We start from the raw sequence: 54,525 nt of genomic DNA, 5'->3' as shown, positions 1-54,525 counted from the left end.
CAGCCGAGCAACTTTTGGAACCTTTTGAATGGTAACTGGCGTCGATCGCTTCCGCGCCCATTTTGCGGCTCATGAACATCAGTATGTCCTGATCGGAGGCGCAGCATGCGAATTGATCATGGACGATGCCGGCCTCGATTTTCGCGCGACCAGGGATTTGGATATCGTGCTGATCGTCGAGGCGCTCGACCCGGCATTCTCCGCAGCCTTCATGGCCTTTGTCGAGACATCAGGTTATGAAGTCCAGCAGCGCGCCGAAGGTGCGCGGATCTTGTATCGCTTCGCAAAACCCGCCAAAGATGGGTATCCCGCGATGCTGGAGCTGTTTTCCAATCTCCCGGATGGCTTTGAACTGGCCTCCGGCAGCCACCTCACGCCGATCCCCATTGCCGAGGAAGCTGCCAGCCTGTCCGCGATCCTGCTGGACGACGACTATTATGCCTTCCTCAAAACGATGGCGCGTCCCTTGGACGGGATCCCGGTTCTGGACGAAGCCGGCATGATTCCCTTCAAGGCTCGTGCCTGGATCGACCTCAGCCGCCGTCAGGCGCAAGGAGAGAAGGTCGATAGCCGTGATGTGAAGAAGCACTGCAACGATGTCGCGCGGATGTTACAATTGCTGAGCCCCGAGGCAAGCTATGAGCATCCCGGATGCTATCAGCGCAGATATGCAGGCCTTTGTCGAAGGGTTGGCGCGCAGGATGACTTCGTTCCCAAGCGGTTCGGAGTAGCGATGACCAAGGAAGTCGCAATCGACCGACTGAGACAAGCCTACCGGCTGTGAGACGGCAGGCCGGAACCGTCCAATTTTGCCACTATGCTGGCCTGGCACCAAAGACTTTCAGGGCAGTAGCTGCCTAAATCGGCCATAACAAAAATGCCGCCTGCGGAGGGGGAGGCCAAGGGAGAATGCGGATGTCTGACGACTTCGATGAGTTTACGCGCAGCCGCAGCCAGGGCAGCGTCATCGTGACCGAGGAGAACCTCCAGCGCTGCGCAATCGATCTCGCGGGCTTGGTGTTGCCGCCGGTAAAGGGCGTCCGCCTGGCGATTCGCTGTCTTCCTCCTCATTGCCGCGAGCGTTGGCCGCTTGAACTGTACTGGGACGCGGCGCGCCAGGAGAACGAGATCGGACGAGCCCAGGGTGTGACTGCGGCATTTAATGGGATCGTGCGTCAGCTGCGCCTTGCCGGGCGGTACGAAGATAGGGCGCCGACAGAGTCGTGATAACGATACCGGACCTTGCGATCAGATCGGCGCCTGCGACATCCAGCACGCTTGCTGGAGCAGGAGAAGAATCCGTGCATCGTCAGTAAATTCGGATGCCCCTTGCGACCATCCTTACGCTTGTGCGTTACCGAAGCGATGCCTGAAATTGAAAACTCCCTCCTGGTTGCCGCTAATCGCCTGCACCATCGCGGCTTCACGACGCCGATCATGTACTGCCGAGACCAGGACGTTCTGATCGGCCGGATCGAAGGCATAAGGGACGAGGTTTCCTGGCGCACTGTTGATCTCGTGGCGTTCAAAAGCGCGTTTGTCGCACATGTTGATGCTTACCTGCAAAGGCATGACCGGACGGTCCACGCAGACCGGGCAACGGAGCCTGTTCGTCTGATGTAGGGGCCGCATGCAGCGAACCATCGAAGATGCAGGAAGTCTCATCGCCCGATGAGGAAAGGATGACGAAGTGCTCGAACACGTACCTGCCTGGCTGGGGAGCTTGCTCAAGGATGTCCGTGCCGGACACTCGAAACTGGCAATCGTGCGCGAAGACATGGGCGACAGGCTCTTTCCGCTTTCGAGTCCCGCATTCGCGGACGGTCAGCGCCTCCCGATCAGGTTTACCGCCGACGGGGAGGGCGTTTCACCGCCGCTGAGCTGGGGGCCTCTCCCGGCAGGGACAGCATCGTTGGCGCTACTTGTCGAGGATCCCGATGCACCGGCCCCCAATCCCCTGGTGCATGGCCTTGTCTGGAATATCCCGCCCGATGTTGGAGGGCTGCCCGAGGGTGCGATCATGCCCGACGGGAATGGCGCAGCGGACGGCAGCGACGTAGGCCGAAACAGTTATCTAGCCGAAGGCTGGCTGCCACCAGATCCTCCCAAGGGCCACGGCGCACATGACTACGTGTTCCAGCTTTTTGCGCTCTCCCAGGTTCCGGTCCTCGAAGCCAACCCGGGCCGCTCCGCATTTCTCGATGCGATACAGGGCAAACTCCTCGCCGCCGGCTTGCTGATCGGGACCTACTCCCGTGACGAGCCGGCAGCTTCGAGTACCGCCGGAGCCGGCCTGCGACCTGCGGGCGCTTGATCCCCAATGATAGACGACAACGACAGAGCTTGGATGCGTGAAGCCATTCAATTGGCAAAAACGAAAGGAACAACCCCGCAGGACACCCCGATTGCGGCCATCATCGTGCTGGATGGCCGCGAGCTCTCCCGGGCAGTCAATGAGACTGAGGAGACTTGCGACGCCACCGCCCACGCCGAAATGGTGGCTTTCCGCGGAGCAGGGCCGGCGCATGGCGACATGGACCTTCGCGGCGCGACGCTCTACTCGACCCTTCAGCCGTGCGGAATGTGCACGATGGCCTCGATCTGGGCCAAGGTCGGTCGCATAGTCTATGGCGCGGGTCGCGGCGACGTTCACCAGATGTATTTCGAGGATCGTCACCTCGACACGATGGACTTTATCAAGGACGCATTTCGTGACGACCTTGCTCTCGAAGGCGGATGCTTGCGGGCGGAATGCGCCGCGCTCTACTTCGCGCCGGGCGACGAGGTTCCGATGGAAGAACAGGGCAACATTTGAAATGCGAGTATGGCAGGGACCAGTGCCCGCCATATAGAAAGCTATCGTCTTACAGGAGTTGATCCATGTGCAACCGCGCTCGCATGAAAGGCGAGATCGAGACGATCTGGGGATCGGTCGCCGAGCTCTTCAGCGAGCGCCCGCGCGACAACCGCTTCGATCCTCAAGAGCTTCGGCCGAAGGGAAGGGCGTACGTCATCCGCGAACAGGACGGGGTGCGGGCATGGGACATAATGAATTGGGACGTCCTGGGGGGCAAGGCGCCGTATCCGATGACCAACGTGCGCAACTTGTCGTTGCCGCAGTGGAAGAGGCTCGCCGAGCGCCCGGAAAACCGCTGCGTGGTGCCTCTTACCGAATTTTGCGAATTTACGCCGCAAAAGCACGATCTTGGCGACGGCAAGCCGCCGCTTAAAGGCGAGATGTGGTTTTCGGTTACGGATCAACCTGTCTTCGCCGTGGCCGGGTTCTGGCAGCACACGGAGCAGGGAAATGGCTTCACCATGGTGACCTGCAATGCCAATTCGCTGGTTGAACCGATCCACCCCAAGGCGATGGTGACGATCCTCGATCCTCATGAAATAGATACCTGGCTGCGCGGATCCTACGAGCAAATCGTCTCTCGGCAGAGGCCCTTCGATGCCGCAAGGATGCAGGTTCGCGGCCCGGTTTTTCCGACACGCTCTGCGCAGCGGTAAAATCGGCTCCGCCCTGAACCGCAAGGTCCCTGCGCGGTGCCTGCTGTCCCGGCTTCCTGAAGCCGCGCAAGACTGCGGGGAAGGCGCTGTTCGCAGCGATCCAGGAGGAGTGGATCGCCAGCGTCAGCACCCGCCGCCTCGCCGAACCGGTGCAGGCGATGGGCATGACCGGGATCTCCAAGTCCTCGATGTCGAAGCTGTGCAAGGACATAGACGGGCGCGTCCTTGCCTTGCGCAAGCGCCGGCTTGTTGGCGGCTGGCCCTGATCCCGCGTTGGGTGCCACCTACCCCAAGGTGCGCGAGCGTTCGCACGCAGCTCAACCACGAACGCGGGGTCATCTCGGGAGGCTCGAAGGCCGGATCGCAATGTGTAGGAGATCAGGTTAGATGGCGCCGTGGCATTCGCGGGAAGGCGCTGGGGGCCGGCTTTGATGAACAGGCGCTCGGTGAGCAACGCGGCTCGGATGCCTCAGCGCGGCGCATCGGCCTTCGCGAGCGCGATAACCATTTGCCGACGCCGCGTCCTCGCAGCTGATCAAACGTCTTAACGCAGGCTAATTTTGCAGCATCACGTCTTGCGCTCGTCCGTTTCTCCTCCAATTATTGTGCAGTGCAGCATAAATTGGCGCACACAGCCGCACAGCGGCCCTGACCCGAAGGAACTGGCATGCGCAAGATATCCGACACGATCAGCCGGCTCGCAGCCCTGCGCGCCGCGAGAGCCGAAAATGGCTTTATCCCAACCAGCAGCCGGCTGACGCCGCTGTCCGATTTCGGTCCAAACCCCGGGGGACTAAGCGGATTCGTCTACATCCCGCATACTCTAGGGGCCAACGCCGCGCTGGTCGTCGTCCTGCATGGCTGCACGCAGAATGCCGGGGGGTACGACATCGGCGCAGGATGGTCGGACATGGCGGACCGGTACGGATTTGCCGTGCTATTCCCCGAGCAGCAGCGCCAGAACAACCCAAACCTGTGCTTCAACTGGTTCGCGCCGGGCGACAACCGGCGGGGCGCAGGCGAGGCGTATTCCATCCGGCAAATGGTTGCCGCCGTCACCGCGCGGCACGGACTGGACCCGGCCCGCGTGTTCGTGACCGGCCTGTCGGCAGGCGGGGCGATGACCGCGGTCATGCTTGCCGCTTATCCGGAAGTGTTCGCAGGCGGCGCGATCATCGCTGGCCTGCCCTACGCAAGCGCCGCCACGGTTTCGCAGGCATTCGACCGGATGCGCGGACACGGCATGCCGAGCGCCCTGGAACTGACGGCTCGGGTTCGCGATGCTTCGGACCACGCGGGACCGTGGCCCACGCTCTCAATCTGGCATGGTACTGCCGATGCGACAGTGAGGCACGGCAATGCCCAGGCCATCATCGACCAGTGGCGCCCCCTGCACGGTGCGCGAACGGCACCGGATCATGTCGAGACTATCGGCGCCCATACCCGCCGTGCCTGGACCGATGCATCCGGCCGCGAGGTGATCGAGGAATACGCCATCCACGGCATGGGGCACGGCACTCCGCTCGACACCCTGAGCGAAGAGGGTTGCGGAGCCAGCGGTGCCTACATGCTGGAGGCGAAGATATCCTCGACCCAGCTCATCTGCCGCTTCTGGGGACTGGCTCAGGCAAGCGAGAGAAGGGCTGCCAGTATTGTAACGAAGCCTGCGCCCGCGCCGCGCGAGCAGGAACCGGCTAATGACCTGGTCGGCAATGCAATGCCGCAGATCTTCGCGCGCCGTCCCTTTATCCATGACCAGCATGCGCATCGCACCGCCGGCGTGCGCAAGGTCATCGAAGATGCGCTGAGGAGTGCAGGATTGATGCGATGAGGGCCGTCTCGTTCAGGAGTTGCCCGTCAAGCCATGTGCCCCCGAATGCGTTCTTGCCCAGGAGCAGGAGGCTCTTTCCCTGAGCCGTCACGTATCGACGATAATTCAGCGGCTCGTCGTGCCGCGTCAGCCAGACGCGTCGCCCACGCTTCTTGTCCGGACGGGTTGCCGACAAGGTCCTGTCGCACCTCGATCTCGGCGTAGCTCAGGTTCCGCGCAAACGCGTGGAAAGGGATCGTGTAGTCGGTCTCGTCCATGGCGTAAGGCTCGTTATCGCCAACGATCAGGTCTGCCTGATCGGCGAGTGCATCGCGCAGCGCGTGGGCGAACCCAGGCCGTCCCGAACCGTGCAGGACCCCGACGTCCCAAGGCCGGTTCATCCCGTCCATTTCGGGCGTGAAGCTGTGCAATGACAGTAGGACCGTCTCCTTGGCGGTAGCAAGCCGGGTATCAAGGAGCGCCGCGATCGTGGCATGATACGGCCCGTGGATCGCGGCGGACCGGGCATCGCGGGCCCGGTCACTCAGATGTCGGTTTCCGGGAATGGGGGTGCCATCCGAGACCTCCGGGATGGCATCAGGCCGTGCGGGCGAGCGATTGCAGTCGATGACCAGGCGCGAGTAGGGCTGATGCACGAAAGGCGCATCCAGCAGGAGGGCCAGAGCCTGGCCGAGGCCGAATACCCCGATATCGATCGCTATGTGTCGTCTGAAATCATCGGGCTGCAAACCAAGTGATTGCAAGGGAAATGGAACCGTCGATCCTGCATGATCGCCGATCAGCAGGAACGGTGAGCGTCCATCCACGTTGAAAATACCAAACGGCTCGGGGTCTTGCGGACCCAGCACGCTTCCTTTTGCGCGCCCGGCCATCAGGACGTTCCACCATGCCGTTGCTGACAATCCATCGCACGACGCTGTATCGCTACCAGCAGCCTGTCTCGCTCGGTGAACATCGCATCATGATGCGGCCGCGCGAGGCGTTTGACCAGCGATTGCTGTCCGCGCGCCTGATCATCGACCCTGAGCCCAATGAACTGCGCTGGCTGCACGACGTATTCGGCAATTCCGTTGCCGTCGCCTCGTTTGAGCGCCGCACGGCAGGCTTGACGATTACCAGCGAGACGACACTCGAGCATGCTCCGCTCGCCCAGACGCAGGTGGACGTCGAGAATTATGCGCGCCTGTTTCCCTTTACCTATTCGGCAGAGGACATGCCCGACCTGCTGCGCTCGATTGAGCGCCAGCACCTCGATCCTGAGCGCATTGTCGACAACTGGGCGCGCGCTTTCCTCAAGGACGAGGCAAGCACCGGGACTATTTCCCTGCTGACCGAGATGGCGACCAGCATCAAGCGGGACTTCACTTATGTCCCGCGTCATGAAAAGGGCACCCAGACGCTGATCGACACATTGAAGAAGCGTCAAGGGACCTGCCGCGACTTTGCCGTGCTGATGATCGAAGCGGTTCGCGCGCTCGGCTTCGCGGCCCGGTTCGTCTCAGGCTATGTCTACAATCCGTCCCGGTCCGAGGGCGTCGTCGGCGGGGGCAATACCCATGCCTGGGTCCGCATCTTCCTGCCCGGCTCCGGATGGGTCGAGTTCGATCCCACCAACGGCATCATCGGCAATCGCGGGCTCATCCGTGTCGCAGTAGCGCGCGATCCCTACCAGGCGTTGCCGCTGTCGGGCACCTGGTTCGGCCTGCCCGCCAGTTTCCTCGGCATGGACGTGACCGTCGATGTCCACCGGGCCGATCCCGACCAGTTCCCGTCGTTCGGCCATGGCGCCGTAAACAGCCGCCGCTCCGGCGCTTCAGGAAAGTGACACCCATGCTGATCCGCTGTGGCTACGATATCCGATTTGAAACCGAAACGAAGACGGCGATGATGGCGATGCTCAGCCTTCACCCCTCGCGCCACCAGGACCTGCGCACGCCCCAGCGCCTGCTGGCCGATCCCGACATTCCTCTCTATCAGTTCGAGGACGTCTTCGGGAACGTCGCGACGCGCCTCAGCATACCACCGGGCGGCGTGACCCTGTCCTGCGAATTCGTCATTGAAGACAACGGCGAGCCGGACATTCGTCCTGCCAACGGCCCGCAAATGCCAGTCGAGGACCTTCCAGATTTCGTCATGCCATTCCTGCTGGGCAGCCGCTATTGCGAAACCGACCGGCTCATGGACGTGGCCTGGAGTAACTTCGGCCACTACAGCAATGCCCGCGACCGCGTGGATGCGATCGTCGATTTCGTGCACCGGCACATTGAATTCGGTTACCACTATGCCCGGCCCGACAAGACGGCCTGGAACGGCTATCAGGAGCGTCAGGGCGTCTGCCGCGATTTCGCGCATCTCGCCATCACGCTGTGCCGGTGCATGAACCTTCCCGCGCGCTACTGCACGGGTTACCTGGGTGATATCGGGGTGCCGGCCGCAGACGCGCCGATGGACTTCAGCGCCTGGTTCGACGTCTACATCGATGGCAGCTGGTACACCCATGATGCCCGCCACAATAAACCGCGTATCGGCCGCATCCTGATGGCGCGCGGCCGCGATGCTACCGACGTTGCCTTGACGACGGCGTTCGGGCCAGCGACCCTGGCGCGCTTCGACGTATACACCGACGAGGTCCAGTCCGTTGAATGATCATCTGACAAATGCGCTTCTGCGTCCCTGGGACGGCCCGCTCGGCGCCCCGCCGTTTGCGCTGGTGCGGGCGGAGGACTTCCTGCCCGCGTTGAAGGTCGCGGCCGCATGGCACCGCGCGGAAGTGACCAGGATCGCGGAACAGGCAGAAACGCCGACGTTCGAGAACACCATCGCTGCTCTGGAGCGGTCGGGAGAAGCGCTTGGCCGGGTCCGCCGCCTGTTCTGGACGCTATCCTCAGCGCACGCAGCGGCGGGCATCCGCGCTATCGAGGCCGAGGTCTCGGCGCTGCTGAGTGCTCATTCCACCGTGATCAACCATAACGCCGCGCTCGCCAAGCGCATCGCTGCAGTCCACGCGTCACGCCATGATGCCGGCCTGACGCCGGCGCAGGTGCGCCTGGTCGAATCCAGTTACGCCGGCGCCCGGCGAAGCGGTGCGGCTCTGGGGGCTGAGCACAAGGAACGCTTTGCCGCAATCCAGTCCCGACTTTCAGATCTCTCCGTGAAGTTCGGCCATAACGTCCTGGCGGCGACTGCCGACTGGATACTGGACCTTGGCGAGGATGACCTCGCAGGGCTGCCTCCCTCCCAACGTGACGCGGCTGCCGCGCGGGCAGCAGCAGCAGGCGCTCCGGGCCGCTTCCACGTAACCCTTGATCGCACCGACTACGAAAGCTTCCTGAGCTTTTCCACGCGCCGCGATTTGCGGGAAAAGCTGTGGCGCGCCTTTACCGGGCGCTGCAATGGCGGGGAACATGACAACTGGCCCATCATCGCTGAAATCCTGGCGCTCAGGCACGAGCGGGCAATCCTGCTCGGGTACGCCGACCATGCGCACTATGCGCTGGAGGACAGCATGGCGCACACGCCTGCCGCCGCGCTTGCTCTCCTGGAGCAGCTGTGGGAGCCCGGCAAGCGCCGCGCTGCGGAGGAGGCGGCCGAGCTGCAGGCGCTGATCGATGCCGAAGGCGGCGCCTTCACACTCGCGGCGTGGGACTGGCGCTTCTATGCTGAGCAGGTGCGCCGTTCCCGCTATGCCCTGGACGGCGCCGCGGTGGCGAAGCATCTGCGTCTGGACGCTGTCCGGCAGGCGGCCTTCGATACGGCTGCCAGGCTTTACGGACTGAGCTTCACGCGCCGCGAGGACATCCCCGGCTATCATCCCGATGTCTGGGCCTGGGAGGTCCGAGACAAGGCAACTGGCCCTGTAGGATTGCTGTTCACCGATTATCTTGCCCGGCCGGAAAAGCACGGCGGGGCCTGGATGGGCACTTTGCGCGTGCAGGAAGCGATGGACGGGGAAGTGCTTCCAGTCGTCTACCTCGTCGCCAACTTCGCGGGTGCGCCGCCGCCGGACACTGGCGCCACGCGCCTGTCGATCGACGAGGCGCGCACGCTGTTCCACGAGTTCGGCCATGCCTTGCATGGCCTTCTTTCGCGGGTGACCTACCCCAGCCAGTCGGGCACGGCGGTGGCCCGCGATTTTGTCGAATTCCCCAGCAAGCTCATGGAAAACTGGATCGTCAGCAAGGAAGTCTTGTCCGGGTTCGGCGTGCCCGAGACGCTGATCGAGGCGATCCGCAATGCACTCAGCTACGGACAGGGTTTCGCCACGACCGAACTCATCGGTTGCTCGCTGATTGATCTGGCCATTCACACCTGCGAGCAAGCTTCTGCAGATCCGCGCGCTTTCGTTGATTCTGAGCTTGAAAGGCTTGGCATGCCGCCGGCAGTTGGTCTGCGGCATCGCCTCCCCTATTTCACACATATCTTCGACGGCGGCTATGCGAGCGCGTATTACAGCTATGCCTGGTCCGAAACGCTCGACGCGGACGCTTTTGAGGCTTTTGCAGCCTCAGGCGATATCTTCGACGCCCGGCTGGCCGAGCGGTTCCGTAAAGAGATCCTGAGCGTCGGCGACACCCGTGATCCAATGGAGTCCTTTCACGCTTTTCTTGACAGGGCTCCCGACCCCGAGGCTCTGATGCGGGCACGAAACCTGATCGATGTTTGAACTGACGGCCTGTACTGAGATGCGGTTTCAGCGAGTGCCTCAACATTCAGCATGAGGGTCCGGAAGCGAACCTTGTTGAAGGTTATATAAATAACACCGCCGTGGAGCAGTTGGTCGAAGCCCTTACTCGGTGGATGAGCTTTCGCGCGTACTGCACGGTGCCCGGCAGGGCAGCATGCGATAACGGCCTGCCCGCTCAGGCAGACAAATTTTGGCGAAAGCATCGCGGGGCATCGGCCATCAATAAGGTAGTGGGAAGCTGGATGATCATTCTGCCATTCATGCCTCACATCTCGGACACACTGGCGGCAGCCCGTTTGGCGCAAATCGGTTATCTCCCGCTGGCACGCCACTCGCGCGTTTCCTATCGCCCCATCGCGTGTTGCGGATCCACTTCGACCGCACAGGCTCATATGAAAACCATAAGGATTTCCGAGCTTCGGGCTTGCAGGCAATATCCCCGCAGGACCAGCAGGGGTGCTCTAGATCAATATACGCCATTCCAACGTCCACGCGTAAATGTCAGTTAGGTTAGCGTTCAGGTGCGAATGGATCAGTATGCGGGTCTGGATGCCTAGTCCTGACGATCTGAACAGATGACCGGTACTTGACGCACTGTCGCGTAAAGCTGACTCTGCCCGACAGGCATCGGTCAAAACGTTCGGGGGAGGAAGTCTTATGAACTAGCCCCAATCCTATATACGCTGTCAGGCCGTTCTGCCGATGGCCTTCTTTAATGCTGCGCGCAGGTGAGAAGGAGAACTGGGCTTTGGGCAAATCTGCGCATCCGGATAGCGAATTCGCAGGGCATTCTCGTTAGCGTGGCCGGAATGGAAAATAAGCGGGACGTTCATCTCCCGCATGCGATCCGCCGCCGGGAAGACTTCTCCGTCAGGAAGGCGGACGTCGAGGATCGCGCAGACCGGTCTCTGACGCTCGATCGCAATCATGGTGGCGGCAACCGTGCCGCAATGTGCGGAGACAGCGAAACCCTCTTCGGCAATCAGGTCTTCGAGATCGAGCACGACGAACAACTCGTCCTCGACGATCAGTACGGTATCGGTCATCGAACCATCACACCGCCAGGCAGCCACAGTCGAAGGGCAAAGTGGCCATCGCGTAGTTCGCGAGAAATCCGGGCACCAAGCTGACGGACAGAAGTGGTGACGAGCAATGTCCCGAAGCCCGATCCATCGCCCGCATCAATCGTGTCATCACCGTCTTCGTCCCAGAGCAAGTCAATTCCGTCGGCGCTTAACGTCCAGCGCACGCGGAGGGTTCCCGCGCGCGGTCCCAGGACACCGTACTTTGCGGCATTGGTTGTCCATTCGTGCAGGATGAGGGCAAGAGGAGAGAGGCAGTTGCGATCGATGTCGATCTGCGGGCCTTCGACCAGAATCCCGGATTGCCCAGCGTAGGCGGCGGTCGTCGTCTCGATGAGGGTCCGAAGCGAGAATGTCTGCTGCTCTTCGCCCGAAGGCGACGCCAGGGAGTGTGCCCGGCCCAGCGCCGCGATGCGTTCGCGCAGATCCGCGCCATAGCTGCGCACGTCGTTGTGAGACCGACCGGCAACCGCGATCATGCCGCTGACCACTGCGAACAGGTTCTTCACCCTGTGGTTCATTTCGCGCAGCATGAGGCCGCGTGTCTCGGCTACGGCGTATTCCGCCGTCAGGTCGATCGTTGCCCCCACCAGGCGGCGCGGGCGCGAGCCGATGAGCCGGCCGTAGGCCTTGAGCTGACGGCAGGCGGCGGCAGCATCCTCCGCTTCGCACACGCGAAAAGCGATTTCCATGTCCTGATCGCTGTAAAGGGCATGAGCGATGCCGTCTTCAAGCAAGGCGCGATCATCGGGGTGAACCTTCGCCAGCACATCGCCGAGACTCACTGAGCCCTTTGCGGGCAACGAAAGCTGGCTGCGGCTTGTGGTGTCGAGGATCACGTCGTCTTCATCTGGACGATACTCCCAGACCCCGATCCCGCCGGTCTTCACGGCCAGATCAAGCCTCTCGCGCTCGGCGGCCAGATCATCTTCCATCAGCAGGGCGACGGTGATGTCGCTCAATACCAGCGTGGCGCCATCGATCGTTCCGTGCTGGGTCCGATAGGGCAGAACGCGCAGCGACAGGGTTCGGCCGCCGTCGCGCGTGCGAACCCGGCGATGGAGAGGCTCGCCGCCGCCCGCCACGCGCCGCGCATCGTCAAGGTAGGTACTGTCGTCCAGGCGCGTTGCCACGTCGGCCAGCAGGCGCCCCCGATCGGTCTGCTGCAACGGGAAAATGGCAGTCGCCGCTTCGGTAAAACTGCGGATGCGAAGCTGCCCGTCGAGCACGATCACCGCCAGTTCGGTGGACTCGAAAAAGTTGCGCAAGTCAGCGTTCGCGACGGTAAGTTGGTCCACCTTGCTTTTCAGCTCGTCGTTGACGGTCGACAGCTCCTCGTTGGTGGACTGTAGCTCCTCGTTCATCGACATCATTTCTTCGTTGGAGCTTTTCAGCTCCTCGTTCGCGGTCTCCAGTTCCTCGACCGCGGTGCGCAGTTTGTGACGCGTGAGGCGCAGTTCCTCTTCCAGCGCCTCCATGTGATCGTCGCCGCTTTCGATCTCGGTAAAGTCCGGCCCGTCGAACCGCTGGAAGGGGCCGCGATCGCGCAGGATCAGCAACAGCGAATTGTCGGGCAACGGCTCGCAGATCGCCTCGACCGGCTGGATGCCGTAATCCGAACGCACCTCCACCTCGCGCGCCACCACCTTCTTGCGGGCATCGCGGGCCTGACGCACGAGTGGGCCGAGCACGTCGCGCAGGCCCGGCTTGGCCAGCGAGATCGCGCTGGAGCCGCCCGTGCGGGTTACCGGGAAATCGAAATAGCGACTCAGCTTGCCATAGGCGGCAAGTACCGCGCCGTCCTGATTGAGCACCATGGCGGGCGGCGCATAGCGATCGACCAGGCGCTGGACGGCTATGCCGGCATCGGACGGCTTGCGCCGGACGTCCCGATCGCTGTTGTCCTCGCGGCGACGCTGAAGGCCATGCTCTCCGCCCGGCAGGTCGATCGGGTACCGGGGGGTGCCGGGCGCGCGCTCGAAGATGCGGGCGTGATGATCCAGAGCCGGGAACAGATGGTCGAAACGGCCGATGCTTTCCGAGGGGCCGAGGAACAGGTACCCGCCCTCCCGGATCGCGTAATGCAGGATCGGCATCACCGATTGCTGCAGGCGATCGTCGAAGTAGATCAGAAGGTTGCGGCAGGAAACAAGGTCGATCCGCGAGAACGGGGGATCCTTTACAACCGAGTGGTTGGAAAACCGGATAAGGTCGCGAATCTGGTTCGAGATTGCGAATTTCTCCCCATGCGGCGTCGTCCAGCGCTCGCGCATGGGCGAAGGGATATCGGCCAGCGCGGAGGCGGGATAAATTCCTTCCCGCGCGATCTGCAGCATCTGCTCGTCGATGTCGGAGGCGAAAATCTGCACCGGGTTGGCGAAATTCATGCGCCGTGCCGTCTCGGCAAAGAGCATGGCGATGCTGTACGCCTCCTCCCCGCTGGAACAGCCCGGGATCCAGACCCTGATGTCGTCGTCGCTGGGACGGTCGCGCAGCAGCGGCTCGATCACCTTCTCGCGCAGCGCGTCGAACATTTCGGGATCGCGGAAGAACCGCGTGACATTGATCAGCAGGTCGCGGAACAGCGCCTCGCATTCGCCTGAATCCGATTGCACGCGCTGCAAATAGCCGCTGGCCGAATCGATGTTCAGCACGTGCATGCGCCGCTCGACGCGCCGCACCAGCGTCGAGCGCTTGTAGCCCGAGAAATCGTGGCCAACGGCCTTGCGCAAGGTGGCGCACAGGTCATCGACATGATCGGCGACAAGTTCGGCTTCGCGTTTGTGGGGCTCGCCTCGGCGCCGGGCGAAGAACGCGCTCAGGCAATCGAGGATCTCCGACGGCTGCTTGACGTAGTCCACGAGGCCGGTTCCGACCGCGGATACGGGCATCCCGTCATACCGCGCGGTTTCCGGTGTCTGGACGACGCAGACCCCGCCATGTTCCTTGATGGCACGCAATCCCGTCGATCCGTCGGCCCCCGTGCCGGAGAGGATCACGCAGGCGGCATCGGTCTGCTTTTCGGCGGCGAGCGAGATGAAGAAATCGTCGATCGGGCGGCGAAGTCCGCGCGGCTGGGCGAAATCGGTCAGCTGGAGCTTGCCGTCCTGCAGTGCGAGACCGCGGCCGGGAGGTATGATGTAGACGCGGTCTGCCAGAACTTCTTCGCCGCCCTCGCACTGGAGCACGTCGAGCGGGCTCGCCCGGTCCAGCAACTGCGCCAGCATGCTCTCGTAGTTGGGGTCGAGATGCTGGACGACCACGAATGCCATTTCCGTAGGCAGCCGGGCCACCGAGAGCATCTCGCGCAGGGCCTCCAGCCCGCCCGCCGATGCGCCGATCCCGACGATCGGGATGCCGCGGGTACATTCGTCGCCGCTCAAAGGATCGCGCCGTCGTCTAGATCGGCGAGGGTCAGCCTCGCCTGGGCGATCGTCGCGGCCGAATTCGCGATCGTGGTCAAGGTGCCCTCGACGATGATGCCGCTCTCGGCAGCCACCGGGCTGAGGCGGGTCAGTGTCAGGCCAAGGTCGCTGTCATATGCCCTGAGCCGATCGGGCTGAGCGCGGCTGACATCGAACTGAGACGCGAAAATGTAGCGCGTCCTCCCGGAAAGAGTGCGCAGCCTCGACATGTAAAGCAGGTTCACGAAAGGCGTTCCGTCTTTGCGAAAGTTGAGGATCGGGGTGCGCACATTGGCCGCAGCATCGTCGCCCAGGAAAGCGCGCAGTCTCGCCCGGGCTTCATGATCTTCTGCCGCCCCCTGCAGGATGCGGCAATTGCGACCTGCAAGGTCCTTTTGCGAATAGCCCGTCAGGTCCGCAAAGCGGCCGTTCACCAGGATCAGCGGATTGTCCGCGTCCGGACTGCCCAAGGCCAGGGCGACCGGAGAGTTCTCGAAGAAGGTGCACAGTTCGTCGGGAATAGTCAGATCGGACAAGTCGTTACTCCCGGCCATCGGGTAAGAGCTGAGGGGGCCGTTCGTACCGGCCATGCGGGCAAGACTGCAACGGCTCTGTGCACCATCTGTTGCCGAAGGTCGAGCCGAGAGGGAAATTGCTCAATGGGCACATGAGCTTGGGAAGCGACCTTTAGGCCGTGAATGTTCGGGGTGTTAGGCGCTACGCCGTATCCTGGCCCGAACCGCTGTCTTCTGAAATCAGAGCCCCGATCCGTTCGAGCATGGCGAGGATCATGGCCTGTTCCCAGCGCGGCAATCTGTCGAATCCCCGCCCAAAGCGCATCTGCAACGGAAACGGCATACTGTTTAGCCGCTGAAGGCCTTCTTCGGTCGCCTGGACGAGGATCTGGCGTTTGTCGTTCTCGCTGCGAGAGCGAGTGACGAGACCGGCTGCAGCCAGCTTGTCGACGATGTTGGTTATCGTCGCCTGTCCGAACCGGAGCGCGGCTGCGACAGCGCTGGGCGTCACGCTTTGTCCGGATCCGATCTGTCGCAAGACCAGGGCCTGCGACGGGGTCAATCCGGTTGCCGCAGCCATCCTCCGGTTCTCCAGATCCGCGGCGTCGAGAATTTTTCTCAGGGCCGAAAGTGCTGCTGGCGTGAGATCGCTGTCCATGCCCCGACAGCTAGCTTTCCTGCGGCTTTGCGCCAAGCCGCAAGATACTTCTAAATCCGAAATATTGCATTCCAATGACGCGCACTAAGGGAACATATCTAGCGACACATGGTTGCAATGAACCGCACGATCCGTATGTTATCACGCAGCAGCAGTCATAATGAGGCAAATGCCAAGCACGCCAATGTGCTTCGGAGGGTGAAGTAATCTTTGATGAAGTCATGAGTAAAGCCGCCTTCGGGACGAATCCCGAGGGCACAATTCCGATGTGTAAGACTACCTCGCCGGTCCTGCGCCGGCCCACTGCCGAAGACGGGCCTGCCGTCACTGCGCTGATCGCGGCGTCCGAGCCGCTCGATCCCAACTCGGCCTACTGCAATCTGCTTCAGTGCAGCGATTTCGCCGACACCTGCGTGCTCGGGGAGCGTGAAGGCGCGGTTGTCGGGTGGATTTCCGCCTACCGTCCGCCTTCGCATCCGGAGCGCATCTTCGTGTGGCAGGTCGCGGTCGCGGCCGCGGCGCGGGGCGAAGGGCTTGCAGGGCGCATGCTGGATGAACTGGTCTCGCTGCCCGCCGTACAGGGCGCGACCACGCTGACCACCACGATCACAGAGGCCAACCCGGCCTCCTGGGCGCTGTTCGGCGCCTTCGCGCGCCGCCGTGGCGCCAGCCTCTCGAAATCCAAGCGCTTCGAGCGCGCCGCGCACTTCGCGGGGGCACACGATACGGAATGGCAGGCGACCATCGCGCCGCTGCCGTCCGTCCATACCTGAACAGGGGAACTCCCGAAATGACGAAGACTCCCATGCCGAGCGCCACCGCGCCGGATACGAAGATCTATGACCGCCGCGAATCCAGGGTGCGCAGTTATTCGCGTGCGATGCCTCGCCAATTCGGCAAGGCGCAAGGGCCTTGGCTCCACGACAACGAGGGCGGGCGTTATCTCGATTTCCTGTCGGGCTGCTCCTCGCTGAATTATGGTCACAACCATCCGGTGCTCAAGGCGGCGCTGATGGACTATATCGCCGATGACGGCGTGACCCATGCGCTCGACCTGCACACCGACGCCAAGGCCGCTTTCCTGCGCACGTTCGAGGACGTGATCCTGGAGCCGCGCGGGCTGGACTATCGCGCGATGTTCACCGGCCCGACCGGCACCAACGCGGTGGAAGCCGCGATCAAGCTGGCGCGCAAGGTCACGGGCCGCGAACTGGTGGTCGCCTTCACCAACGGCTTCCACGGCATGACGCTGGGTGCCCTCGCCTGCACCGGCAATGCGGGCAAGCGCGGCGGCGCAGGCGTGCCGCTCAGCCACGTCAGCCATGAGCCGTTCGACGGCTATTACGGGAGTGAGGTGGACACCGCCGACCTGCTCGAACAGCGCCTTTCCGACCCCTCCAGCGGCCTCGACGCGCCCGCTGCGTTTCTTGTCGAGACGGTACAGGGCGAAGGCGGCCTCAACGCCGCAAGCCCTGCGTGGCTGCGCCGCATCGCCGCGCTGGCGAAGAAGCACGGCGCGCTGATGATCGTCGATGACATCCAGGCCGGCTGCGGCCGCACCGGTGGGTTCTTCAGCTTCGAGAACATGGGCTTCACGCCCGATATCGTCACCCTGGCGAAGTCGCTTTCGGGCATGGGCCTGCCTTTCGCGCTGACGCTCATGCGTCCCGACCTCGATGTCTGGAGCCCCGGCGAACACAACGGCACGTTTCGCGGCAACAACCACGCCTTCGTCACCGCCACCGCAGCGCTGCGCGAATTCTGGGCCGACCCGGCCTTCATCGATGCGGTGGCGCGGCGCGGCGGCATCCTCGAACGGCGGCTTGAGCGCATGGCCGAGCGCCATGGCCTGACCACGCGCGGGCGTGGCATGATGCGCGGCATCAACGTCGGCAGCGGCGAGGTCGCATCGCAGATCACGTCGGCCTGCTTCGAAGAGGGCCTGATCATCGAGACCAGCGGCGCGCATGACGAGATCGTCAAGGTACTGGCCCCGCTGACCATCGAGGATGCGGTGCTCGAAGCCGGGCTCGACATTCTGGAAGAGGCGGTCGCAGCCGCGATCGCCCCGGTGGAGCGGGCGCTGCCGAAAATTGGCGTGGCCGCCTGAACACTCCCTCCAAATTCAAAGGAATACCCACATGATCGTTCGCAATCTCAACGACGTCCACAAGTCCGACCGTCACGTCGAATCCAATGGCTGGCACTCCGACCGCCTGCTGCTCAAGGACGACAAGATGGGCTTCTCGTTCCACGTCACCACGATGTTCGCGGGTGAGGAACTGCATATGCATTATCAGAACCACCTGGAAGCGGTGCTGGTGATGCAGGGTGAGGGCACGATCGAGGACCTCGGCACCGGCCTGACGCACGAGTTGAGGCCAGGCGTGCTGTATGCGCTCAACGCCAACGACAGGCACATCGTGCGCCCGGTGCAGGACATCGTGTGCGCCTGCGTCTTCAACCCGCCCGTGACGGGCCGGGAGGTGCATGACGAAAGCGGCGCCTACCCCGCCGATACCAGCGAACCCGCACTCGCGGACTAAGGAGAAAGGGGGCTCACGATGCACGACCACTATCCCACCCGCAGCGCGGCCGAACCCCAGCTGTTTCCGCGCAGCGAACCCGTTGCCCGCCGCGCCTGGCAGCCGGGCGCGCCGTTGACCGCAGAGCAGATCGCCCAGTTCGATCGCGATGGCTATCTCGTGCTGGAGAGCGTCTTCTCCGAAGCCGAGATGGCTACGCTCCAGGCGGAAACCGGGCGCCTGCTTGGCGATCCCAGGGGGCTGAAGGACGAAACGGTGATTGCCGAACCCGGCAGCCGCGAAATCCGCTCGATCTTCGAGATTCACGAACAGAGTGACACGATGGCGCGCCTTGCCGCCGACGAACGGCTGGCCGGCGTCGCCGGCTATCTGCTCGACGACGAGGTCTACGTCCACCAGTCCCGCCTCAACTACAAGCCGGGGTTCAAGGGCCGCGAGTTCTACTGGCACTCCGACTTCGAGACCTGGCACGCCGAGGATGGCATGCCGCGCATGCGCGCGCTGTCGATGTCGGTGCTGCTGGCGGAAAACACGCCCAACAACGGTCCGCTGATGGTGATCCCCGGATCGCAGCACGTCTTCATCGCCTGCGTGGGCGAGACGCCGGACGATCACTACAAGGCGTCGTTGCGCAAGCAGGAATACGGCGTGCCCGACGAGGACACGCTGGCCGAACTGGCGCACCGTCAGGGCATCGTCGCGCCCACCGGCAAGCCTGGCACGGTGATCGTGTTCGACTGCAACACGATGCATGGTTCCAACGGCAACATCACCCCGTTCCCGCGCGCCAATGCGTTCCTCGTCTACAACGCGGTGAGCAACCGGCTGGAGGCACCCTTCGCCGCTGCCACCCCGCGCCCGGATTTCATCGCCGCGCGCGATGTGAAGCCGGTGACGCCCGTTTCGGGCAGCCTCGAAGGAGTACCTGCATGAACGGAGCGCATTCCGTAGAAAAGATCGGCGGCACTTCGATGGCCGCCACCTCGACCGTGTTCGACAACGTGCTGATCGCCGGGCGCGAAGGCGCGGACCTCTACAACCGCATCTTCGTCGTCTCGGCCTATGCCGGGATGACCGACCTGCTGCTGGAGCACAAGAAGTCGGGCCGGCCCGGCGTCCATGCCCACTTCATCCGCAACGAAGTGCCCGGCGCCTGGCGTTCGGCGCTGGCCGACGTGATGGGCGCGATGTGGGCGCGCAATGCCGAGATGTTTGCGCGCGCCGAAAGCCGCGAGGAAGCCGACGCCTTCGTGGCCAGGCGCATCGCCGCGCTGGAAACCTGCCTCGACGATCTCGACCGGCTGCGCGCACACGGCCGCTTCTGCCTGAAGGAGCAGATGACCACCGTGCGCGAGATGCTGGCCGGGCTGGGCGAGGCGCATTCGGCGCACTCTACCGCGCTGATGCTGCGCGACCGGGGCGTGAACGCGGTCTTCGTCGACCTCACCTTGTGGAACCACGAGGACATGCGCAGCCTCGATGCCCGGATCGAGGAGGCGCTCGGCCCGATCGATCTCGCCACGCAGATGCCCATCGTCACCGGCTATGCCGGGTGCGAGGGCGGCATGGTGCGCCGCTATGCGCGCGGATACTCGGAGATGACGTTCTCGCGCATCGCCGTGTTGACGCGCGCGCGCGAGGCGATCATCCACAAGGAGTTCCACCTCTCCAGCGCCGATCCGCGCCTTGTCGGCGAAACGGTGGCGCGCAAGATCGGGCGGACCAACTACGACGTGGCGGACCAGCTCGCCAACCTCGGCATGGAGGCGATCCATCCGCGTGCCGGGCGGGGGCTGCGCCAGTCCGGAATTCCGCTCAGGGTGCGCAACACCTTCGACCGGCACGACGGCGGCACGCTGATCTGCGGCGACTACGTCTCCGAAGCGCCGCGCGTGGAGATCGTCACCGGCCTGTCCTCGGTGCAGGCGCTGCAGGTGTTCGAGCAGGACATGGTGGGGGAGAAGGGCTACGATGCCGCGATCCTCGACACCCTGACCCGCCACGGCGCCTGGATCGTCAGCAAGAGCTCCAACGCCAACACGATCACGCATTACCTTTCGGGCACCGACACGGCGCAGATGGCTGCGATCGTGGCGGACATCGAGGCGAAGTGGCCGGGCGCGGCGGTGACGGTGCAGCCGGTGGCGATGGTCTCGGTGATCGGCAGCGATCTGGGCGAGCCGGGTCTCGTCCCTCGCGCGCTCATGGCGCTGGCGGAAGCGGGGATCGGCATGGTCGCGATGCAGCACCAGATCCGCAACGTGGACGTGCAGTTCATCGTCGGCGTCGAGGACTTCGACCCCGCCGTGCGCGTGCTGCACAAGGCGCTCGTCGAAGGCGCGACGACGGCGCAGGAACGCGCGGCGGCCTGACGCCCGGTTCCACTTCGTCGATGCTGAACGCCATCCTTCCCGTGCGCAGCCTGCTGCTCGCCATCTTCATGCTGATGGCGGGCGGCGGGTTCATGAATACGCTTGTCAGCGTGCGTCTCGAGCGCGCGGGAAGTGGCACGCTGGCGATCGGTCTTGTCGGCACCGCCTACTTCGCGGGGCTGGTCGCCGGATCGCTGCGCGCACCCGCATTGCTGCGCCGGATCGGCCATATCCGCGCCTTCGCCGCCTTTGTCGCGGTTCTGAGCGCCAGTACGCTGGCCTACGCGATCCACCGCGATGTGCTGTTATGGGGCACGCTGCGCTTTGCCGACGGCCTTTGCCTTGCAGGTATCTACGTCTGTCTCGAAAGCTGGCTGGGCGAGCGGGCCGAAGGGGCAGGGCGCGGAAGCATCCTGGCAGGCTACATGATCGCGCTCTACGGCGGGCAGGCGATCGGCCAGTTCACGCTGAACCTTGGCGGCGGGGGTTCGACGATGCCGCTGCTGGCAGGCTCGATCCTGATCTCGCTTGCCGCGGTGCCGGTGGTCCTGACCCGGATCGCGGCGCCTGCACCGGAAGAGGGCGCGTCGCTGGGTTTCCGCGAACTTTACGCCGTCTCTCCGCTTGGCATTGTCGGCGCGTTTCTGACGGGCGTGATGCTCGGGGCATTCTACGCGATGGGCGCGGTCTATGCGCGGCGATCCGGGCTGGACCTGTCTGCGACGGCCCTGTTCATGAGCGTGGTCATCATGGGCGGCGTCGCGCTGCAGTGGCCTCTGGGTCGCCTGTCGGACCGCATGGACCGGCGCAAGGTGATCGTGATGGGCTTTGCCGGAACGCTCATCGCCAGCCTTGCCATCGCGCTGACGAGCGGCACCGCGCCGCTGATGGCGTTCGGTGCCTTGTTTGGCGGCTTGAGTTTCGCTTTGTACCCTTTGTGTGTCGCTCACACCAATGATCACTTGACCTCGGATCAGCGGATAGCGGCCAGTGGGGGGCTGGTGCTTCTCTACTCGCTCGGCGCCGCGATCGGGCCTTCGATGGCGGCTATCGCGATGACTTTTCTGGGAACTTCGGGACTGTTCCTGTTCGTCGCAGTCTGCGCAGGCACGGCGCTCGTCTTCGGCTTGTGGCGACAGGCCCGTTCCGAGCCGGTGCCGCCCCATCTTCAGGAAACCTACGTCGTTCTGCCGCGAACCACGCCCCTTTCAATCGAAATGTCGGCCACGCCTGACGCCGCCGACGAAAGCACATCTTCATGACCGAACCGACCCCGCCCGCCGTCCTGCACCGCGCAATCGCCGCCTCGGCTATCGGCAACGCCACCGAATGGTTCGACTACGGCATCTACGCATATGGCGTGACGTATATCTCCGCAGCGCTTTTCCCCGGGGACACGGCGGAGGCGACGCTGTTTGCGCTGGCGACGTTCGCGATCTCGTTCCTGATCCGCCCGCTCGGAGGGTTCTTCTGGGGGCCATTGGGCGATCGCCACGGGCGCAAGGCGGTGCTGGGGGTGACGATCGTGATGATGGCGGGCGCGACGGTTTTGGTCGGCCTGATCCCGTCATACGCCGCGATCGGCATGTGGGCACCCGCATTGCTGGTGATCCTGCGCATGGTGCAAGGGTTCTCGACAGGCGGCGAATACGGCGGCGCGGCGATCTTCATGGCCGAATATGCACCCGATGCGAAGCGCGGCTTCTACGGCAGCTTTCTCGAAGTCGGCACGCTGGCGGGCTTCTGTGCGGGCGCAGTGCTCATGCTCGGGTTCTCGCTGCTGCTGGGCGATGCCGCGATGCGCGAGTGGGCATGGCGTCTGCCGTTCCTGCTTGCCGGGCCGCTCGGTCTTGTGGGGGTCTACTTGCGTTCGCGCATGGAAGAGACCCCGCTTTTCCGGGAGGTGGAGCAACAGGAGCATCGCGGCGCCGGATCTCCCTTACGCGACCTGCTGACCCGCCACCGTCGCCCGCTGCTGGCCATGAGCGGCCTTGTCATCGCGCTCAACGTCGTAAACTATACGCTGCTGAGCTACATGCCGACGTACTTCGAGCGGCGCCTCGGCCTCTCTACCGACGCCGCGCTGGCGGTGCCGCTGGCGGGAATGCTGTTCATGATGGTACTCCTGCCTTTCGCGGGGGCACTCTCCGACCGGATCGGCAGGAAGCCCATGTGGATGGCCTCGCTGATCGGGCTCATGCTGGCGGTGGTCCCGCTTTATCATGTGATGGATGCAGGCCCGGTGAGTGCGGTAATCGGCTATGCGCTTCTGGGAATGCTCTATGTCCCGCAACTGGCGACGATCTCGGCAACGTTCCCGGCCTTCTTCCCGACGCCGGTGCGCTTTGCGGGCTTTGCAATCGCCTACAACCTGTCGACTTCGCTGTTCGGCGGGACTGCGCCTGCGGTCAACGCCTGGCTGATAGACCGTACCGGCGATCCGCTGATGCCCGCCTACGTGATGATCGCCGCCTGCGTGGTGGGCCTCGCGGCATTGCGATTCACCGACGAAACCGCCCGACAGCCGCTGCGGGCCGCTTGACAACAACCTTGGGGGACTTTCTCTTGCCGATCGATGCCAGTGCCGCCCTTGCCCGACTTACGGGGGCGTGGGCACAAGAACCATGGGCGCGTACAGTACTGGGGCTTCTTGTGCTTGCGGGTTCAGCGTGGCTCGCCAACTGGATCGCCCGGCGGATCGTGCTGAACGGGATGATGCGGCTGATCCGGCGCACACCGTTCGAAGTCGGCGCGGATCGCATTGGTGCGATCGTCTCGCGCCTTTCGAACATCCTGCCCGCCCTGATTGTACAGGGCGGTATCGGCACTGTGTCGGGGCTGCCGATGGCACTGCCCAGCCTCGTCCACAGTATTTGTGCAGCCATCATCATCGTCAGCCTTGCCCTGGCGCTGACCGGTGTACTGACGCTGGGCAACGAGCAGTACCAGCGTCGTCCGGAAGCAGGTGACCGGCCGATCAAAGGCTATGTCCAGGTGGCAAAGCTGCTCGTCTATGGCGCGACCGCGATCCTGGTGATCGCGGCGCTCATGGATCAGTCCCCCTTGTTGCTGCTTTCCGGCTTGGGCGCCATGGCGGCGGTACTCATGCTGGTATTCAAGGACACGATCCTGTCGCTGGTGGCATCCGTTCAGATCACGTCCAACGACATGATCCGGGTGGGAGATTGGATCGAGATGCCCAAACTCGACGCCAATGGCGACGTCATCGATATCGCGCTTCATACCGTGAAAGTGCAGAACTTCGACAAGACGATAACCACCATACCCACGCACCGCCTGATCACGGACAGCTTCCGCAACTGGCGCGGTATGGCGGAGTCCGGCGGGAGACGGATCATGCGTTCGCTGATGATCGATCAGAACAGTGTGCGCTTCCTTGGCGACCAGGACCTTGCACGATTGTCGCGCTTCGCCGTGCTTCGGGGTTATCTCGATGATCGTCAGCGAGAGGTGTCAGACTGGAACCGTCATCATGCCGCCAGCGAAGTTCTCAATGCTCGCCAGCTCACCAACATCGGGACCTTTCGCGCCTATGTCCTCGCCTATCTGCGCAGCCGTACAGACATGGCCAAGGACAAGACCATGCTGGTCCGGCAACTGGAACCCGGCGAGCATGGCTTGCCCCTGCAGATCTATGCGTTCGCATCCACGACCGTCTGGGCGAGGTACGAGGACATTCAGGCCGACATCTTCGACCATCTCATCGCGATCATGCCGGAATTCGCCCTGCGCCTATTCCAGAGGCCGACAGGTCTGGACCTTGCGGGTCTCGTCACGCATGGCTCGGATGTGCCGGTGATCGGGCGGCATGAGGATGCAGCCCGGAAGAAAGATACAGTCCATGCCTGACTTTTCCATCAAAGCCCTTTGCGCCAGTTCACTTGCGGCTGCTGCGCTCGTTTCGGTCGCGCCCGCACATGCACAGACAGCGCCGCAGCCGGCCGGTCCGAGCTACCCGGACCTGGTGGAACTGTCCAAGCGTGCAGGCATGGTCATCAAAGCGCGGGTCCAGACGATATCGCGCCTCGATCCCGCCCAGGTCCGTAATCCGACCGCGCTGCACGATCGCTTTTACGCGCAAGCGCAGACCGAGGCCCTGATTTACGGACGTCAGGGCATCGGCCCTTCGCTGCGCTACCTTGTCGATCTGCCGAAGGACCGTCCGGAGCTTTCCGGGCGCGAGGTGCTGCTCTTCGCCTGGCGCGTGCCCGACAAGGCCAGTGACATCAAGCTCGTCGATCCAACGGCGCAAATCTTGTGGACGCCGCTCCAGGAAGCACGCTTGCGGTCCATCCTGAGTGAAATGGTGGCGCCCGACGCGCCGTCACCCGTCACACGGGTACGGGAACTGATGTTTGTGCCGGGCAACCTTGCTGGACAGGGGCAAACACAGATCTTCCTCGACACCAAGGGCGGGAGAGGCGCGGCTATCACGGTACGCCATCAGCCGGGCATGGCGCCGAGTTGGGGCGTGTCCTTCTCGCAGGTGGCTGCCGCAACTGAAGCGCCCCCGCGGCAAGACAGCCTGGCATGGTATAGCCTGGCCTGCTTCCTTCCCGCCTATCCGCCCGCAGCCGCGAACGTATCGCGCAGCAGCGCAAAGCAGGAACAGGCGCTGAACGACTATCGCATGGTCGTCTCGTCGCTCGGCACCTGCAACCGCACGCGATGAAGGGGCTTATTCCACCACCAGTTTGAAGGTTATGGGGACGGGGCAGGAATGACGGCATCTCAATCGGCGGCGGCGCCGGGCCACGAGGGCGCCATCCATGAACGGTTGGAGCATGTCGCGCTCTACCGCTGGTGGCGCCGATCGGTCGTGGGGCGTGTCGATCACGAAGCGGTGATGGCGCGCATCGTCGCGGATAGCGGCTGGACTCCTCGCTACGCGTTCATGGTGATGATGTCGGCCGGTATTGCGGTCCTCGGCCTGCTGCTGTCCTCCCCGGCGGTGGTGATCGGCGCGATGCTGATCTCTCCGCTCATGAGTCCGATCCTTGGGCTCGGCTTCAGTCTTGCCCTGTTCGACTTCAGCGAGATGAGACGGGCGCTGACGGCGCTTGCGATCGGTGCCAGCGCGGCGGTGCTGTTCACGGCGCTGATCGTTGCGCTGTCACCCCTCCAGGCACCGACCAGCGAGATCATCGCGCGCACGCGGCCTAATCTGTTCGATCTCGCCGTCGCGCTTTTCGCAGCGCTTGCCGGAACGTTCGCGATCATCCGCGGGCGCGGCGACACAATCGTCGGCGTAGCCATCGCAACGGCGTTGATGCCCCCCTTGGCCGTGGTGGGCTTTGGCCTTGCGACCTGGAACATGCCGGTGCTGGGCGGGGCCTTTGCACTGTTCGTCACTAACTTCGTGACGATCGCGCTTTCGGCGATGATAATGGCCCGGTTCTATGGTTTCGGACACCGCCTCTCCAGTCAGCAGACATGGACGCAGACCTTCGTCCTGTTGTTCGTCTTTGTGGCGATGGCCATTCCGCTTGGCATCTCCCTCAAGCAGATTGCCGGCGAAGCGGTGACGCTGAACCAGACCCGGTCCTTCCTCTCCGAACGCTTCGGTTCCGATGCTCGGGTTACTCAACTCGACATCGACTTCGACGCGCAGCCGGCGGTGGTTCGGGCCGTCGTCATAACGCCGCGCGACAAGATGAAGCGCACCGCAGCTTTGCAGGACGATCTCACCGCAAGACTGGGCCAGCCGATCAAGCTGCGGCTGGATCAGGTTCTGCTCGAGGCGGGGGCCGGTGCGATCGAGGCCCAGCGCGAGGAAATCCGCCAGGCAGGGGATGCCGCTGCCATCGAAACCCATCGCATTGCAAGCCTTTCACAGATGCTCGCCCTGACAGCCGGCATCGCGTCCGATGCCGTGACGATTGACCGCGATCACCATCGTGCGATGGCCAATGCAATGCCGCTTCCCGGAGCCACGCTGGCCACGTACCGCACCCTGGAACGCCGGGCTGCTACCCAGGCGGATGGATGGGACGTGGTGCTCACCCCGCCGCAGATGGCATATCCGTCGATCGGATTCCCCGGTTCACAGGATGCACTCGACCTTCCGGCGCGCGAAGCCGTTTTGGTGAGCGCATGGGCCGCAAAACGCTGGAATGTGCGTGCTCTCGGTGTTCCGGGGCTGCCGAAGGAGGCACCAAAGACCCCCTCTTTGACCCAGCGGCGAGCCATCACCATCGCTGATCTCCTGCGGGAGAACGGTGTCGAAGCCGTGCCTGCTCCGGCCGCTGGAAGCCGCTTTGTCCTGCGAGAAGTCGAAGGAGACGGGGAACAGCCTTGAGCCCGGCCCTTGTCAGCGCCCTGATCCTGCTGGGTGCACTCGTCCTGTTCGTATCCGAGCGTGTCCGGCATGATCTGGTTGCATTTCTTGCGCTCTTCGCCTGCCTGGTGACGGGTCTTGTCGCGCCGGCTGACGCCTTTGCCGGATTTGCCGATCCTGCCGTGATGGCGGTTGCGGCGGTGCTTGTGGTCGGGCGGGCGATCGAGCTCAGCGGCGCTGCGGGTCTCGTTGCCGATCGGATCATCCCAATCAATGCGCCGTTCGCGATACGCTTGGCCGGCCTTCTGGTCGTCGGCGCCATGCTTTCGGCCTTCATGAACAATATCGCCGCTCTGGTCATCACGATGCCGATCGCGGCCGAGATCGCGCGTACGGCCAGGCGATCACCGGCCGCCACCTTGATGCCCCTCGCGTTTGCAACGATTCTGGGCGGGATGACGACGCTGATCGGGACGCCGGCTAACCTCATCCTGTCTTCCGTGCGGGAAGCGAGATTGGGTGCGCCCCTCGGCTTCTTTGCCATGACCCCCGTGGGGGTCGCAGTGACGGTCGTCGGCCTTGCCTACCTGTGTGTGGTGGGGTGGCGCCTGCTGCCGGTGCGGACGCGCAGTTCCAGCAACGGAAAGCCGCCGTGGCGGGTGTACGAGCTGTCGGTGGTGGACGAGCGTCTGGATGCCGAGGAACTGCGTAGCCGCCTCCGGGCTGCCGGAGCGCGGATGCTCGCCACCTTCCGGGACATCGCGCCGATAACCGGCGTCAGTCAATTTCGGGCGCGGGACCGCCTGCTGGTCGTTTCGCGTAAGAACCAGTGGTCTGTAGCAGCGACAGCTGGCCTCGCCAGCGATGTTCCAGCAGACCATGTGCCAGATGCCGTCACCGTCCGCGTCGCGGTGGCGCACGGCTCTCCGCTCATCGGGCTTGGCTACGACGAAGTGCGAACCCGCAGCCGGCAGCAGCTGCAGGTTGTCGCGGTAGGCCCCCGCGTGGCCAGGGAACGGCGGCAATTGGTGGACATGCGCATACGGGCAGGCGACCAGCTCTATATCCGCGGTCCTCAGGCAGAACTTGGTGCGTTCAGCGCCAGTGCCCGTGTCCTTGAGATCGACCGGCACGATCCCGTCCCGACCGCTCACAGCCGCGCGGCCGGAATTCTCGCAATTTTCGCAGCGGCAATCGCCTGCATCGTCGGGCTAGGTCTCTCGCCTGCGCTGGCCTTCACGGGCGCCGCGGTCCTGATCGCGGCGCTGCGGCTGCTGCCATCTGAGGAAATCTACCGCTCCATCGACTGGAGCGTGATTGTCCTGCTTGCAGCCATGATCCCGGTTGGACAGAGCTTTGAGAACAGCGGTGCTGCAGCCATCGCCGCACAGTGGCTGGGCGAGACGTTGACGGGATTGCCGCTGATCGTCGTGCTGGCCGCGCTTTGCTCCGTCACCTTGGTGCTTTCGATCTTCCTCAACAACGTGGCGACGGCGATCATCATGGGCCCGCTCGCGATAGATGCCGCCAATCTTCTCCACGTCAGTCCCGATGCCGCGCTGCTGGCGGTGCTTATCGGCGCATCATCGGACTTTCTGACCCCGATTGGTCATCAGAACAATCTTCTGGTCATGGGGCCGGGCGGCTACCGATTCAGCGATTATGCCCGGATGGGCGCGCCGTTGGTCGTGGCTGTGGTAGCCTGTACGGCGATTACGCTGACGCTGCTGTATGGCTGATCGGGACTTCACGGTGCGCGATGCGCAGCACCAAGAAGCCCAGAATGCCGGAAATCAATGAACCGACGAGAATGCCGACTTTGGCTTCGGACTGAAGGATCGGGTCGCCCGGGAACGCCAGGAGGGCGATGAAAAGGCTCATCGTGAAGCCGAACCCACAGAGCAGGGCTACCCCCAGCATTCTGCATCCGGCTGGCATGCGCCGGAGCATCCGCCAATCTCAGCTTGGTGGCCAACAGCGACAAGCCGAACACGCCGATCGGCTTGCCGAGCACCAGACCTGCTGCGACTTCAAGCGTCACCGGTGCGAGTACTGCATTCGCCGGCAGGCTGAGAGAGTGGGTCGATTGCCGACCTGCCCAAGTGATCGAGTACGCCCGTCTGCGTCGGGCGGACATGGTTGGGAAGGCGAAAACGAGTTTCGCGCCTTCCCTTGCACAAGAGATCGAGCCCGGCTGCTACCACCTCAAATCGGCGATATTGAATTTGATTGAGCGATTGCCTTCAAAACCTGAGCGCTTGGCTTAGGAGACCGTTTGAATGTGACCGGATCGACGCTGGCAAGGCCGAAGGCGCCGTGGCCGATGCCAGCTCCCCATTCGTAATTGTCCATCAGCGTCCAATGGATATAGCCTTGTACCGGGACTCCTTCGGCCATCGCCCCGAGAAGTTCCCGTAGGCCGTCGCGGATAAGGTTGGCGCGGATTGTATCGTCGTCGGTTCCGACACCGTGCTCGGTTACCAAAACCGGCTTGCCGGTCGCCTGGTAGGCGTATCGCGCCGCGCCGGCGAGTGACGGAGCATATACTTCGGCGCCGCGGAAATTGCGCGGCGTGCCCGCAGGCGCAGGGAGGCGGCCATCCTTGCCCCACAGGATGCGTTCGTAGTTCTGGATGGCGACGAAATCGTCATCGCGCGCCACTGCCAGCCAGTCTCCGTAGAGTTCGGCCCGCATCCGGTCTCGGATGGAATTCGGGCCGACGGGCTGGTCGTCGGCGATAGACAGTGTGAAGCCGACGGGAAGGTCGGGGCGCACTGCCTTGATCGCGGCACGCGCACTTTTGTGGCCCTTGATCATCGCGGCGGTCAGGGCGGGGACGTCCTCCGGCAAGACGGTGTTAGCCACGAGATAGCGCGGTACGCCCGCAGCCTTTGCGGCCGCAGCCAGATTGGCGCGCAATCCTCCCATGAACTGAGGGGGCAGAACGAAGGGCAGCAGGCGGGGCAGGTTCGGCTCGTTCAAGGTCGTCGCGATTGCTATTCCGCTTGCGAGATGTTTGGCCGCCCGCTCGCAGAAACGAGTGAACAGGTCGCTCGCATCGGGATGCAACCATCCTCCTTGGGCGGCAAACCAGCGTGGCGTTGTGTAGTGGTTGAAGGAGACCACCGGGGCAATACCACGTTCGCGGCAGCCATCGATGATGGCCTTGTAGTGATCGAGCATGGCGCACGAGAACATTCCCGGTTCCGGCTCGATGCGTGGCCACTCAAGACTGAAGCGGAACCCATTGAGCCCGATGCTTTTCACAAGGTCGAGGTCATCTCGCCATAGCTCGAGGCTGTTGACAGCATCACCCGACGGCGCGCCAGTGATAGTAGGTTGCACATTCTCGAGAAGCCACTGGTCGGAATTCGTGTTGTTACCCTCGATCTGGTGGCCGGCAGTAGCCGCGCCCCACAGGAAGCCGGAAGGGAAGCTGGCCGATCCTAGCGAGGATTGCTTTTGCGCAGGAGCGGCGAGCGCTTTTCCAGCAAGCATGGGCGCTGCGGCAAGCGCGGCAGCGCCGGCGATGATTGAACGTCGGTCGATCATGCGAAGTCCTTGGTGAAGCGGCAGGCGGGTGGGCCCGGCCATGAAATCAGACAGGCACTTGTTCCGGAGCCTATGCTGCCGAAAGAAGCCTGAAACGCGCCAGCATGTCCCTGAATGTCAGTCCTGCATCGACGTAAGTGTAGACCCGCATGGGGCGCCCACCCGCACGCTCCGCATAGCTTCCGTTGTCGAGAAGCCTTGGTGTTGGCAGCAGCTTGTACCGGCTCGATGTAGGATCTGGCTGCATAGGGGGAACCAGCGCGGTCAATGTCACCAGCGGACTGTCGCCCAGGACGTAGGCGTCTGTCATGGCCACCGGGGGTACGCCAGGTATCTTGGCGAACATCTCCGGTATCGCATCGACCCTAGACTTAAGATAGGCGCCGAGCCGGCTCTGTCCACCCAACTCCTCAAGTTCGGCCGTGCTGAACAGCATCTGGCTATAGGCATCGGAGGGCACTTGCCAGATCTCGATATCGGATTCGTTGAACAGCACTTGCGCCGCTACAGGATCGATAGAGAAATTGAATTCCGGTTCGCCCGGCTTGGCTCCGGGATTTCCAAAGCCGGAATGAGTGTTCCCACCGATCCAGACCAATTTTATGCGGCGGCCAATGCGCGGCTCAGACAACCAAGCGAGCGCGAGATCGGTTAGCCCAGCGCCGGCCGCATAGATCAGAGGCTCGTTAGCGTCTTCGCGCATAGCTTCGCGGACGATGGCAGCCGATGCCGTACTGGGTTTCGAGGAGGTGCGTGACTGGATTGGCGTCTCGGATCCGGCTATGATGCTATACTTGCCGGCAAGCTTCATGATTTCGAGAACTTCGCCAACCCGTGCGATTGCATCTTGGGCGTCGTGCCCGCTGCCGAACTTGGCGGGAAGGTGCGATCCCACGATGAGAGAAATCTTGACCGACGAGCACAATGCGTGATGCGCAAGCTGAAACAATCCGTCCGGATCACCAGCGAAGTCGTTGTCGAGGATCACCCGTGCTAACGCTGGCTGCTTGCCAAATGCATGTGCGGGCACCGCGAGTGCGCTAGCGAGCGTCATCGCCAAACCGACGAATTTCCGGCGTTCCATTTTATGGGGCAACAAGCCTCTCCTTTCGTCTCTTTGGGCCGTTGTCCATCATCCAAAGCATCATGTAAAATATGCATTTTTTAGATAAACATAGGTACAGCCTATAGCAGGAATATTGCTTAAGAGGCTGCGAGCGGTGCTCCATCCGGGCTAACCGACAAATGTACAGTCGTGGAGTTTGCCGCAGACAGGTCACAGCGATCTCGCATCGGAAACCCTCAGTCCGAAACGGTAACACGTAACGCTGACCTGGAAACAAATCGGATGGCCGGTTTTTGGATTGGCGGGCAACGCGCTGAACTTCCGCAAAGCGGGCGGTTGCTGCTGATGGATCTTTAGCAAGTTGGACGTTGGGAGTGTCGTAGCCATCCGGTGAAAGCCGCGGCGCAGCTCTGATCAAGTGGTGATGGAGCGGCGTGCGGGCAGCCATTTCCAGGGCAGCAGTTCGTCGAGTTGGCGGGCCGGATGCTCGGCGATGCGGGTGAGCACATCCGCGAGCCAAGCCTGCGGATCAACGTCGTTGAGGTGAGCAGTCTGGATCAGGGTGTAGAGGACCGCCGCGCGCTGGCCGCCGCGATCGGATCCGCAGAACAGCCAGGCCTTGCGGCCTAGTGGCACGCAGCGCACGTTCTGCCGCGTTGTTGGTCATACAGACCTTCCCGTCGGTGAGGAAGTGGGCGAAGGTATCCCAACGTCGCAGCATGTAATTGATGGCTTTGGCGAGATCGTGGTTGCGCGACAGCCTGGTGAGCTGGCTGGTCAGCCAAGCGTGGAGCTCAGCCATTAGGGGCCCGCTCAACTCGCGGCGTACGGCGAGACGCTCGTCGGCGTCCTGGCCATTGATGCCGCGCTCGACATCGAACAGCGCATCGATCCGCTGCACGGCTTCTAGCGCGATCGGGTAGATCATGCCGGCATGATCGCCGCGGCTCTTTTTGCGGGCTGCGCTGGCGACGTCGGCCAGTTCGAAGAACTTGCGTCTCGCGTGAGCAAAGCAGCCGGCCTCATGAACAGGCGCAGGCAAGCGACCGGGGGCATAGCTCGCCGTAACCGCCATAGGCATCGGCCTGCAGGATCCCTGACCAGGATGCGAGATGCGCCCTTGGACGTTCGCCGCGCCTATCGCGCGAATAGTGGAACAGCGCCGCGGGCGGATCGGCGCCGGCGAATGGTCGATCATCCCGCACGTAAACCCGTAGGCTGGCGGTATCGGTCTTCACCTTGGCCATGACCGGCACGGTCGTATCGTCGCCATGCAATCGCTTGGCGGCGAGGACGTGTGCCTCGATGAGGCGGTAGAGCGGCAGCAGCGCGAAGGCGGCGGCACCAACCTGGTCGGCGAGCGTCGAGGTGCTCAGCGGTACGCCCTCGCGGGCGAAACGCTCCGCCTTGCGGTTGAGGGGTTAGTACTGGCCGTACTTCTCGAACAGCAGCATGGCGAGGAAGCTCGGGGCAGCCCAGCCACGCGGCACGACGTGGAAGGGCGTGGGCGGCTGCGTGATCGTCTCGCAGTCCCGGCAGGAGAAGTTCTCGCGCACGGCCTGGACGACATTCCGAGCGCGCGGGATCACTTCAAGCGTCTCGCTGACATCCTCGCCAAGCTTGGACAGCCGGCTCCCGCCGCAAGCCGGGCAAGAGCACGGTGCCGGCACCACAATCCTCTCGCGAAGCAGAAGCTCGGGAAACGGCATTCTGCCCGGCCGCTTACGCTCGAAGGCGGTGACGGTCGCCGTCTTCTCGGCCGCGACTTCGGCAGCAAGACTGTCCTCAGCCGCATCGTCCTCAAGCTCTTCGAGCTGCAGTTCCATCCGTTTTAGCAGGCGGCGGGTGCGCTTAGCGCTCGCGCCGTACTGCTCGCGTCTGAGCTTGGCGATCTGCAGCTTGAGGTGCGCGATCACCGCCCCGGTGGCACTCCCCCGGGCATGGGCATTGGCGAGCTTGGCTTCGGCCTCATTGGCCCGCTGGGTCGCACTCGCCAGCAGCGCCTTGAGCGCTTCGATATCGTCAGGAAGGGGCGAAACGGCGGCTTCCATGACCGCGATGGAATCACAGAAACTCGTTCGAATGAAGCGCAAAATGCTCCGCTGGAGAAGAAAACGGCGCCCCTATCCAGCGTTCTGCAGACGCCAGGAATACTGCGGGTTCCACCAGTCGATCCCGTCGAGCAGGCAAGCGAGGTGCGAGGCTGTCAGCGACACCAACGCTGTTCTGTCGTTCGGTGCCCCCGTCGGTTAAAACGTACCCCTCACCAGCGCAAACGCGCGGGGGAGCGGGGGAATTTTAGAAGGCGGGAGGAGCGAGAGACGATGCACTGCATCTCGTCATCGGCAGGCAGGACGCAGTTCCCGCTACTTGAACGTCATGGCAGGCACGGACACCGCCTTAGCTCTCGCCAAGGATGCAATCTCCTTTTCGCTAACCGAGCCCTTCGTGCCGCAGCTGGGGCAGGCAAAGAAGCTCACACCGCCAGCGCAAAGCATGTCCTCAATGTTGAACGTGTTTCCGCAAGAGCATTCGGCGGAAACACGCATTTGATGATGGTTCATCTGTCGGCACCCCTCCAGAGAATCGGAACCCTGTATTCACCCCGCCCAAATCGGGTGATTTTTATCCACAAAGATGGCGGCGCCGCGCAAGCGTTTGTCCGTTCTGTTGCACTCTTGGTGCGACAAACGGAGCGTCGGGGTGTTGTAGAATAGCGGCCTATGCCAGCTCGTCGGCGACTGGAACGGCACCACCCCCATCGGGGGAATTATGGTCGAACGGAAGTGGGACGGGTGGCGCGCGCTCCGCTTCCGCGGCCTCGACGGCAAGCCGCGCCTGTGGTCTCGCAATGGCCAGCCGCTCAACGGCGCCGATCAGGTCGTGCACCAGCTTGGCTTGATGCAGCGCGTCGCGGGCGTGCCGCTCTTCCTCCACGGCGAAATCGTGGTCGACGCGACGCTGTACGCAACGAAACGCTGGTTCGAGAGCGGACGGCGCAGGGGAGGGGATAAAGGCCGCCTCCACCTCTTCGACGTGCTGACGGAGGAGGAATGGCGCGCGGGCGACTGCAATCGGCCGCTGCATGAGCGAAAGGCCTGGCTGCAGGAGCTGGCGGCCGCGGTGCGCGACGATCCGGCGCTCTCCTGGGATTGGCGGCCGGGAAGCCGGGGCGGAGACGACCCCACCGCCGTTCAGGTGGTCGCGGATGAATGGGCCTTCACCGAATCGGACGTGCACGACATGGTGCAGCGCGTGTGGGCTGTCGGGGGAGAAGGGCTGATGCTCAATGATCCCGAGAGGCCCTGCCGGCGCAAACGCGGGCCTGCATGGGTCAAGGTGAAGCTGGACAACTGGTCTAAGTGGGAATCGCCCAGGAGGGCGGCATGATGTTCCTGATCGCCTCAAACGAGGCCGCAGAAATTAAACCCTACCGAGGGAAACCCAGGAACGTAACGACCGTGGAAATGCAGCCGACCAAGATCACCCAGCGCCGCGGGCGGACAGTCAAGTTCACTGGCACAGTCATCGCAAAGGGCGAGTTTCCGACGCGGCAGGGATTCGAAATACGGATGGAGGTCCACCAGACCGAGGGCGGCGCTTACGTCGCGGTGACGACGACCGACGCAGAGACGCGCGCTGTTGTCATCGAGCCCGCCGATCCGAAGGACATGCAGTGCGCGGTCATGGAAGCGTTCGACTGGCATGATCGAGCCAAGACGATGCCGCGAGATCAGCTCAAGTGGAAGTTTGTAAGGACGGTAGACTGAAGCGAAAGGGATAAACTCGATGGTTATGGTGCCTGCAGATACGCTTCTCACATTCAAGCAGCCGGAGGTTCTGCCTGGTAAATTAGCAATCGGGAATACGCTTGGCCCAGCGTTGTTTTTTTGAAGACGGCGGTCGTCGATTTATTTCGCTCACACCGGCCGACGAAGGTGGCTTTTGGGAACGGCCGGCTGTCCAGAACAATTTCGAGCATCTTGCAGTCGTGCAATTTCGGCTGATGGTGGATTGGGATAGTGTGGTTTGTTCATCGCACGTGGATTGCCCGGTCGGCATGGTCGTGAAGATTGGCCAGCATTTCGGCTTTCTCGCACGTACAACTGTTGCGCAACTCTATGTGGGGATTGAAGGGACGCCAATTGCCCCGCCGCAGTGGTAGAAGTTTGTGGCTTTCTCCAATTGGCGCATCGACATTCCCACGATCGGAGAAGAATTCATCACACTGTGCGAGTCCGATGCTTTTGCTGGTTTGGATCAGTGACCAAGCCTATACTGCAACGCATTGCGCGCGCGCTCTAAAGCCATGATGGCCTGCCCGGGAACACACAGTTCGAAGGGCGGCCGATGTGGGAGAGATTCTTGCCGAAGACGAAGGCAATGTTGAGCGCGATCCGAACCCCCACCGAGGAAATGAGGCAGGGCGGCGCCTCTGCACATGGCCAGAAGGCGCAACTATGGTAGACGCAGCCCTGCACGAAAACTGACGGAATTGGCCATAATCTCCGGCTAGCAGTTCCGAGGACGAGTAAACCTTCTCCCCGCAACATCCCGATTACTACCCATATGATCCGCCTAGCGTTGGTCCATGGTGAACCGGTCGGCTGTCAGGGGAGGCGCCTACTAAGTCGATAGCTGAAAGCCACCAGCTGCTGTCGGCGGTCAAGCGAGCGCGGCGGTTGGAGGACACCGCCGCGCCCGCCCCGGCGGCCACCCATGGGCGCCGAGCTGCAAACGAATGATATTGATGGACCGGCCGCACATCGCGGCCCTCTGTTCACAAGTGCGTTGATCCCTACCGGCCTATCGCTACCGAGCCGGCCGGGTGCGGCGGCTTGCAGGGGACCGACGCACCCATCTCCCTTTCGGAAAAAGTCGTTTGTTAGCGGTATGCAATCGATCCGCTGGTGCGTTATCGTCGCGACAAAGGGAGATTTCAGTGCATCAAGTGTCCAAGAGCCTCACTCGCGCCGCAATCGCCGAGGCGATCAAGAAAAGCGTCGGGATTTCCTTCGCCGGAGCGGATCGCATGGTCGATGCGATCATTGAGGAAATCGCCGCCGCTCTCGAACGTGGCGAGAACGTGAAGATAGCCGGCTTCGGCACGTTCCTGCTGAACGATAAGGGGCCGCGCGTCGGACGCAACCCGAAGACTGGCAAGGAGGCGGTTGTAGCCGCGAGGCGCGTCGTCACCTTTAATCCGAGCGCCATCCTGCGAGCACGCGTCGCTCCCGTGCTGGACTGATCTCAGATCAGCGACCTGATCTGCAACTCCCTCGCCCTCGTCCTCGGCTTCGCTGCCCCGTGCGAATGGCGCCCGCCCCAGGAAGCAGAGATAGGTCCGGTTCTGCCGCCACGTCGTCACCGCCGGGTCGAAGCAGCAATAGATCGGCACCGACGTACCCAGCTTGTAGGTGAGTGGCGCGAAGGTGTCCTCGTACTCCGCCTCGCCGAGCCATGAGAGCGTGAAGAGCAGCGTTCGCAGCGTGATGCCCGGCGTGGTGTCGGGCACCGTCATCGGCGCGAGCACAACAGGCGATGGCGCTTTCGCAGTTGCAGACCCGCGCGCGTTTACTGCGCAGCGCGAGCATTACCAGACCGGCGGGCATTACGGCGTCGTCGACTGGGAGCAGACCGCCTATGAAATTAGAGGTTCCGCCTGCCACGACAACGGGTTCAACTCGGTGGCCGACCCGCGTTTAATTTCTGATGCCTCAAGTGGGGGGCGGGAAATTAAACTGCCGGAGCCCGGCGATCGTCTCGTGTGCCGCATCATCGCGACCGACGGCACTTGGCACCGCCCGGTCACGACGCTGGACCTTGCCTCGCAGCAGGCGCTCTTCGCCCTGGAAGAGACCTTCTACCAGGAGGCGACCGAATACGGGTTGGAATGGTGCTGCCGCACCCCGTTCGACCTCATCGGCGGCTCGGACGTCGCCAAGCGCGAGTGGATCGGCAACATTGTGCCCGGCGCCGCCGCTACGGGCATGGCCGAGACGATCGGTGAGACGATGATCCTCGCCGACATGGGCGAGAGCTTCTTCCTGAGCCCGCACGAGATCTGGGCCAAGCCCGGGGCGCTCGCTCTCGCCATCGACAACGGCCAGATCGCATTTCGCATCGACGGAGAGTTCACATCAACGCCATGCTACTTTGTGACGATGCGGGACCGCCGTGCACCCGCGAACCGCGCGAGCAGGCCTCGAGCTTCGACCCGATTGTGCTCGACCTCATCTGTCACCGAAGCGACCTCTTCGATGTAACCCGCCAGACGAATCTCTCCGATCTTGTCGGCATGAACGGAAACCTGATCGCCAAGGCGGATCGCCAGTTCCTCGACTTCGATAGCGGAGACCTTCGAAAGTACAAAAGCAACCATATCGTGAAGTGCGTAATGCGCACCCTCAAGGTGAAGAAGTGCTTCTTCCAAGGACTTAAATCTGTCGCGTGTATTAGTGATCATAGCTATTATCTTATCGCTTTTAGCGGTCCTTTTGTTTCGGCACGGCGCCCTTACGGCCGATTGCGCATGACGGCAATTGCTCTGTCGCATTTGCGACAAACCGCTCGTCGCATTTCACCTGCTCATCTAAACCCAAAGCCAGGAGGCCGTCATCGAATTCCGCCCGCGTGATCCGGCCGTCCTTCCGGCGCGCGCACCGCCAGCATAAACACCAATGCGACCCCGGCCGCGATGACCAGCGCGCCGATCACCGGCACGACGGTCATCCTCAGTGTCGAGCGCGCTTCCAGACCGAACTGCGGCGGAGCGGACTGGTGCCTGAGGCCTACACCCTTCGCGGAGACGACCAATCGCTGAACGCAGGCATGCCGCAATGTGTGCGAGCCAGCTGTGAAACGCCGATGCCAGCCCCGTGCAGATATTTGTTGGACGGGGCCGACACCGCTGGCCGCGTGAGCGGCGACTGCGGCGCAATGTGCCGCGAGAAGAGCAATCGGGCGCACGGAATGGCGGCCGAGCAGTGTCCAGCGAAACAATGGGAGCGGGATGCCGGTGACCAAAGTTGTCATATTCAGCGCAAAATCAATAGTGTACCGTGCGTTTGCGACCCGAAGGGCGCTGCGGCCCTTACAAAACTGGCCCGGTCCTCTCTTAGTGCCGGGCCTTCTTGCCCTATCAGTCGGCCGGTGCCTTTTCTGTAGCCCCTTGATCTGGCCCGGGGCGCTGAAGCACCTTCGTGCTCGCACCCACGATCGCCATGCCGAGAAGAAAGATGACGATTATTCCGCCGACAATGTACCGAAAATTCTTCGGCTTGCCGCCTTCGTGACCGCCGGCGGGCGTAATGGTCTCTTGGTCGCGATGGGGGCGGTCCTGGGGTAAGTGGCCCGACCGCTTACCGATGAGAGCGATTGCCGGGCCACAGGTGCAGGAACACCTGCTTGCTCGAAGCGACGGACTGAAAATTCGTTCCATGTTCAGCAGCGTGGAACGTTTGCCGCACCATCGGCATCTCCCTTTGAGGGCGTTTCCGCGAAGGAGAGAGACATGACCGAAGAAGGGGACGAACAGCATCCGCAGGTCGATGCCGTAACCGCCAACGAGGTCGTAACCGGCATGACCGACGAGCAGCTGGCCGCCGCATGTGACGCGGCGGAAGACTTGGACAATCTCACCGATGTCGAGGAGGCCGTGTTGGCGGAAATCGAACGGCGACAGCTCAATCTTTGAGCACCGCACCCTTACCCGATCCGGTAGACCTTTGAGCCACATCGAACGTCTCCTTCATATGCCGGCTGACGATGGCCCGCGATCACCCGTTGTCAGGAATGACAATTCTTCCCGCGCTGATGGGTTTTTGAGACAAAGGATACGCCTGCTGTCCGAGACCGCCGGCATGGTCGATAAATCTCTCGGCACCCGCCGCAGACAGTGATGCTCGCTCGTCACATGAAAAAGGCATTCGCGTCAGCCCTTATACGAAGATGGCGTTACGGCCTGCCATCCCCGTGACCGCCGCGGTCCTGACGATGCTCCTGGGCGCCTTCTTGCTGCAAAGACTCGCACGCAAGAAAATGAGATGAAAGGCTCTACCGGAGCGTTCGTCATGGGCCATGCCCCGACGAAGCACGGATGCACGCGGTACGCAGGATCGTTCCCGAATTGCGATAGCGGGGCGACGCGCCCGTGAGTGAGGAGCCTGATTCCGCCGTTTCTCTGCGCGAGATGGCGCAACATTGCGGGTTCAAGCTGCTGAAATCCCGGCGGCGCAAACCTGGCGTCGGAGACTTCGGGGGGGTCGGCCTCAGCGACGCTACGGGCAAACCGGTCATGGGTGTAGGGACCGGCGGCCTGACGGCTCTGCCTGACGAGATCGAAGCCTTTCTTCGCACGGGCGCGCTCGACAGCTGGAAAGCCTCGGCAAAAGCGGCGCCCGACGCGCCCAGATCACCCAAAGCAGTCCGCGATCACGATGATACGGAGAAGGAGGGGTCAACCCGGCGCGGTGGCGCCCATGCCGAGCGCAGCGAAGACCGGCCGGCGCGCCGAATCCGGAACACAAAGCAGCCCGACCTCCCTCGCAGCCCCAGACCGCCCAAAGCCCGATTGGAAAAGCACGCTCGTGGCGGCCCGCAAAAAGGGCCTGCGCAGTCCCAGGGGAGCGAGCCCCACCACCAGCGGCTCTCACCATCAGAACACCCACGACAGAGGATGTCGCTGCCATCGCTGCCTTGCTCGGAGAATTACCAGGCGTCGATTGAACAGCGCAGGACGTATCTGAAGGCATGGCGGCTGCCCGCAAGGCTGGCGGGGGTGTGCTGCTGGCCGATCAAAATGGCACGATCGGCTGCATCGCCTGGGTATTGCTGCCCACCATTCACCGCGGCACACTCGGTCGGATTGGGGCAGCAACCGGCAGCATGATCGTCGGCACCGTCGCCACTATGTCTGGCGCGGTGGATTCGTTTGCGCTGACACAGTCGGATTTCGATGCGATGGGGCAGCGGCTTGCACTCGCCGGTGCCAAAGCGCGCGAGCAGGCGCGGGACGAACTCGAGCGGATCAACTTCGCACGTTTGTTTCGCCGGCGCGCTACCCTGCTGGATTTGCTGGTGATCTGCGGTGCCTCGCTGGCCGATGTTCTGCGCCATCCAGGCGATGTGCCGCTTGAAGTGCAGCAAGCCTTTGCGCTGGCTTAATCTGGACTGACCGAGGCGGGTGCGGCCTGTCACTACCCCGACCGTGCAGAATGATTTCAAATATGACGGTCGAGCACGATTACAGAATTTTAATGGTTAATTGCCGTGTATGGATGGCACCGTGCCCAATCGAGGCGGGACCTCAATGATCCCGGGATCAATGGCCTCCTTCGGCCACCAAATCTGCGCGCGAGGCCTTCACGCGCACCGCACGAGGAAAAATCTCCGCATTAATCCGCCGGAGTGCCACGATTTCGAGCACGAAATGGATTTCTTTGCTCGGGGTGGGGAAAGGACGGTCATGTGGCTCGTCGATCGTGAAATCGATGGAAGAGGCGCCAGCCGCATTCCACTGCAACTGGAACTGCGAGCCGCGCTCGTACGGTGGTATATCGACAGCGGGACTGTCGCGGACGAGCAGGCCAGCATCATCCTCATTCAACAGGCCAGAAGCGGTCACCGGTGGATTGCCTGCGGATGCCTCGGTGTCAACATACCACCGCCAATCCTCACCCCAGCCTACCTGTCAGAGGCCGAAATCTACTATCTGTGCCGGCTCTCCAGCCCGAAACGGCCCGAACATCTGCCAGACTGCCCGTTCTTCTGCGACCAGGTGACGATGCGCATCAGGGAAGTCCGCTCACGCTTGACAGCCCTCGACCCGCCCGAAGGCTTCTTCGCGGTTCTGAAACCAGCGCCGGAGAACCTCGCTCAGCGCCCTGCGGAAGATTCCAATGATGATCGCGCTCGGAATGGCTCGATCCCGAGGCTGGCTCGTCTGCTATGGTTCTTTGCGCGACGTCCGCCATGAAGGCCGATCCGAAGCGAGACGGCGTCATGGCTGGAGAGCGATGTGAGAAATCCTCTCACATCGTCCCGCGAAAGGGAAGGGCGGTGGGCGGGAATTGAACCCGCCGGCTACGCCGCCGTGTGCCTCGGTGGAAGAGACCCACACATCGAATCGCCCCACACAACAGTGGCGGCGGCAACTAGCACAAAATTAGTGACGCTCAACACCGCTGCGCGACATCGAGATTGTAGTGGTGGCGAAAAACACAGGCCGCCACCGATCGTTCCTTGCCACGGCCCGCCGGATCGCCCGCAGTGTCACTTGTTTGCGCCTTCAGCGGCGTCGCCGGCTTTGTCCGCGGCATTGCTCACGCTGTCGGCGGCGTTCGTGATCGCGTTGTTCTTCGCAGTCTCGCTGCCAGTGAGTTGGCTTACGAAGAAAACGCCTGCAATCACGGCGAGAAGCACGGCGATTGCGATGACAACACTCGCTCCGGAACTGCGGCGAGTCTCGACTACGGTGGTCGTGTGCGACGGATTGGGATCAGCCATTTACCTCACCTCACATTGCTCTTTGTGCTGCGGTCAACTCGGCGAACCGGCAACGGTTGCACGCGGGCTTTGAATGAATGCAACCCGGAATGATTTAGCCGTTCCGGAACCTCCCTCCGCCGAGCGACAACCCCGTCATCGCGGACCCGACAAGACTCTTCGAGATGCGAGCATTATGGGAGGGCTGCCACTTGGTGCGCCAAGCCCAATCGTCAGCTGCGCAAGGGAGCAAGTTGCCGGTGAACATTCATAAGCGACGCTCGGTACGCCTGCATCACGCGGGTCGCCCATTGAGCCTGTTGGTCCGCATTGCTCGGCTCATTCTCCGCGCCGGCGGCGGTGACGATCTGGGTCGATCGAGTAGAGGCATGTTCCGTGGTCATAAGCCGTCTTTGTGGTGTCGTATCACTGTTTGATGGCGTGGAGTATGTGGCATTTTCCGAACCGCAAAATGCCGAGGAAACAAATCGGTTCCGAGTTTGGTATTGTCGCTTCAGCGCAAGGGCATGGAACGAGGCTCGCGCGCGATGAATGTAGCCGTACGGCCTTTCGCTGACCTCATTCCCCGCTCCACGCTGACTTCTTTATCGCTGACTCGATGGCGCGCTTCTCCAGGGCATCAGCGGCAGGCGAGGGCAAGTCTCCTGATGCAGGGTACGACACGATGACGGGGGAAGACCTAGCTGCGCTGCCGGTGGCCAAGCGTGGGCGGGGTGACACGCTCTTGACGCTCGGAGCGTCCTGGCTGCCGCTCAGCAAGCCGCGGCAACTGCTCGACGCATGGGAAGGAATGTCGTAATATGGGGCCGTGAGTGAGGGGCAAGCTGCGGGGGCGGGGCGCAATGGGTACAGCGATTGCAAATCGGCAGTTCTTCGCGGCGGAGACGCGCTTCTTTGCAATCACGGCCATCGTCATGGCGCTCATTAATGTCAGCGCGTTTTCGTTCTTTGCTGCAATGGGCATATCGTCCTTTCGCGCTCCCTTTTCTGTGCATCTCCACGCAATTTTATTCATGGGTTGGGTTCTGCTGTTTGTCTCGCAGGTGTCCCTCGCCGCAACCGGATCGATCAGGCTTCATCGCAAATTGGGGTGGCTGGCCGTTGGCTGGGCTGTGGCCATGGTGGTCGTCGGGACCCTGTCAACGGTATTGAGCGTTCAAAAGGCGGCCGTACCCTTCTTCTTCCTGCCGGCGCAGTTTTTATTGATGAACCCGCTCAGCGTGATGCTGTTCGCGTCTCTTTTGATCGGTGGCGTGGTAAAGCGGCGCGATCGCGAGTGGCATCCACGCCTGATCATATGCGGCATGGCAGCTATCATGGGCCCTTCATTTGGAAGGCTGCTGCCCGCCCCGTTGCTGATGTATTCGATGCTGACGGCAGTCTTCATTGGCATGATCGCATTTCCGGTGGCGGGCATCGTGCGGGACAAGCGGCGCTACGGGAAGGTGCATCCCGCGTGGTGGCTGGGCCTTGCTTCACTCCTGCTTCTACAATTGGCCACTGAGACATTGGGCCGCAGTACGATCGCTGCGGCAATTTATGAGCATCTAGTGATCGGAACGCCCGGTGCGCACGTCCCGCCGCTTATCTACCAATCCCCGCCGTTCCCGACTTCTTAACGGCGTCTTGCTAGCCATGTGGACCGATCCATACGGGACGTTCAGGTGCCAGTTGCTTATCCCAAGCTGCGGCCTGTCCCGTTCCGGAAGTGTAGCCCTGCCTTGTTGATCTTTACGCCCATCGCGCTGCGGATGGTACAAAGCAATCGGCCTACGGGACTGACGTCAGGAGGTCGGGGCATGCTGCGGTAGTGCGGGCGAAGGTACTGAACCTTTGTATTCTTGATAATCCGCGATAGGCGCGCTCCATGATGAACATCCCCTGGGACCAGCCGGCAACGCTTATCGATCTGGATGGCAAGACGCCGGTAATCGGATTGATGCTCGAATGCGTTATGCACTTCGCGCTCTTCAAGCCTTTTGCCAAGGAGCAGGCGCGCATCCTTCTGACGCAGCCCGTGTTCCGCGAAGGCCGCAGAACGCGCACTTGGGTTCTCAATCCCGACGAGATCGAAAAGCTGGCCGAGCGGCTCGATGCCGAGAGGAAGGCGGCCCGGTAAACCCGCGCAATCAGTCGACGTCTCTCGCCGCGATGGTGGCGGAAAGGGTGAGGATCGTTCGCGCGTGTCGCAAGGCCACGGCTTCGCGGTCCGCGCCGTACCCACCGCCCAGGGTGCTTGCCAAGGGAATGCCGCGCCGCTTCGCCTCTGTCGCCACATAGCGGTCGCGGCTCGCGAGGCCTTCGTCGGTCAGGGACAGCCGGCCAAGCTTGTCGTCCGCATGGGCATCGACGCCTGCCTGCAGCAAGATCAGGTCCGGCACGAACCGATCGAGGACCATGGGCAGCGATCCGGCCAGAGCTTCCAGATAGCCGGCATCGCCCGTTGCGTCGGGTAGTCCGACATCCAGTGAAGAACGCGCCTTGCGGGTGGGGAAATTCTTCTCGGCATGAATGGACAGCGTGAAGATGTCGCTGCGCCCTGCGGTCAGCGCCGCAGTGCCATCGCCCTGGTGCACATCGAGATCAAGGATCAGGATGCGCGATACGTCCCCCTCTTCGATCAGTCTGTTGGCGGCAAGCGCCAAGTCGTTGAAGACGCAATAGCCCGCCCCGGTATCGGCGAGGGCGTGATGGCTGCCGCCAGCGGAATTTGCCGCATATCCGTGCTTTAGCGCCAGCTTCGCCGCCAGCCACGTTCCCCCGGGCGAAAGCTGCGATCGCCGGGAAATCCGCTCGTCGATCGCGAAACCGATCCGGCGCTGCTTGGCCGTCGGCACCGCGCAACCAATGACTTGCGCGACATAGACCGGGTCGTGGACAGCTTCGAGCCATTCTCGCGGCATGACTTCGGGCGCATGGACCGTCATCGGTACGCCGCTTTCGCCCAGCAACCGCATGACCAGCGCATATTTGTCATGCGGAAAAGTGCCCGTGCGCTCGGTCTCGACCGCGTAACCGGGATGATGGACGACATGCAGCATGGCCTCGCAAATAGAGCGCCCTGGCGCACAGGTCGAGCGTCATTGGGGAGCGCAGGGCCTGACGATATCGGTCGAGGAGCTTTTCCGTGAAAGCTGCAAGCCGCGCCGGATGCAAGCAGTCATCGAGATTATCAAACACCCGAGCGTTGCAACGGCGGCCACATTTTTCAGGATCGGCGTGAACTCGGGCGCGGGACGAGTTGATCCAGAGCATCGGTATTGTCGCGGCCCCACCCATACAGAAGTTCGACCGGCTCGACGAACCTGCGGCCAAGATCGGTGAGGCTATATTCCACCATCGGCGGTATCGCGCTCTGCACATGCCGGGCCAGCAGGCCGCTGGCCTCCATGTCCCTCACCGTCTGGGTCAGCATCTTCTTGGAGATCCCAGGCAGGCTGCGCAGAAGCACGCCGGTGCGCGCAGTTCCGCCGTGACGGGCGTGGAGAGTGTGAAGGACCATGCTGGTCCACTTCGTTGCGAAAAGCTCCAGCACGCGGCGGGGTGCGCAATCCTCCCGCCATTCATCGTCCGGCGTTCCGGGCTGCATGTGGTTACCTTTTGGTGCCTGGGTCAGTGAATGGTGCCGTCTAGAAGATGGAGGCGCCAATGCCTAGGTCCCACGCAACAAGGAGATACACATGGCGAAGACGGCATTGGTGGTAGGCGCGAGCGGCATAGTCGGCAGTGCAACAGCGCGGCTTCTGACCGAACAGGGTTGGACCGTCCATGGCCTGGCGCGGCGGCCCAATGCTCAATCCGGGGTACATCCGATTGCCGTCGATCTGCAGGATCCGCTCGCCACCGCGCAGGCACTGCACGGCATCGACCCGGACGCGGTGTTCATCACCACGTGGCTGAGGCAGGACAGCGAGGCGGAGAATATCCGCGTCAATTCAGCGATGGTGCGTAATCTGCTGAATGGTTTGCCCAAACCCGGCGGTTCCCGTCACGTCGCGCTGGTTACAGGGCTGAAGCATTACCTCGGGCCGTTCGAGGCTTATGGCAAAGGTGTTCTGCCACAGACACCGTTTCGCGAGGAACAGGGCCGCCTCGACGTCGAAAATTTCTACTACGCCCAGGAAGACGAGGTGTTCGCGGCAGCTGCGCGCGACGGCTTTACCTGGAGCGTCCATCGCCCGCACACTGTAATCGGGCTGGCTGTCGGCAACGCGATGAACATGGGCACGACGCTAGCCGTTTACGCGACGCTATGCCGTGAGACCGGACGGCTCTTCGCTTTCCCGGGTTCTGCTGCGCAATGGTCAGGGCTCACGGACATGACCGATGCCACGCAACTCGCGCGCCACTTGCTATGGGCGGCAGAGACGAATGCGGCGCAGGATCAGGCGTTCAACGTCGTTAACGGCGACATCTTCCGCTGGCAGTGGATGTGGAGCCGCATCGCCGACTGGTTCGGCATCGAGGCTGCACCGTTCGACGGCAAAGTTTGGCCGTTGGAGCAGCAGATGGCGGATGATGCAGGGTTGTGGCGTGAGATTGCTGTTCGCGAGGGCCTCACAGAGCCCGATCTCGCGCGCTTGGCCTCGCCATGGCATACAGACGCCGATCTGGGCCGGCCGATCGAGGTCGTGGCCGATATGACCAGGAGCCGGCGTTTGGGCTTCACCGCCTATCAGCCCACCGACGATGCGTTCTTCGCCCTGTTCGAGCGTCTGCGCGCCGATCGGCTAATCCCCTGAAAAGGTCGCCAGCGGCATCACCTCGTCCGATGCCGCTGACTTCCGATGCCTGCCTGCCCCCAGTCTGATATCTCAAATGGCACCCCGAGAATGACCGGAACGACGAGCTGGTCAGTCTTAATTTGCCTCCAACCTGCATCTGGTGCGTTGAGACGACATGGCGCACCACAAGCTGACTTTGCCGACCAAGATATGCCCTTCCTGCCAGCGGCCGTTCGCGTGGCGAAAAAAATGGGCGCGTGCGTGACTGGGACAAGGTCAAGTTCTGCTCGGATCGCTGCCGCGGGGTAGGGGAGACGGAGCGGCCATGACCACGCTCATTCCCGTGTTGGGTGACCAGTTGTCGCTCGGTCTGTCGTCGCTGCGCGGGGCTAACCCCGGCGATGCCGTCGTGCTGATGATGGAAGTCGCCGATGAGACGACCTACGTTCGCCATCACAAGACCAAGCTGGCCTACATTCTCTCAGCGATGCGCCATCATGCCCAGGCTCTAGAGGAAGCAGGATGGCGCGTGGACTATCTGCGGCTGAATGATCCTGAAAACAGCGGCAGTTTTACAGGCGAGGTCGCTCGGGCGATCCAGCGGCATGACACTGAACGGATCCTCGTCACCGAGGCGGGAGAATGGCGCGTCACCGCCATGCTGGATAGCTGGGAAACGCTGTTCGGCGTGCCGGTCGAGATCCGTAAGGACACGCGATTTGTGTGCTCGCACGGCGAATTCGATACATGGGCAAGCGACCGGCGCGAACTGACGATGGAGTTCTTCTATCGCGAAATGCGCAGGAAGACCGGGCTGTTGATGGACGATGGCAAACCGGCTGGCGGGCGCTGGAATTTCGACAAGGACAATCGCAAGCCCGCGCAGGCCGACCTGCTCATGCCGCGTCCGCTTGGCTTTACGCCTGACGCGATCACGCGCGATGTCATCGCAATGGTTGAAGACCGGTTTTCCGATCATCCGGGCGATCTGGACAGTTTCAATTATGCTGTGACCGCCGCAGACGCCGAACGCCAGGCCGCCAGCTTTTTCGCAAACGCACTGCCGTAATTCGGCGACTATGAAGACGCGATGCTGACCGGCGAGCGCTTCTTGTGGCACTCGATCCTGTCGCCTTACATCAACTCGGGACTGCTCGACCCGCTCGACTTGTGCCGCCGCGCTGAAGCCGAATATCGCAAGGGCCGTGCCCCGCTCAATTCGGTTGAAGGCTATATCCGCCAGATCATCGGATGGCGCGAGTACATGCGCGGCATCTATTGGCGTGAAGGCCCCGGCTATGTCGATCGCAATTTCCTGGAACATGACCGGGCGCTTCCGGACTGGTACTGGACTGGCGACACCCAGATGCATTGTCTGTCGGAAACGATCGGGCAAACGCTCGCGACGGCGCACGCGCATCATATTCAGCGGCTGATGGTAACGGGAAATTTGGCACTGCTGATCGGCGCCGATCCCAAGCAAGTGCATCTGTGGTATCTCGAAATCTATCTCGACGCCTATGAGTGGGTGGAATTGCCCAACACGCTGGGCATGAGCCAGTTTGGCGATGGCGGGCTGCTTGGATCAAAGCCTTATGTTTCATCAGGCGCATACATCAACAGAATGTCGGACTACTGCGGTACTTGCCGCTACAACGTCAAAGAGCGGATTGGCGAAGATGCATGCCCGTTCAACGCCCTGTACTGGAACTTCCTCGCCCGTCATCGTGATAAGCTGGGCGCAAACTATCGGCTGGCCATGCCCTACCGCACTTGGGATCGGCAATCAAAAGCAGATCAGCAAGCCACCCTCGAGCAAGCAGCGGCTTTCCTTCGCCAACTGGATGGAGACTGCGGTGCACCTTATGCAAAGCGTGAATGATCGCACTCGGCGGTGAGTTCAACGGGTGGAGGCAACACAAGCTTTAAGGCGCTTCGCGGGCGTTTGGTATTCGAGCGTTTTCCTTGGTCATTCGCCGAGTTGCGGTGCAACGGCACTCGGCTTGGCTTGGCTGGACAGCCGCAGATCGGTTCCTATAGGAAAATACTGCCGCAGCACACGATTGGTGTTTTCGTTGGAGCCGCGCTGCCAGGGCGACTGCAAATCGCACAGATAGACTTCAACATTGCTCGCCAGCGTAAGGCTCGGATGATAGGCCGTTTCCTTGCCGCAGTCCCAGTAAGCGATTTGTAGATTTCGTGCGGCAAACGTTCCACGCTGTCATCCGTGGAACGAATTTTCAGTCCGTCTCTTTGAGTAAACGGGTGTTCCTGCACCTGTGGCCCGGCAATCGCTCTCATCGGTAAGCGGTCGGGCCACTTCCCCCGAACCGCACCTCATTGCCACGGAGATTCCCTTGCCCCATCGCGACCAAGATACCATTACGCCCGCCGGTGGTCACGAAGGCGGCAAGCCCAAGAACCTGCGGTACCTTGTCGGCGGAATGATCGTCATCTTTCTTCTCGGCATGGCGATCGTGGGTGCGAGCACGAAAGTGCTTCAGCGCCCCGGGCCAGATCAGCGGGCTACAGAAAAGGCACCGGCCGACTGATAGGGCAAGAAGGCCCGGCACTCAGAGAGGACCGGGCCAGTTTTGTAAGGGCTGCAGAACCCTTCGGGTCGCAAATGCACGGTACACTATTGATCTTGCGCTGAATACGACAACTTTCGTCACCGGCATCCCTCTCCCATTGTTTCACTGGATCCTCCTCGGCCGCCATCCCCTGCGCCCGAGCTCTCAGCAATCAATGCTTACTGGCGAGCTGATGCGGGGGGGCAGCGCTCCACTGCCGCGCTCTAATCGGCCGGTGCGTTTACGCCCGCCAGTGCGACATTCGAGATCACACCGGTGCAGGCCTGCAAACGGCGAACACAAGAAACCGCCCCCGTACCAACGATGGCGCCGGACTGGCGGAACTGCGCCGCAGTTATGATTGAGCTGTGTCCGCGCCGATACGCCAAGCAATATCATCGCTCATCCTGCGTGGCGAACGACAGCCGCTCGGCGGGCCCAACCTTTTCATCACCGGCGAACAGGGCGTCCAGCCGCTCGCAAACCTCTTCGCGGAAACTTGCACGCGGAATTGGCCGAGGTGCCGTCAACGCGATCTCGTCGGCTATCGCATGCTTCACGCGATCGACGGCAGCCTGGTCCAATACGCCGGCGGCGGTGAGTTCCCTGCAGAGCTGGACCAGCCCGGCGGCGGTGGCCTGAGCGCGAAGGCCGACGTTCTTCAAATCGTCGTGCATTCGCGCACGTTCGGTGGTCGACGTCATTTTCTTCTCCTCTCGCTATGTCATTGATGTAACGCGCGAGAGCAGAAGAGTTCGCCACAGCGAATGCCGGTTATCCGAAAGAGGCGATTGAGCCGCCCCTTATTTGTCGGCGGCGTTTGGCAGCGGCCGAGCGACACGGCTCTTCAACGCCTCGCTGGGACGAAAGGTGACAACCCTGCGCGCCGAGACGGTGTGCGCTTCGCCGCTCCGGGGATTACGACCGATCCGAGCACGCTTGTCGAGGAGTGCGAATGTGCCGAATTGCATGATCTTGACGCTCTCGCCTCGCTCCAGCGCTTCAGCCATTCGCGCAAGAATTCCTTCGGCTATTGCCAAAGCGCCTGAGGCTGACAATCCAGCGTCCCGCTGGATGGCGGCGACCATCTCAGCCTTGGTCAATGTACAATTACCCTGGCGCATACCGAATCTCCTTTCGGATCACAGTAAACGCGCCGAAGCATTTCCAATATCATGAAATTACAGGACAATCCGGTCACAAGTGTACGCAGGACGGCGCGGCGATCCCCTGCAAGTCGCCGCGCCTCATAAGGCCTGAGCACATACCCACCGCCTTCGACTACGCACTTTTGACCACAACCCTGTGATATGGGTCGAGCCGCATGGCCCCCCACCTCAGCAGCCAGAAGAGAGCCGCAGCGGGGGCCTGTTTCACCGACTCCCGGGCACGCGGTGGATATAGTTGCCTTACCAATCAAGTAACGGATAGGTTTGGGAACACGGATATGGCAGTTATGCTCCAACATGGAATGAACGCCCATGTAAAAATCTCTTAAGATCGACTATACCGCTAATTTCCTTGGCAACCATTTCCGAAGTAATCCCGAGGCGCCCGCGAGTGATGTGCTGTAGGCGCGGGAATACTATCGCGATCGGCACGTCCGCTTCTATGCCATGCACTGCGCAAGATCTCCGCAAGCGGAATAGAAGGTTTCAGAGTACTATCCAGAAATAGCTGCCGCTGTGCCCCTGATGTAACCAGCGGATCGCCAGCCTCAGTGATTTGATCGAACGACAGGGCAAATTGCAAGTCGCCGTCGGATGCTATGCCGAAAATTCGGTCAATCTGATATAATAGATCGAATCTGAGATTAATTACTTTTCAATGCAGTAGCATCGTATTGATATGGCGTTCATATTTCGAGATTACAGCTGCGACCGTCTGTCAAGGCGTGCAGATCTCTCCCGTAATACCGGAGGAAAACATGGTAGCACTGACGAAATAGGCTCCGACACACCTTACGGATGAACGACGATTCTTCGCTACGATGGCGTGCGTCATCGCGATCGCCACGTTTGTTGGCTTCGCGCCAAGCTATTACCTGGCGCCCATGTTCGGCGCCAAGCCGATGTCCACGTTGCTGCACCTCCACGGTTTGGCCTTCACGGGCTGGATCTTGCTCTATTTAACGCAAACCGGACTGATAGCCGCCGGGCGCGCCGACATTCACAGAATCGTCGGGGTTGTAGCATCGGCGCTGGGCCTGGTGATGGTGCCGCTGGGCGTCGCGACAGCGATCATCACCAAGCAAGTTGCCGCAGCCAATCATCTTCCGCCTCAAGGCCCACCCCTGATTTTCCCGCTCGGCGCGATCTTCACCTTTGCGGTACTCGTTGGTACGGCCCTGATGCTGCGCAAGCGTGCTGCCTGGCACAAGAGATTGATGCTGCTCGGGACAGCGGCGATATTAACGACGCCACTCGCACGGATCACGCGCTTTACCCATATCGGCCTCGCTCCCGCGATCGGTGGCATCGTCTTGACCGATGTCCTTCTTACCGCCCTGGTGATCTACGACATTCGATCGCGCGGCAAGCTGCATCCCGCGACGCTATGGGGCGGTGGGTTCTTTGTCGCGACGCAAGCGCTGCGGATTCTGCTTAATGCCACGCCTGCCTGGCAGGCATTTGCCAAGAGCCTGACGGGCTAGTTTCCATTTATCGTCGATTGTAAGAATCTACTGGCCTTTGCAATTACGGATGCCAGTAGAGAAGTCATCTGACAGCCGTAATGAAAGCGCGTTTTACAGTCTCGACCCATGCCAGTCTATCGTCGGCGTTGTGTCTGCCCCTGAAAGCCGACATTCCAAGATAGTGGTGATTTCATGATGTGGGCGCACCGGCTCGAGATTTCTCGGAGGATATCGTGGAACTAACCCGTCGATCCCTGCTGGCACTGGCCGGAGCGTCACTCGTCCCTGTAGCGCCTCTCCGTGCGAGCAATCGGATTTCGGTCCCGTTGGTTGAGCGGCTCGAGCTGACGGTGTTGATCGATAGCACAACCGGCGTATTCGGTTTGCCAATCAGTCGGCCCGACCTCCATGTCATGCCTCCGCCGCTTACCACCGACTATCGCACGGCTTTCGCCGGCCAATGGGGCTATTCGATGCTTGCGGCCGCATTCGCAGGTGGAAAGTCGCACAATATCCTGATCGATTTCGGGTACACGCCGGCGGCGCTGCTGAACAATATGCTGCTGCTGGGGATCGCGCCCGAGACGATCGACGCGATGGTCCTCAGCCATGGCCATTATGATCATTTCGGTGGACTGGATGGCTTCTTGACCGGTGGGAAGGTCCGGCATGGTACGCCGCTATTCATCGGCGGCGAAGAAGCGTTCTGCGAGCGCATCCGGGGCACGGCCCCGGATGGTCCCTCGTTCGGGGCTATAGATCGTCCGTCTATTCGAAAAGCCGGACTGGATCTTGTCGTTTCGGGAGATCCAAAGCTCGTTGCGGGATCCGGCTTCACCACGGGCAAGATCCCGTTTGTGTCTGCCGAGCATCCGCGTGTGCCCACTGCCATGTTGCCGGGGCAGAATTGCGATCGCGCGCTGGTCGATCCGGCCAAGCGCGGCAAAACCTTCGTGGTTGATGACGCCGAGCATGAGCTTGGTACTGCCTTCAATGTAGCGGGACGCGGACTGGTGGTGATCGGTTCGTGCAGCCATCGCGTTATCATCAACACGGTTCGGCGTGCGCAGGCGGTGTCGGGTATCGACAAGGTCCACGCGATCGTCGGCGGTTTCCATCTTATTCCTCCGCAAACCCGCGATCAGGCGCTGGCAACGCTCACCATGATGCAAGCCTTGGCTCCGGACTACGTCATTCCCGGCCATTGCAGCGGAGAGGTGTTCATCTCTGCCGCTATGGCGGCAATGCCGGAAAGGGTAATTCGCTCGGTAGTTGGAACGCGCTACATTTTTGGTATCGCCTGACCTTTTCCGCCAGCAGCAGGCAGGTCAGCACGCGACCCATGCCGGTCGTTCAATCGCCGAGTTCCTCCCCAGGAGCGGACCAGCAGCTTGCCATGGTCCTACCGGGTAATGATCCAATCGGACTCAGTACGCAGCCACCCACTCCTTGAGGGCCGCATCGATCCGCGACTGCCAACCGGGGCCGCCGGATTTGAAATGTTCGATTATCTCGGGCGAAAGGCGCAGTGTGGTGCTGACCTTCTTCGGCGCCCTCTGCGGACCGCGTACGCGAATCGTCTTTGCGAGGTCCGGGAAGGCCTCAGCGAAAGGCTCCGCCCTCGCGAAGTCCTCGGCTGTCCATTCGGGGTTATCGCCGAGCGCATCCATATCGGCCTTGGTGTATCCAGGAGCGGCATTTTTCGGGTCGGTCATGGCAGGAGGCTCGGTTTCGTAATGCTAGCCGGGCGGGCAAAGATGAGCGAGACGCCTTCGGTGCCCACCGCAGCGAAAATCACCGTGATCGTGCCGTGCATCTCGCCGATAGCGGCAAAGCGTCCGTCCATCGCAGGGATAACCAGAACGGAGAGGAAGAACCCTGCGCCCATATCAGCAAAGTCGATCCCGTGCTCGACGAGGTTCGCTTGCCGTTTCGGCTCATCCCATACGATGATCATGGTTTTTTGTAGTTACGATCTGATTGATGGTCAATCGCTTTTCGTAACTACAATTTGCCCTTGGCATCGGATAAATCTTCCTGTCCATAGCGCTAAAGGCCCTTGAACATCTCGCCGGCGTGGCGGCGGTGGGGCGGATCGAGCCCATGTAGTATGCATTCTTCTTCGCCGTTGGCGAACGTGGCGGGCAAGGCAAACAGGGCCGTAGGCTCCCTTTCGCTTCGGATCAGGCACGGAACGGCGGACTTGGGGGCGTAGCGGCCATCTCGGCTGTCGACCCTTCCAGATCGTTCAACACCCAATTTTAATCTCCCAAGTCCAGAGCGACTGCTTCCTCATTCTTGATGCCTTGGACTGGGACTTTGGGTTCGGTCCGGTTCTGAGCGTACACCCTCAGAAAGCAGACGCTCCGGTGTGTAGTTCGCTGACGGGCCATTGGAGGGAACGCCCATCCAAGCCGCTCGAGCGAGATTTTAGCACGCCTAGGAGCGGACATTCAGGGTATGCCTAGGCTTGGGACTTTGCCATCATTCCCGAACCGGCGTCGAAAGGGCGGCTTTCAGCAGAACACGAGACGTTCTGGGAGATAGCGAGCAGCGGTAGAAGCCG

51 protein-coding genes and 7 pseudogenes are annotated in these 54,525 nt (G+C 62.1%); 39 read left to right on the top strand and 19 right to left on the bottom strand.

Going from position 1 to position 54,525, the window contains the following annotated elements; all coding sequences use genetic code 11:
- Positions 1–28: 28 nt before the first annotated feature.
- The 8 genes and pseudogenes from HWN72_RS29610 (at position 29) to HWN72_RS29575 (ending at position 5,344) form a co-directional block, all read left to right on the top strand.
- Complete coding sequence (locus tag HWN72_RS29610; RefSeq protein WP_008833389.1) at positions 29–784, top strand: hypothetical protein; 756 nt, start codon at positions 29–31, stop codon at positions 782–784.
- Between the two features lie 131 nt (positions 785–915).
- The gene (locus HWN72_RS31465; RefSeq protein ID WP_231958412.1) at positions 916–1,227 is read left to right on the top strand and encodes a hypothetical protein; all 312 of its coding nucleotides are present in this window, start codon (positions 916–918) and stop codon (positions 1,225–1,227) included.
- 138 nt (positions 1,228–1,365) lie between these two features.
- Positions 1,366–1,623, top strand: coding sequence for a hypothetical protein (locus HWN72_RS29600; protein WP_156800036.1), 258 nt, complete (start codon positions 1,366–1,368; stop codon positions 1,621–1,623).
- 67 nt (positions 1,624–1,690) lie between these two features.
- The gene (locus HWN72_RS29595; protein WP_211152176.1) at positions 1,691–2,314 is read left to right on the top strand and encodes a YbhB/YbcL family Raf kinase inhibitor-like protein; all 624 of its coding nucleotides are present in this window, start codon (positions 1,691–1,693) and stop codon (positions 2,312–2,314) included.
- A gap of 6 nt (positions 2,315–2,320) precedes the next feature.
- Entirely contained in the window at positions 2,321–2,815 is a 495-nt protein-coding gene (locus HWN72_RS29590) for a nucleoside deaminase (RefSeq protein ID WP_211152175.1), read from the top strand.
- Between the two features lie 65 nt (positions 2,816–2,880).
- Positions 2,881–3,513, top strand: coding sequence for an SOS response-associated peptidase family protein (locus HWN72_RS29585; RefSeq protein ID WP_008829144.1), 633 nt, complete (start codon positions 2,881–2,883; stop codon positions 3,511–3,513).
- A 35-nt stretch (positions 3,514–3,548) separates the two neighbouring features.
- Positions 3,549–3,816, top strand: a pseudogene (locus HWN72_RS29580) (transposase); the annotation flags it as partial.
- A gap of 364 nt (positions 3,817–4,180) precedes the next feature.
- A complete protein-coding gene (locus HWN72_RS29575) occupies positions 4,181–5,344 on the top strand; it encodes a PHB depolymerase family esterase (RefSeq protein WP_008829146.1) in 1,164 nt (387 codons plus the stop codon).
- A 26-nt stretch (positions 5,345–5,370) separates the two neighbouring features.
- On the opposite strand, the gene HWN72_RS29570 is transcribed toward HWN72_RS29575, so the two are convergent.
- Positions 5,371–6,216, bottom strand: a complete 846-nt coding sequence (locus HWN72_RS29570) for an N-formylglutamate amidohydrolase (RefSeq protein WP_051211442.1) — start codon at positions 6,214–6,216, stop codon at positions 5,371–5,373.
- A gap of 14 nt (positions 6,217–6,230) precedes the next feature.
- Between HWN72_RS29570 and HWN72_RS29565 the strand changes: the two genes are divergently transcribed.
- From HWN72_RS29565 to HWN72_RS29555, 3 genes are read left to right on the top strand one after another with little or no spacing between them, the layout of a single operon-like run.
- Complete coding sequence (locus HWN72_RS29565) at positions 6,231–7,169, top strand: transglutaminase family protein (RefSeq protein ID WP_069710075.1); 939 nt, start codon at positions 6,231–6,233, stop codon at positions 7,167–7,169.
- Between the two features lie 5 nt (positions 7,170–7,174).
- Positions 7,175–7,990, top strand: coding sequence for a transglutaminase family protein (locus HWN72_RS29560; RefSeq protein WP_069710074.1), 816 nt, complete (start codon positions 7,175–7,177; stop codon positions 7,988–7,990).
- On the top strand, positions 7,983–10,007 hold the full coding sequence (locus tag HWN72_RS29555; protein WP_069710073.1) for a M3 family metallopeptidase: 2,025 nt from the start codon (positions 7,983–7,985) through the stop codon (positions 10,005–10,007). The genes HWN72_RS29560 and HWN72_RS29555 overlap by 8 nt, the downstream gene beginning before the upstream one ends.
- A 707-nt stretch (positions 10,008–10,714) precedes the next feature.
- Here HWN72_RS29555 and HWN72_RS29550 read toward each other — a convergent pair.
- From HWN72_RS29550 to HWN72_RS29535, 4 genes are all read right to left on the bottom strand, one after another.
- Positions 10,715–11,074 (bottom strand): response regulator, encoded by a 360-nt coding sequence (locus tag HWN72_RS29550; protein WP_069710072.1) that lies wholly within the window; start codon positions 11,072–11,074, stop codon positions 10,715–10,717.
- On the bottom strand, positions 11,071–14,493 hold the full coding sequence (locus tag HWN72_RS29545) for a CheR family methyltransferase (protein WP_248006457.1): 3,423 nt from the start codon (positions 14,491–14,493) through the stop codon (positions 11,071–11,073). The genes HWN72_RS29550 and HWN72_RS29545 overlap by 4 nt, the downstream gene beginning before the upstream one ends.
- Positions 14,490–15,068 carry a PAS domain-containing protein gene (locus HWN72_RS29540; protein ID WP_069710071.1) on the bottom strand — a complete coding sequence of 193 codons (579 nt, stop codon included), beginning with the start codon at positions 15,066–15,068 and terminating at the stop codon, positions 14,490–14,492. Before HWN72_RS29540 ends, HWN72_RS29545 begins: the two co-directional genes overlap by 4 nt.
- Positions 15,069–15,231: 163 nt before the next feature.
- Positions 15,232–15,687, bottom strand: a complete 456-nt coding sequence (locus HWN72_RS29535) for a MarR family winged helix-turn-helix transcriptional regulator (RefSeq protein ID WP_211152174.1) — start codon at positions 15,685–15,687, stop codon at positions 15,232–15,234.
- Between the two features lie 266 nt (positions 15,688–15,953).
- Here HWN72_RS29535 and ectA point away from each other — a divergent pair, with 266 nt between their 5' ends.
- The 11 genes from ectA (at position 15,954) to HWN72_RS29480 (ending at position 28,642) form a co-directional block, all read left to right on the top strand.
- Positions 15,954–16,460, top strand: coding sequence for a diaminobutyrate acetyltransferase (gene ectA / locus HWN72_RS29530; RefSeq protein ID WP_211152173.1), 507 nt, complete (start codon positions 15,954–15,956; stop codon positions 16,458–16,460).
- 17 nt (positions 16,461–16,477) lie between these two features.
- The gene (gene ectB / locus HWN72_RS29525; protein WP_211152172.1) at positions 16,478–17,797 is read left to right on the top strand and encodes a diaminobutyrate--2-oxoglutarate transaminase; all 1,320 of its coding nucleotides are present in this window, start codon (positions 16,478–16,480) and stop codon (positions 17,795–17,797) included.
- Positions 17,798–17,828: 31 nt separating this feature from the next.
- Entirely contained in the window at positions 17,829–18,233 is a 405-nt protein-coding gene (locus HWN72_RS29520) for an ectoine synthase (RefSeq protein ID WP_211152171.1), read from the top strand.
- A gap of 18 nt (positions 18,234–18,251) precedes the next feature.
- A complete protein-coding gene (thpD, locus tag HWN72_RS29515) occupies positions 18,252–19,166 on the top strand; it encodes an ectoine hydroxylase (protein WP_008829159.1) in 915 nt (304 codons plus the stop codon).
- On the top strand, positions 19,163–20,605 hold the full coding sequence (locus HWN72_RS29510) for an aspartate kinase (protein ID WP_211152170.1): 1,443 nt from the start codon (positions 19,163–19,165) through the stop codon (positions 20,603–20,605). The genes thpD and HWN72_RS29510 overlap by 4 nt, the downstream gene beginning before the upstream one ends.
- Positions 20,606–20,625: 20 nt before the next feature.
- Positions 20,626–21,867 (top strand): MFS transporter, encoded by a 1,242-nt coding sequence (locus HWN72_RS29505; protein ID WP_008829161.1) that lies wholly within the window; start codon positions 20,626–20,628, stop codon positions 21,865–21,867.
- Positions 21,864–23,147 (top strand): MFS transporter, encoded by a 1,284-nt coding sequence (locus tag HWN72_RS29500; protein ID WP_069710066.1) that lies wholly within the window; start codon positions 21,864–21,866, stop codon positions 23,145–23,147. The genes HWN72_RS29505 and HWN72_RS29500 overlap by 4 nt, the downstream gene beginning before the upstream one ends.
- Before the next feature lie 110 nt (positions 23,148–23,257).
- Positions 23,258–24,475 carry a mechanosensitive ion channel family protein gene (locus HWN72_RS29495; protein WP_008829163.1) on the top strand — a complete coding sequence of 406 codons (1,218 nt, stop codon included), beginning with the start codon at positions 23,258–23,260 and terminating at the stop codon, positions 24,473–24,475.
- Complete coding sequence (locus tag HWN72_RS29490) at positions 24,468–25,298, top strand: hypothetical protein (protein WP_008829164.1); 831 nt, start codon at positions 24,468–24,470, stop codon at positions 25,296–25,298. The genes HWN72_RS29495 and HWN72_RS29490 overlap by 8 nt, the downstream gene beginning before the upstream one ends.
- Before the next feature lie 48 nt (positions 25,299–25,346).
- Complete coding sequence (locus HWN72_RS29485; protein ID WP_069710064.1) at positions 25,347–26,924, top strand: DUF389 domain-containing protein; 1,578 nt, start codon at positions 25,347–25,349, stop codon at positions 26,922–26,924.
- A complete protein-coding gene (locus tag HWN72_RS29480; protein ID WP_069710063.1) occupies positions 26,921–28,642 on the top strand; it encodes an SLC13 family permease in 1,722 nt (573 codons plus the stop codon). Before HWN72_RS29485 ends, HWN72_RS29480 begins: the two co-directional genes overlap by 4 nt.
- On the opposite strand, the gene HWN72_RS31950 is transcribed toward HWN72_RS29480, so the two are convergent.
- The 5 genes and pseudogenes from HWN72_RS31950 to HWN72_RS29460 form a co-directional block, all read right to left on the bottom strand.
- Entirely contained in the window at positions 28,617–28,823 is a 207-nt protein-coding gene (locus HWN72_RS31950; protein WP_037519368.1) for a Na+/H+ antiporter NhaA, read from the bottom strand. The genes HWN72_RS29480 and HWN72_RS31950 overlap by 26 nt on opposite strands.
- Before the next feature lie 64 nt (positions 28,824–28,887).
- A pseudogene (locus HWN72_RS31945) lies at positions 28,888–29,040 on the bottom strand (hypothetical protein); the annotation flags it as partial.
- A 68-nt stretch (positions 29,041–29,108) separates the two neighbouring features.
- On the bottom strand, positions 29,109–30,455 hold the full coding sequence (locus HWN72_RS29470) for a family 1 glycosylhydrolase (RefSeq protein WP_008830159.1): 1,347 nt from the start codon (positions 30,453–30,455) through the stop codon (positions 29,109–29,111).
- 70 nt (positions 30,456–30,525) lie between these two features.
- Complete coding sequence (locus tag HWN72_RS29465) at positions 30,526–31,551, bottom strand: nucleoside hydrolase (protein WP_231958407.1); 1,026 nt, start codon at positions 31,549–31,551, stop codon at positions 30,526–30,528.
- Between the two features lie 384 nt (positions 31,552–31,935).
- Positions 31,936–33,572, bottom strand: a pseudogene (locus HWN72_RS29460) (IS66 family transposase).
- A gap of 319 nt (positions 33,573–33,891) precedes the next feature.
- Between HWN72_RS29460 and HWN72_RS29455 the strand changes: the two are divergent.
- From HWN72_RS29455 to HWN72_RS29420, 8 genes are all read left to right on the top strand, one after another.
- Positions 33,892–34,074, top strand: a complete 183-nt coding sequence (locus HWN72_RS29455) for a hypothetical protein (protein WP_069710062.1) — start codon at positions 33,892–33,894, stop codon at positions 34,072–34,074.
- A gap of 219 nt (positions 34,075–34,293) precedes the next feature.
- On the top strand, positions 34,294–34,911 hold the full coding sequence (locus HWN72_RS29450) for a hypothetical protein (protein ID WP_008830155.1): 618 nt from the start codon (positions 34,294–34,296) through the stop codon (positions 34,909–34,911).
- On the top strand, positions 34,908–35,291 hold the full coding sequence (locus HWN72_RS29445; protein ID WP_008830154.1) for a hypothetical protein: 384 nt from the start codon (positions 34,908–34,910) through the stop codon (positions 35,289–35,291). Before HWN72_RS29450 ends, HWN72_RS29445 begins: the two co-directional genes overlap by 4 nt.
- A 101-nt stretch (positions 35,292–35,392) precedes the next feature.
- Complete coding sequence (locus tag HWN72_RS29440) at positions 35,393–35,686, top strand: hypothetical protein (RefSeq protein WP_156800034.1); 294 nt, start codon at positions 35,393–35,395, stop codon at positions 35,684–35,686.
- 663 nt (positions 35,687–36,349) lie between these two features.
- Positions 36,350–36,769 (top strand): integration host factor subunit alpha, encoded by a 420-nt coding sequence (locus tag HWN72_RS29435; protein ID WP_309141604.1) that lies wholly within the window; start codon positions 36,350–36,352, stop codon positions 36,767–36,769.
- 244 nt (positions 36,770–37,013) lie between these two features.
- A complete protein-coding gene (locus HWN72_RS29430; RefSeq protein WP_008833209.1) occupies positions 37,014–37,787 on the top strand; it encodes a hypothetical protein in 774 nt (257 codons plus the stop codon).
- Between the two features lie 1,247 nt (positions 37,788–39,034).
- Positions 39,035–39,217 carry a hypothetical protein gene (locus tag HWN72_RS29425; RefSeq protein ID WP_008831153.1) on the top strand — a complete coding sequence of 61 codons (183 nt, stop codon included), beginning with the start codon at positions 39,035–39,037 and terminating at the stop codon, positions 39,215–39,217.
- Positions 39,218–40,272: 1,055 nt separating this feature from the next.
- Entirely contained in the window at positions 40,273–40,686 is a 414-nt protein-coding gene (locus HWN72_RS29420; RefSeq protein WP_008831154.1) for a hypothetical protein, read from the top strand.
- A gap of 157 nt (positions 40,687–40,843) precedes the next feature.
- Here the strand turns inward: HWN72_RS29420 and HWN72_RS31940 are convergent, their stop codons facing one another.
- On the bottom strand, positions 40,844–41,146 hold the full coding sequence (locus HWN72_RS31940) for a hypothetical protein (protein ID WP_008831155.1): 303 nt from the start codon (positions 41,144–41,146) through the stop codon (positions 40,844–40,846).
- Here HWN72_RS31940 and HWN72_RS31460 point away from each other — a divergent pair.
- Positions 41,033–41,473: pseudogene (locus tag HWN72_RS31460) on the top strand (hypothetical protein); the annotation flags it as partial. The gene HWN72_RS31940 and the pseudogene HWN72_RS31460 overlap by 114 nt on opposite strands.
- 320 nt (positions 41,474–41,793) lie before the next feature.
- On the opposite strand, the gene HWN72_RS29410 reads toward HWN72_RS31460, so the two are convergent.
- Positions 41,794–42,027, bottom strand: coding sequence for a hypothetical protein (locus tag HWN72_RS29410; protein ID WP_008829514.1), 234 nt, complete (start codon positions 42,025–42,027; stop codon positions 41,794–41,796).
- A gap of 842 nt (positions 42,028–42,869) precedes the next feature.
- On the opposite strand from HWN72_RS29410, the gene HWN72_RS29405 reads away from it, so the two are divergent.
- Entirely contained in the window at positions 42,870–43,646 is a 777-nt protein-coding gene (locus tag HWN72_RS29405) for a hypothetical protein (RefSeq protein ID WP_037518867.1), read from the top strand.
- A gap of 248 nt (positions 43,647–43,894) precedes the next feature.
- Complete coding sequence (locus HWN72_RS29400) at positions 43,895–44,146, top strand: hypothetical protein (RefSeq protein ID WP_008829516.1); 252 nt, start codon at positions 43,895–43,897, stop codon at positions 44,144–44,146.
- 10 nt (positions 44,147–44,156) lie between these two features.
- Here the strand turns inward: HWN72_RS29400 and HWN72_RS29395 are convergent, their stop codons facing one another.
- On the bottom strand, positions 44,157–45,068 hold the full coding sequence (locus HWN72_RS29395; protein ID WP_008829517.1) for a histone deacetylase: 912 nt from the start codon (positions 45,066–45,068) through the stop codon (positions 44,157–44,159).
- A gap of 167 nt (positions 45,069–45,235) precedes the next feature.
- A complete protein-coding gene (locus HWN72_RS29390; RefSeq protein ID WP_008829518.1) occupies positions 45,236–45,616 on the bottom strand; it encodes a helix-turn-helix domain-containing protein in 381 nt (126 codons plus the stop codon).
- Between the two features lie 91 nt (positions 45,617–45,707).
- Between HWN72_RS29390 and HWN72_RS29385 the strand changes: the two genes are divergently transcribed.
- The 3 genes and pseudogenes from HWN72_RS29385 (at position 45,708) to HWN72_RS29375 (ending at position 48,633) form a co-directional block, all read left to right on the top strand.
- Positions 45,708–46,769: an SDR family oxidoreductase gene (locus HWN72_RS29385; RefSeq protein WP_069710052.1), complete on the top strand. Its 1,062-nt coding sequence runs from the start codon at positions 45,708–45,710 to the stop codon at positions 46,767–46,769.
- Positions 46,770–46,926: 157 nt separating this feature from the next.
- Positions 46,927–47,080, top strand: a pseudogene (locus HWN72_RS29380) (DUF2256 domain-containing protein).
- Positions 47,077–48,633 (top strand): annotated as a pseudogene (locus tag HWN72_RS29375) (cryptochrome/photolyase family protein). Before HWN72_RS29380 ends, HWN72_RS29375 begins: the two co-directional pseudogenes overlap by 4 nt.
- Before the next feature lie 18 nt (positions 48,634–48,651).
- Here the strand turns inward: HWN72_RS29375 and HWN72_RS31455 are convergent.
- Positions 48,652–48,962: pseudogene (locus tag HWN72_RS31455) on the bottom strand (IS30 family transposase); the annotation flags it as partial.
- A gap of 146 nt (positions 48,963–49,108) precedes the next feature.
- On the opposite strand from HWN72_RS31455, the gene HWN72_RS29370 reads away from it, so the two are divergent.
- Positions 49,109–49,303 carry a hypothetical protein gene (locus tag HWN72_RS29370; RefSeq protein ID WP_211152169.1) on the top strand — a complete coding sequence of 65 codons (195 nt, stop codon included), beginning with the start codon at positions 49,109–49,111 and terminating at the stop codon, positions 49,301–49,303.
- A gap of 416 nt (positions 49,304–49,719) precedes the next feature.
- Here HWN72_RS29370 and HWN72_RS29365 read toward each other — a convergent pair whose 3' ends face one another.
- Positions 49,720–50,028, bottom strand: a complete 309-nt coding sequence (locus tag HWN72_RS29365; RefSeq protein ID WP_211152168.1) for a hypothetical protein — start codon at positions 50,026–50,028, stop codon at positions 49,720–49,722.
- Between the two features lie 99 nt (positions 50,029–50,127).
- Positions 50,128–50,448 (bottom strand): integration host factor subunit alpha, encoded by a 321-nt coding sequence (locus HWN72_RS29360; RefSeq protein WP_211152167.1) that lies wholly within the window; start codon positions 50,446–50,448, stop codon positions 50,128–50,130.
- 866 nt (positions 50,449–51,314) lie between these two features.
- On the opposite strand from HWN72_RS29360, the gene HWN72_RS29355 reads away from it, so the two are divergent.
- Complete coding sequence (locus tag HWN72_RS29355; protein WP_211152166.1) at positions 51,315–51,977, top strand: hypothetical protein; 663 nt, start codon at positions 51,315–51,317, stop codon at positions 51,975–51,977.
- A 308-nt stretch (positions 51,978–52,285) separates the two neighbouring features.
- Positions 52,286–53,263 (top strand): MBL fold metallo-hydrolase, encoded by a 978-nt coding sequence (locus tag HWN72_RS29350; RefSeq protein ID WP_248006455.1) that lies wholly within the window; start codon positions 52,286–52,288, stop codon positions 53,261–53,263.
- Positions 53,264–53,386: 123 nt separating this feature from the next.
- Here the strand turns inward: HWN72_RS29350 and HWN72_RS29345 are convergent, their stop codons facing one another.
- A complete protein-coding gene (locus HWN72_RS29345; protein WP_211152164.1) occupies positions 53,387–53,674 on the bottom strand; it encodes a BrnA antitoxin family protein in 288 nt (95 codons plus the stop codon).
- Positions 53,671–53,916: a BrnT family toxin gene (locus HWN72_RS29340; protein WP_211152163.1), complete on the bottom strand. Its 246-nt coding sequence runs from the start codon at positions 53,914–53,916 to the stop codon at positions 53,671–53,673. Before HWN72_RS29340 ends, HWN72_RS29345 begins: the two co-directional genes overlap by 4 nt.
- Between the last annotated feature and the right edge of the window lie 609 nt (positions 53,917–54,525).

Source organism: Novosphingobium sp. HR1a (genome assembly GCF_015594425.1).
In the GTDB taxonomy this organism is placed as follows: Bacteria; Pseudomonadota; Alphaproteobacteria; order Sphingomonadales; family Sphingomonadaceae; genus Novosphingobium; species Novosphingobium resinovorum_A.
Note: the sequence above shows the minus strand (reverse complement) of the source record. Positions and strands in the feature narration are given on the sequence as shown.

Coding starts and splice junctions, on each gene's coding strand:
- HWN72_RS29610 (WP_008833389.1), top strand. CDS start 29: ATGGTAACTGGCGTCGATCGCTTCCGCGCCCATTTTGCGGCTCATGAA.
- HWN72_RS31465 (WP_231958412.1), top strand. CDS start 916: ATGTCTGACGACTTCGATGAGTTTACGCGCAGCCGCAGCCAGGGCAGC.
- HWN72_RS29600 (WP_156800036.1), top strand. CDS start 1,366: ATGCCTGAAATTGAAAACTCCCTCCTGGTTGCCGCTAATCGCCTGCAC.
- HWN72_RS29590 (WP_211152175.1), top strand. CDS start 2,321: ATGATAGACGACAACGACAGAGCTTGGATGCGTGAAGCCATTCAATTG.
- HWN72_RS29585 (WP_008829144.1), top strand. CDS start 2,881: ATGTGCAACCGCGCTCGCATGAAAGGCGAGATCGAGACGATCTGGGGA.
- HWN72_RS29575 (WP_008829146.1), top strand. CDS start 4,181: ATGCGCAAGATATCCGACACGATCAGCCGGCTCGCAGCCCTGCGCGCC.
- HWN72_RS29570 (WP_051211442.1), bottom strand. CDS start 6,216: ATGGCCGGGCGCGCAAAAGGAAGCGTGCTGGGTCCGCAAGACCCCGAG.
- HWN72_RS29565 (WP_069710075.1), top strand. CDS start 6,231: ATGCCGTTGCTGACAATCCATCGCACGACGCTGTATCGCTACCAGCAG.
- HWN72_RS29560 (WP_069710074.1), top strand. CDS start 7,175: ATGCTGATCCGCTGTGGCTACGATATCCGATTTGAAACCGAAACGAAG.
- HWN72_RS29550 (WP_069710072.1), bottom strand. CDS start 11,074: ATGACCGATACCGTACTGATCGTCGAGGACGAGTTGTTCGTCGTGCTC.
- HWN72_RS29540 (WP_069710071.1), bottom strand. CDS start 15,068: ATGGCCGGGAGTAACGACTTGTCCGATCTGACTATTCCCGACGAACTG.
- HWN72_RS29535 (WP_211152174.1), bottom strand. CDS start 15,687: ATGGACAGCGATCTCACGCCAGCAGCACTTTCGGCCCTGAGAAAAATT.
- ectA (WP_211152173.1), top strand. CDS start 15,954: ATGTGTAAGACTACCTCGCCGGTCCTGCGCCGGCCCACTGCCGAAGAC.
- ectB (WP_211152172.1), top strand. CDS start 16,478: ATGACGAAGACTCCCATGCCGAGCGCCACCGCGCCGGATACGAAGATC.
- HWN72_RS29520 (WP_211152171.1), top strand. CDS start 17,829: ATGATCGTTCGCAATCTCAACGACGTCCACAAGTCCGACCGTCACGTC.
- thpD (WP_008829159.1), top strand. CDS start 18,252: ATGCACGACCACTATCCCACCCGCAGCGCGGCCGAACCCCAGCTGTTT.
- HWN72_RS29510 (WP_211152170.1), top strand. CDS start 19,163: ATGAACGGAGCGCATTCCGTAGAAAAGATCGGCGGCACTTCGATGGCC.
- HWN72_RS29505 (WP_008829161.1), top strand. CDS start 20,626: ATGCTGAACGCCATCCTTCCCGTGCGCAGCCTGCTGCTCGCCATCTTC.
- HWN72_RS29500 (WP_069710066.1), top strand. CDS start 21,864: ATGACCGAACCGACCCCGCCCGCCGTCCTGCACCGCGCAATCGCCGCC.
- HWN72_RS29490 (WP_008829164.1), top strand. CDS start 24,468: ATGCCTGACTTTTCCATCAAAGCCCTTTGCGCCAGTTCACTTGCGGCT.
- HWN72_RS29485 (WP_069710064.1), top strand. CDS start 25,347: ATGACGGCATCTCAATCGGCGGCGGCGCCGGGCCACGAGGGCGCCATC.
- HWN72_RS31950 (WP_037519368.1), bottom strand. CDS start 28,823: ATGCTGGGGGTAGCCCTGCTCTGTGGGTTCGGCTTCACGATGAGCCTT.
- HWN72_RS29470 (WP_008830159.1), bottom strand. CDS start 30,455: ATGATCGACCGACGTTCAATCATCGCCGGCGCTGCCGCGCTTGCCGCA.
- HWN72_RS29450 (WP_008830155.1), top strand. CDS start 34,294: ATGGTCGAACGGAAGTGGGACGGGTGGCGCGCGCTCCGCTTCCGCGGC.
- HWN72_RS29445 (WP_008830154.1), top strand. CDS start 34,908: ATGATGTTCCTGATCGCCTCAAACGAGGCCGCAGAAATTAAACCCTAC.
- HWN72_RS29430 (WP_008833209.1), top strand. CDS start 37,014: ATGCCCGGCGTGGTGTCGGGCACCGTCATCGGCGCGAGCACAACAGGC.
- HWN72_RS29425 (WP_008831153.1), top strand. CDS start 39,035: ATGACCGAAGAAGGGGACGAACAGCATCCGCAGGTCGATGCCGTAACC.
- HWN72_RS29420 (WP_008831154.1), top strand. CDS start 40,273: ATGGCGGCTGCCCGCAAGGCTGGCGGGGGTGTGCTGCTGGCCGATCAA.
- HWN72_RS29410 (WP_008829514.1), bottom strand. CDS start 42,027: ATGGCTGATCCCAATCCGTCGCACACGACCACCGTAGTCGAGACTCGC.
- HWN72_RS29405 (WP_037518867.1), top strand. CDS start 42,870: ATGGGTACAGCGATTGCAAATCGGCAGTTCTTCGCGGCGGAGACGCGC.
- HWN72_RS29400 (WP_008829516.1), top strand. CDS start 43,895: ATGATGAACATCCCCTGGGACCAGCCGGCAACGCTTATCGATCTGGAT.
- HWN72_RS29395 (WP_008829517.1), bottom strand. CDS start 45,068: ATGCTGCATGTCGTCCATCATCCCGGTTACGCGGTCGAGACCGAGCGC.
- HWN72_RS29390 (WP_008829518.1), bottom strand. CDS start 45,616: ATGCAGCCCGGAACGCCGGACGATGAATGGCGGGAGGATTGCGCACCC.
- HWN72_RS29385 (WP_069710052.1), top strand. CDS start 45,708: ATGGCGAAGACGGCATTGGTGGTAGGCGCGAGCGGCATAGTCGGCAGT.
- HWN72_RS29365 (WP_211152168.1), bottom strand. CDS start 50,028: ATGACGTCGACCACCGAACGTGCGCGAATGCACGACGATTTGAAGAAC.
- HWN72_RS29360 (WP_211152167.1), bottom strand. CDS start 50,448: ATGCGCCAGGGTAATTGTACATTGACCAAGGCTGAGATGGTCGCCGCC.
- HWN72_RS29355 (WP_211152166.1), top strand. CDS start 51,315: ATGGCGTGCGTCATCGCGATCGCCACGTTTGTTGGCTTCGCGCCAAGC.
- HWN72_RS29345 (WP_211152164.1), bottom strand. CDS start 53,674: ATGACCGACCCGAAAAATGCCGCTCCTGGATACACCAAGGCCGATATG.
- HWN72_RS29340 (WP_211152163.1), bottom strand. CDS start 53,916: ATGATCATCGTATGGGATGAGCCGAAACGGCAAGCGAACCTCGTCGAG.